This is a genomic window from Enterovibrio qingdaonensis (assembly GCF_028683135.1).
GTDB classification, from domain to species: domain Bacteria; phylum Pseudomonadota; class Gammaproteobacteria; order Enterobacterales; family Vibrionaceae; genus Enterovibrio; species Enterovibrio qingdaonensis.
This window is the reverse complement of record NZ_JAJUBB010000004.1, coordinates 1-57671: the sequence shown is the minus strand read 5'-3', so window position 1 is coordinate 57671 and position 57671 is coordinate 1. Positions and strand designations below refer to the sequence as shown.

Here is a 57671-nt window from a genome sequence, read left to right as displayed (position 1 = left end):
TTATCGGCGGTGTCTAAGGCACTAATATTACCTGAAGAAACGGTGAAGAAGCGCTTGGGTCGAACCCGGCAACAGCTTAGAAAAATTCCTTTGAATCGCCCAGATGCTGATCGAATGTCACAGGCCTTAGATACGGTTCACGTCTCCTTATACCTCTTGTTTAACGAAGGCCTTTATAGCACTGATGAAAATACGCTTATTGATGTCGACTTTTGCAAAGAGGCAATGAGTCTGCTTGCGAGGCTTATTGCTGCACCACACGTCGCCAACCGTGAAACCCTGGCTCTGTATGCCTTGATGCATTTCCATATGGCAAGGCTTCAATCTCGTGTCGATGAGCAAGGCGCGCCTGTGCCTTTAGATCTTCAACAGCGAGAACGTTGGGACAGGGTGCATATTCAACAAGGGTTGCAATGGTTAGCGTTTGCAAAAACGGGTCTGGAAGACGGGGGTATAAAATATCGCTTTATGCTGGAAGCTATGATTGCCAGTGAGCACAGCAAGGCAGCATCGTTTGGCGACACTAACTGGCAAGAAATCGAGCGATTGTATGATGCCTTATACGGTGTGACAGCATCGCCGGTATCGTTGCTGAATCAAGCTGTGGCAAATGCGTATTTGAATGACATGGAAAAAGCGATTGCGCTAGTGAAAGAAGTGAACGATGAGAAACGTTTGAGTGAGTCACATTTACCGGACGCAACCTTGGCGCATATCTTCGCCAAAAGCGGCGATGAGACTGCAGCCCGTTTCCATGCTAAAGCCTCAATGGCGAAAGGCGGCACTCAACAAGAACAACAACTCATGTTGTCCCAAATTGAGCGCCTGTTACGTGGTTAGCAGTTGCCCATTTGGACGACTTCACGCACTTGCAAGCTAACGCCCGGAGAAAGGAAGATTGGGCATTCGTTGGCGATTTGTAATGCCTCTTCCATAGATTCTGCTCTGACAATCGAATAACCACTTACCAACTCTTTCAGTTCGGCGGCGGCGATGTCTGTGACGACTTTGTTCGGATCCATGCGTTTGCCCGAAAAGTGCAATGGTGACCCGCCAGTGACCAATTGATCAGTGGCAGCGAGCTTTTCCATCCATGCTTGCCATTGCCCCATAATCGCGGCCATTTCATCGGGCGTTGATTTCATTGCCCAGTCCGGATCGCCACCTTGATAGATAAACATAAAGTCTTTCATGCTTGTTACTCCGTGTAAGTGATTGAGGTTGAGATTAGGCTCTCGGTAAGACAACGAATGAGAAAAATAAAAAGGGACACTTTTTTGTGTCCCTTTTAAAAATAGTTCGAATGCGATGAATTGTGTGCTGTGGTTTAGAGAATGATATGTGGCAGATAGCGGGCAAGATCTTGGGTGATCAGTGACGCGTCTTCACGAATGGAAATGCCAGCGGCGCGATCATTAACAAGCCAACTGCCGATCAGTGTGTAATTATCGCCAAACTTGGGAAGCGGCTGATATTGCTGAATAATGGCTTGGTGCTCGTTATAGGGGCCATCGGTTTTGAACTGGGTTTTTCCGCCTCTCACCACTTTGATGTTTGCCCCTTCACGGGAGAATAGAGGCTTGATGACATAGTTCTCTAAGCGTGATGCGTTGGCATCGTCGGCGAAGTAGGCGGCCAGTAAATTAGGGTGATTAGGATGACGCTTCCAAAGCATCGGCAGCAGGGCTTTATTCGACAATACTGACTTCCACATTGGCTCAAGCCAGTTAATTGTGGCTGAACCTAAATGCTGGGCGTATTCCTCGCCAAACATAAACTCCCAAGGATAGAGTTTGAACATCCAGCGGATCTCGCGGCCAGAAGCATCAACAAATTCACCGCGGTCATTGAGGCCAATGTCTTCAACATAAACAAAGCCTGTAGAGAGCCCGGCTTCTTTGGCGCAGTCTTCGAGATATTGCACTGTTGCTCTGTCTTCTTCGGTGTCTTTACAACAACTAAAGTAAAGTCGCTGACCCGGTTGTCGACGCGACAATTCGGCAAATCTTGCGAGGATATAGTCTTGCAGAATATTGAATTGGTCTGCACCTTGGTGAATCCGGCCACTGTCGACAACGTCTTCCAGCCATACCCACTGCCAAAACCCAGTCTCGAACAATGAGGTTGGCGTATCCGCATTATTTTCATAGAGTTTGGCTGGGTTAACGCCGTCATAGGCAAAATCGAGCCTAGCGTAGAGTGAAGGATCTTTTCGTTGCCAAGATTGGCGGACGAGATCCCACATTGCTTCTGGGATCCCGAATCGGTGGAGTAAAACTTCATCGCGCACAACCCGATCAACCACATCCAAACACATCTGGTGAATCTCTTCGGTTGGCTTTTCCAGATCGTCTTCTATTTGTTTTAGATTGAACTGGTAATAGGCCGTTTCATCCCAATAGGGTTCACCGTACATGGTGTGAAAACCAAACCCATATTTTTTTGCTAACGCCCGCCAGTTGGGGCGTTCAGATATGTCCCTGCGAAACACAGATTACCCACCCCGGCTCGATGAGACTGTTTTTCCAAATCCACCCCGAGACATGACCTTACCGATGGTTCCGCTCGACTTAGTGGTAGAGCTGGTGGCGACTTTGGCTGTTTTGCCAAAGGATCCGCTTAGCTTGTTGCCATTACTGGAGTACAAGCCGCCACGGTAACGATAAACAGGCTGTGAGTAATACCGCTTCTTCTTCTTTTTGAAATAATCGTCATCTAGCGCGTTGGCAAAAAAGAACCCCGCCAGCGCTGGCATAAACCAAGAGCCGTATCGCTCACAGCCATCTTGAAAATCGTTTTCACAGGCATATTGATTTTGGTAGCGAGGTGCATCTTGTGCTGCCTCCTCTACGGCATCTTTATAGGCAATCTGGCACTGTGCGACTTCTTCAGGAAAGGCGTTCGCGCACTCTTGCGCGTTCTGGAACACAAAGCCTTCGGTTTGTGGTTCAAAGAAACACCCTGAAATGCCGCCGACAAAGGTAAATGGAACCGCTTTTAGTGCTTTGTTCATGGATGCGCGTTTTACATTTTGACTTCGCTTCATGACTGTCTCCCTTTAGTAGGTCAGGCATGCTGCATTCAAAACGCCGATCGAGACAGACACGACTGCCAGAATAATGCCGGCGGGAAGTTCATCGTTCTCGATGCGTTCTGTTAGCTCTTTGAGAAGGAGAAAACGGACAATGGCAAATGCAATGAACTGCGCGACCATTGCAACGATACCCCAGACCGCAAAGTCGACGATATCGACCGAGTTTTTCGCTGCGCCTGCAATGGCAAGGCAATAGCCAAGGAATGCCCCGCCAAGAGCAACGGCAGCCGTGACGCTCTTCTGATCCTTTATCAATGCCCACTCATCATAGGGTGTGACTCGAACATAGATAAACTTAAAGACCAGAACGAAGATGAGGGATGTTGCGAAATAAATCAGAAAGTTCGGCAAGCCAGAAAGCAGCCCCGAGAGCATATCCATATACAGATTCCTATTGGGTCACGTTTTTTGAGCATAGTGTGTCGTTAGCAACATTGCCCTTACAGTATCGAATTTCTACGGTGGTTTTTGTTTTAAAAGTGAACAAGATAGGATCTGAGGCTGAGAATGCGATGTACTTGGACTGAAAATGAAAAAGCGCGTGGCTGAATCAGGCCACGCGCTTTGGATACAGTGCTTTAAATGCTGTTGAAGATCAGAAACCTAATGCAGGTCAAAAGCCTTTGTTTTTGCGGTTTTGCTTTTGAACGTCATACACCATTTGGGTAAACGCTTTGTCTTTGGCGCGTTTGGTCGCAATGGTGGCAGAGTTTCGGGCATCTTCGCGTTGCAGCTTTTGGTAGTTGTTGAGGCGTCGCTCATCAATTGTACCTGCGTTTAAAGCAGCACGGATCGCACAACCCGGTTCGTTGTCATGCTGACAGTCACTGAAACGACATTGTGCTTCGAGTTCTTTGATGTCGGCGAAGACATTGCTGATGCCTTCTTCAGTATCGAAGATTTGAAGCTCACGCATTCCCGGTGTATCCAATAAGACTGCGCCAGACGGCAGACAATGTAAACTGCGCGAGGTGGTGGTGTGTCGGCCTTTGCTGTCGCTTTCGCGAATGCCACCTGTTGCTTGAACGTCATCACCCACTAAGGTGTTCACCAAGGTGGATTTACCCACGCCCGATGAGCCCATAACGACAAGGGTTTTACCCGTCTTAAGCCAAGGTTTCAGTGCGTCGATTGTGCCTGCATCTAGGCCATTCACCGCTTCGACATATAACATTGGCGAGAGTGCTTCTACCGATTGCTTTCTGTCGTACATGGTATCTTCGTCGACCAAGTCTTTCTTGGTTAAGATCACCACAGGTTCAACGTCAGCCTCTGAGCACATGGCCAGATAACGTTCAATGCGGTTCAGGCTAAAGTCGTTGTCGAGTGCACACACAATAAAGGCGGTGTCGACATTCGCGGCGATAAGCTGCTCTTTGACTTTTGAACCTGCCGCTTTTCGGGCAAACAGTGATTGTCTGTCTAACAAACGCAGAAACTGTCCTGCATCGTCAAGCAATACCCAATCGCCCACCGTCATAGACGGAAACGATGGATGGATTTCTAAAGGTGTTGTACCGCTTTCACTGACAAGAACGAACTGGCTTCTGTGGTGCTCAGCAATACGTGATACTTGCGTGTTTTCGTAGTCGTCGAGTGTCAACTGCTGTTGGAATACAGGTTGCCAGCCAAGTTGGTTAAGCGATGAAAATGATGTCATTGGTATTTCCCTACGCACAGAGTCACGCTCTGTGAGATAAAATTACAGCGTTAGGTAGGGTCAATGCTACAAATATGGACCCCGGTTTTATTCACCGGGCAAGATGGGTTTCAAACTGATTGGAAGGAACGGTATGAAGGTTGTTTACGCGTTACTTCTATCAGCGAGCAAATCCTGCCGGGTGGGTCATCGTTACAATCATTTTATGCCTCCTGGTTTTGCCACGGGTATTCATGACGTTCTCGCGGCGAATCTAACATGAAGATCTTTCGGGTGTAAAGCCGTTGGTAATATCAATAGCACTTCTACAAGTTCATTGCAGAGCTTCAGGCAAAATAGGGGCGAAAGCCCCTTATTTTCACTATTGATTTACCACGAGTCGGTTTCGATTATCTCGACTCGCTTTGATCAATTCATCGCCCTGCTCAATACTGTCAGACTTCACCAGACGGTCATACAGGACAACGTTAACCGTCGCGGCTAAATTCATACAGCCAATCGTTGGTACATAAACCACGTGATGGGCGTTTTGAACGATATCTTTTGCAATTGAACCGTCTTCTGGGCCGAAGATGTAAATTGCTTTCTCTGGGTGTTGAAAAGAGGGAAGAGACGTTGCACCAACGGCGAGTTCAACGCAGACAACTTCTATGCTCTCATCCAAGCTTTCTGTTAACGAAGCAACACCAGTCAACGGAATGGTCTCGATGGCATCTTGCGTGTCGGTATAAAACTTTGCCGCCCTGTCATAACGCACGCCGGTATAGCGCACTTCACCCGCTTGATAGCAGCGAGCCGCTCGCAATACAGCACCCACGTTGGATGGGCTTTTCGGGTTATCAAGCCCAATTATCACGGTAGTGTTGTTCATTGCGAGTATCTCTTATGTTTCTTTGTCCGGGTAAAGCCGTGAGTTGTTCTGGCTTTAGAAAGGGCGGCATTCTAGCAAAGGGGAAGGCGTTTCCAAACCTCTTTGCGAGAGAGAGGGTTTGAAACGTTTACGCCATCCAACTTCGAATGAAAGCGTTGTGATCAGGAACCGCAGCCAGTGCTAGCCTAGTTTATTCTTTCAATTAACCCAGTTTGTATGGCGTATGCGATCATTTCCGCGGTCGAGGAGATATCGAGTTTGTGCTTAATGTTCTGGCGATGGGTTTCAACGGTTCTGACGCTAATATCGAGTGCTTGAGCGATATGTTTACTGCTTTTGCCTTCGGTGACCAATAGCAAAACGGTTATCTCTCGCCGACTGAGGGCAGACTTAGTGACGGCACCATTCGGACTTTCTTCCTTCGTGTTAAACAGTGCTTTACTGGCTGATTGGCAGAAGTAGCTTGCACCAGAGTGAACGGTTTCGATGGCTTTGACCATTTCTTCTGCTGAAACGTCTTTGAGGATATAGCCAGACGCGCCGCATTGCATGACTTCCAATATGTACTCGCGGTTGTCGTGCATGGTGAGCATGAGAATTTTAGTGTCAGGGTGCTCTTGTTTGAACAGGGCGGTTGCATCTAGGCCGTTAAGTATTGGCATGGATATGTCCATCAGCACCACATCAGGGTTTAGCAATTTTGCTTGCTCTAACGCTTCGACCCCGTTGCTGGCTGTGCCGACAACCGAAATCCCCTTTTCGCTATCGAGCCTCGCGATAAAGCCTTCAATGACAACGCGATGATCGTCGACCAGCAGTACCTGAATGTCTTTTGTGCTTTCACTCATTCGTACATGCTCCCCGACGCCGTGTTTGCCTCTATTGCTGATAAGTCTAACAGCACCATGATTTCTGTGCCGTTCGCAGTATTCGCACTGATTTCTAGGTCTCCCCCAATAAACTCAATGCGTTCCCGCATATTCCGTAAACCAATACCTCGACCTTTGAGGGCTTCTGATACCTTAAACCCAATACCATTGTCTCTAATGATGAGCTGGAGGTGCTCACCGAGTAGCGAGACTTCTATCTCGACGCGCGAGCTGCCGCTGTGCTTTTCAACATTCACCAACGACTCTTGAACAACCCGATAAAGCGTGGTGACCACATCGGGCGCGAGAGGAATGTCGATGCTGTCGAGGTGGGTATCGACGCGAATGTTGGTAGCTGCGACAAAGTCTGCCGCAAGGCTTTCAAGCGCGGCAGTTAGACCAATATCGTCCAACGTTGTTGGGCGAAGCGTACGCGACATTCGGCGCACCTCGCTTATTGCCATGACCAAAGAACGTTCACTTTGCTGCAGGTGGTTAAGCTCTTTTGGTTCATTGCGGTACAACACACTTTTAGCCAGTAACTCCAAATGGCACTTTGCTGAAACCAGAAGCTGATTAATCCCGTCATGAAGTTCACGCGATAGGTGTTTTTTCTCATCTTCTTGCATCATCACGGTGCGATAGGCGAGCTCTCTGAGGCGGGCATCAGCGATGCGATGTTCATGCAGGTTCACCGCAAGTGCAATGACAATCATTATGACGACAGTGGTAATGAGCACGACAATAATCGCCAAATAGGTGGTATTGATGCTTGCCTGAACGGCAGTTTTTACTTCTTCAATTTGGCGTCCAATATCTTCGATGTATAACCCCGACCCGATCATCCATTTCCATTTAGGAAGCCAGATGGAATAGCTGAGCTTTGGGACGACTTCGTTGGTTGACGGTTTGTGCCAAAGATACTCGTGAAAGCCGCCACCTGCTTTAGCAGAAGCAATCAGATTCTGAATCAAAAAATCGCCATTGGAATCTTGAAGGCTAATCAAGTTCTGGCCTTCAAGCTCGGGCATGATGGGATGAACAAGGTTGTAGCCATTTTCGTCGTAGACAAAGAAGTAACCGTCACTTCCGTAACGCATTTTTCTCAGTATCTCGAGCACTTGCTGTTGTGCCTCTTTATCATCAGGACCCGCGTTCCCGTATATATGTTCAATACTTTGAATGGCTAAATTGACATAGTCTTTGATGGACTGCTCGCGAGAAGAAAGTAGGCTGGCGCGAAAGGTCGATACCTCTTTCACGCCTAATGACTCCGCTTGTTGGATAGTGATCCAACCAATCATGTAACTGATGACAATCAGCGGGATCACCGTCAGCAAGATGATTTTAAGTTTGAGTGTCATTATCTGCTCTCCCTGAGCGACCGCCTAGTTCCTTTTTCAGTGTAGAACGTCACAACCCTATGCCTTCTCACCTTGTCTCCATCATCAAGTTCTGAGTGAAAGACGTTGTCTAAAATCCGTAGAACTCGGGCAACAACAAGATGCTGGCGAGAACGGCGACTTGAATGAAAATAAATGGCATCACACCCCGATAGATATCCCGCGTTGTAATACTTTGCGGCGCACAGCCTTTTAGGTAGAACAGACTAAAACCGAAAGGGGGAGTCAGGAAAGATGACTGCAGGTTCATGGCAATTAAGATGGCAAACCAGGTCATATTGATGCCCATTAGCTCTGCCACCGGGGCAAGGATCGGCACGATGATGAAACAGATTTCCACAAAGTCGATAAAGAAGCCCAGAAGGAGTATGACCAGCATGGTGATGATGAGAAATCCCCATTTTTCTCCCGGCAACGCCAGCATCCATTCTTCGACTAAATAGTCTCCCCCAGTATAGGTAAATGCCATAGAGAACGCGGTAGCCCCAAGCAATATTCCAAATACCATCGCGGTTACTTTGACGGTTTCAAACGCACTGGCATAAAGCAACTGCCACGAAAACTGGCGGTAAATCATCGACAGTGCAATGGCTCCAATGCCTCCAAGTGCGGCAGATTCTGTGGGAGTCGCAATACCCGCAAAGATAGAGCCTAATACCACGATGATTAGCGTCAGCGGGGGAATCACCGCTTTTAGCGCATCAATGACTTCCTCTCGACGGCTTTGACCTTCAATGCGCTCCATGGCACGAGCGGCTTCAGGGTAACGAAAAGCGATGTACAGAATGTAAAAAATGTATGTGCCAACCAGAATTAATCCGGGCCATATGGCTGCCTGAAACAGGTCGCCAACGGGAATACCGAGCACATCACCAAGTAGAATGAGGACGATGGAAGGCGGAATGATTTGCCCGAGTGTGCCTGACGCACAAATGGTGCCGCACGCGAGCCCTTTGTTGTATTGATATTTGAGCATGACGGGTAAGGAGATTAAGCCCATCGCAACCACGGATGCGCCTACCACGCCTGTTGAAGCTGCAAGCAAACTTCCCACCAAAACAGTGGATATCGCGAGCCCACCTCGCACGCCGCCAAACAGCCTTGCCATAGCCTCAAGTAACTGTTCGGCAAGACGCGTTTTTTGAAGGACTAAGCCCATGAAAACGAACAAGGGTACTGCCATTAATACGGTGTTTTGCATGATGCTCATGATACGAAACGGCATGAATGCGAAAATATCGGCACCTTCAGCCCATACGCCAAAGAGCAGTGCGATCCCACCAAAAGTAAAGGCCACGGGAAAGCCAATCAGTAAGGCGAACAGGGCAACGACAAACATGATAATGCCAATCATTGGAAGCTCCCTGATTCAGCTGGACGGAAGAGACGGTTAAGGGCATTGAGGATCATCCCGAACCCTGTGACGGCAATAAAAAAGAAGGAAAGCGGGATCATGGCTTTCACTATCCATCTGTGGGGTAAGCCCCCCGGGTCGCCACTGCTTTCGCCAAGTTGTAATGATTCGTTGGCGAAATCGATGCCGAAGACGGCGACGAGCACCGCAAAAGGCATGAGGAAAAACAAACAACCGAGTAAATCAACGAGTGCACGCGTTTTTTCACTCCAACGCTCGTAAAGCACATCTATTCGCACGTGTCCGCCTGCCTTTACTGCGTAGGGTACGCCCAGCAGGAAAACAGCGGAGAAGAGGTGCCATTCCATTTCTTGCAGCGCGATGGAAACGCTGTCGAATGCGTAACGCATCACCACGTTATAAAACACATTCAACATCAATAAGAGAAAGAGGGAACTGGCTACCCAACCGAGCGTATCTGCAACGCGGTTTATTAGCCGTTCCAAGACAATCAGGCTTTGCATAATGACATCCTGTTCAAGCAAATCTAAAAAAGCGCCGAGATACAGCTCGGCGCAAAACGGCTACTCGGTAGTCTGCTGACTGTTGAGGTAGGCCTTGTCAGAAATCGTTGTCCAGCGACGTGCTTTGGTGAGGTAATCGGCTTGTGAGTCGAGGATCTTCTTGGCTTGCGCATCATTAGCAGCGTGCTCAGCGAGCAGCGCATCGTTGGTAGTTTTCATGGCAGCAAGCACAGATTCTGGGAACTGTTTGACTTGGATATCTGGGTAGTCTTTCAACATGGTTTCCCACGCGTCTGCACTGGCATGGGCGTTTTGGATGTACATGTCATACGCTGCGGTGCGCATAGCAACGCGGAGAATCTCTTGCAGGTCTTCAGGCAATCGGTCCCAGCTTCGTTTGTTGACAAGAAATTGCAGTTCTGTCGCAGGCTCATGCCACCCTGTGTAGTAAAGCGGTGCCACTTTGTGGAAACCCATGCGCAAATCGAGCCCCGGCCCCACCCATTCGAGCGCGTCAATCGTGCGGCGTTCAAGGGCAGTGTAGAGTTCACCAGGGGCGATGTTCGTTGGGCTGGCACCCAGATTGGCGAGTACCTCTCCAGCAAATCCTGGAATACGCATTTTCAGCCCATTAAGGTCTTCAACGCCATTGATTTCTTTTTGAAACCATCCCCCCATTTGAACGCCGGTGTTTCCGCCGGGAAATGAGAGCAAGTTATGCGGCGAATAGACCTCTTCCATTAACTCCATACCGCCACCGTGATAGAACCAAGCGTATTGCTCAGAGGCAACCATCCCAAACGGCATGGTGGTGAAGTACAAGGTGTTGGGTACCTTGCCTTTCCAGTAATAGGAGGCAGAATGGCCCATGTCGTATTGACCCGCTTTGACCATATCAAATACCCCAAAAGGGGCTTTATGTTTGTTCGAGGAATCGATACGAATTTGAAGGCGACCGTTAGACATTTTCTCCGCCATGGCGGCCATATTTTTTGTCGCATCGCCAAAAATGGGGAAGTTTGGCCCCCACGTTTCAGCGAGCTTCAGTCGATAGACTTTTTCAGCAGCAAATGTCGAGAAACTTGCCGTTGTGAGTAGGGTGACAGCACCTAATATGAGCAGCACTTTCTTCGCGCTTTTTGTAACAATGTTCATGGTTCACATCCTTTTGATGGTTGCGTTTTCGCTAGCAATGATGTGAAACATTTTTTTAACAAGATAGCCGTGTTATTTCGCACGTAGCGGCACGAATGGGGTAGGTTTTGTCAGTGATTTCCTCGGTAAGAATACGTAGTGGAGCGGCAGGTGTGAGGCGCAACTGATTGATTGTGGCCCTTTGTTGACGGTGTGACTCAAACAAGAAACTACGTAGTTTCTGAAAAGGGTGAATAAAGAGTTTTTAGTGAATTTTGTGATGTGGATGTAACAATGAATCCATTCTGTAGTGTGCTTGCATATGACAACGATCCTTTCTAAAGCGCGGTCTTAAGCTGTTGTCTGTGATCTATCAGTGGTCACTCTGTGGTTCTCTTCGTGGGGACTGGAGTAATGTTTGAGATGGCTTTGCGCTGATTACATAGAAGCAGTTGAAATAAAGGGAGGTAACGGGATGCGTGACCTCCTATTCAAGTTCTAACTTGTACTTTCCACAACAAACTTCAGATGTGAATTCATTGCCTGCTCTGCAATATCGGCGTCCCCTGATTTAATCGCGTCGAAAATTTCACAGTGATGCTGATAGTTCTTCTCGTGCTGCTCTGAATACAACTCTTTGCTTCGTGCTTTGATCAGCCAATCAATAAATGTCGTGTACAGATTGGTTGCAATAGGGTTGTTGATGCACTGAATGATCGCGATGTGAAAATCGACATCGGTTTTCACGAACTCATCGTAATCGCCAAGGCTATTCTTGTTCCTCAGCAGTGCCAATTCCAAACGTTTTAGATCATCTTCTGTGCGATTTCTCGCTGCTTCGCGGACGATCGCGACTTCGAAAAGCTGTCGCAACTGTTCGAACTCTTTTTTCTCTTTTGCTTGAGACAGAATACCTATCGCCATCCCAGAGACATTGCTGATCACTGTGTCCATGCTTGGGCGCGTCACGCGAGTTTTCTCACCGCTTTTGATTTCTACCAGTCCCTTTTGAGACAGGCGCTGCAAGGCTTCGCGAACTGATGGGCGGCCAACGTTAAAGGCGTCCATGAGATCGCGCTCAGACGGCAAGGTATCGCCTTCCTTCAACGTGTTGTTGATGATCATGCGTTCCAATTCATCAGCAACATGGTCAGAGAGCTTCTTCTTTTTCAGCGTAGGCACTGAGTTTTTAGCAAAGATGTCCATTTACGTTCTCATTAATTTAATTATTTCAATAGCTTATATAAGATTATGCGCGATGTAGAGCAAATGTCTATGTTAGCCAGATCACAACTCTAACACAATTACACTTTCACGTGATCATACTCACAGACAGTATACTGGTATAACAGGATACTACGCTCGAATTTGATTTCCTACTACTGAATTAAGAGAGACACCATGAATCTTCAAGGTCTATACGTTGCAACCCTAACGCCGTTCTCTGCGGATGAATCCATCAACTTTGATGATCTGCAATCACTGGTGAAGTTTAACTGTGCAACGAACCTGAATGGTCTTTACGTAGGCGGCTCAACAGCAGAAGCATTCCTTTGCAGCACTGAAGAGCGCATTGAAGTTCTGAAAGCCACTGCAGACGCAGCAACCAGCGACAAAACCCTGATCGCGCATATCGGTGATATTTCTACGCGTAAAAGTGAAACGTTGGCACGAGCAGTATCAGACTTGCCTTACGCAGCGATTTCAGCGGTAACACCGTTCTACTACCCAGTGGGTTTTGAGCAACTTAAAAAACACTACCAAGACATTATCCAAGCGTCTGGTAAGCCGATGGTGGTTTACAACTTCCCAGCATTCGCAGGCATGAACCTGTCTGGTGAGCAAATCTCTGAGCTGATGAACATTGAAGGCGTTGTTGCCCTGAAACAAACGTCTGCAAATCTTTACCAAATGGAGCAAATCACGCGCGCGAACCCGGGCAAAACCGTTTACAACGGCTTTGACGAAATTCTGGCATCAGGCCTGATGGCAGGCGCAGTGGGCGGTATCGGTTCTACTTACAACATCCAAGCGCAACGCATTGTTGATATTCAAGATGCAATCGTAAACAGCAACACCAAAGAAGCGATTCGCTTGCAGCGAGAAGCCAATGAAGTGATTGATGCGCTGGTAGCAGGTGGCGTGATTCCATCTCTGAAATACGTGTTGAAAGAGAAAGGTGTGATCAGCAATGACACCTGTCGCCGCCCAATGAACGAAGTGTCAGCAGAAGCGAAAGTGAAGCTGAACGCGTTGATGGAGCGTGGCTTGTGTTAATCGGTTTAGATATCGGCGGGACAAAGATTGAAGGCGTACTGCTGAAATCAAGCACGCTGGATCTTATCGAAAAAATCCGTGTTGAGACGCCAAAAACACATTATCAAGACTTTTTGGCGGCGGTTGAGGGAGTGATTGATTCACTCTCCCAACAGGGCGAAGTGCTTTCTATCGGGATTGGTTGCTGCGGCTCTGTAGACAGTGAAACTAGCCTGATGAAAGGCGCAAACATCCAGTATTTAAACGGTGAAGCCTTTTTATCAGACCTCGAGAAACGCTATCCGGTACCGGTTGAAATTTCTAATGATGCCAACTGTTTGGCTATCTCGGAGTTTAAAACGGGTGCTGCGCGAGCGGCGAACGATTCATGCGCAGCCATCATCATCGGTACAGGGTGTGGCGGTGGCATTATTGCTAACGGCGGCATTATCGAAGGGCGCAATGGTTTGGGTGGCGAAATTGGTCACAACCCGTTGCCGCATTTTTCTGAAGAGAAAGATGGTCAGCCTGTGCAGTGCTATTGCGGGTCAATGAATTGTATTGAGTCGTTTGTGTCTGGTACTGGGTTTGAACGCACGTATGCCTTGAAACACTCGCCGCTGAAAGCCGTCGAGATCTTCAAGAATGCAGAACAGGGTGACGAGGCTGCGCGCGCTCATATCGAACACTATTGCGACCAGTTAGCAAGAGTCATGGGCTCGATTGTGAACGTTATCGACCCCGAAGTCTTTGTGCTGGGTGGCGGGCTTTCGAATCAGGACGTGATTTACCCCATCGTCCAAGAAAAACTGGCGCAATACACCTTCACAAAATCCGTCAACACCCGTGTTGTGAAGGCTGAAAACGGTGATTCAAGCGGCGTGATTGGTGCAGCCATGCTCCCGCTGATTAAACAAAAAATCAAAATCTAAATTTTGGATGGCGCGAATGCGCTGTCCTCTATCCAAAAGGAACGCGAAATGAATATCAAAGCTCTTTCTGCCGCAATTATCGCAGCTGTATCCTTTAACGCGTCTGCACTGACGCTTCGTTTAGCGGACACCATGCCAGAAGGCGTGCCGAATGCACAGGGTGTTGCCTACTTTGCTGAGAAAGTGGAAGAGTACTCTGACGGTGACATCAAAGTTAAAGTCTTCTCTAACGGCATGCTGGGCAGCGAGCGTGAAAACGTGGAACAGCTGAAGCAAGGTGTGGTGGACATGGCACGCATCGGTGCGGCGACATTGGATTCATTCACGGGTGCGGTTAAGCCAGTAACCCTGCCATATGTTTTCTCTGACACCGACCACCTGATCCGCGCAATGGATGGCGATGCAGGCCAAACGCTTTATGCCAACATGGCGAAAGAAGGCATTCACGCAATCAACTACTTCGTTATCGGTGCGCGTTCTTTCTACACCAAAGAGAAGCCAATCAACACGCCAGATGATTTGAAAGGCATGAAAATCCGCGTGATGCCGTCACAAATGGCAATCAAAACCATGGAATTGTTAGGCGCGTCTCCAACGCCACTTCCAATGGGTGATGTGTATGCAGCATTGCAACAAGGTGTCATCGACGGTGCGGAAAACGCGCCTCAAGCACTGATCGAACACGGCCATGGCGATGTCTCTGACTATTTCTCATTCGATGAGCACTTCAACTACCCAGAGTTCATTTTGATCAGCGAGAAGGCAATGAAGCGCCTGTCTCCAGAAGAAATGGACATCATCAAACGTGCGGCGAAAGAAGCCACCACGTACGAAATTAAATTGGCGAAAGACGCAGTTCAGCACGCGATTGATAACGCGAAAAACGTCACCTTTAACCAAGTGGATAAGTCACTGTTCCAAGCGAAAGTGCAACCTCTTTACGATGAGCTGATTGCAGAAGACGCATCGGCAAAAGTCATCATCGACCAAATCAACGCAGTACGTTAATTAATTTTCAATCTACGAAAAGGGCATGCGAGTGCCCTTTTTTGGACGTGTGGGTATGAATAAGATAATAAATAAAGGGATGGAAGCGATATTGGGTTCAATGTTCGTTTTCATGCTGGTACTAACTATCTGGCAAGTTGCTTCGCGATTTATTTTTAACGATCCAAGTACATTCACCGAAGAAGCACTTCGTTTCCTTATTATTCTGTTGGTAATCATTGGTTCTGGCTACGCAACACATAATGATTTGCACTTCGGTATGACCCTTTTCAGCGGTGCACTAAAAGGCAAAAAGAAGAAAGCGATTATCATCTTTAACCAAGCGATTTCTCTTCTCTTTAACGTCAGCGTGTTCATTTTTGGTGGCTATGTTTCGGCGTCTTCCAACATGACGCAAATCTCACCTGTGCTAGGTATTCCTCTGGGCATTGTTTATGGCGCATTCACCGTCTCTGGTTTTATCTGTGCCGCTATCTGCCTAGTGAAAATTAAAGAAACCCTGACCATGAAAGAGGCCGCGTGATGGACATTACCCAATTAGCCGTATTTCTTCTGCTTTCTGTTTTTGCGGTTCTTCTTATCTCGGGTGTGCCAATCGGTATCACCATGGTATTGGCGGCGCTGGTCTCCATCATGCCGTTCATCCCGTTGGAAAGCTCAATCTTCATTGCAACACAAAAGATGTTTGCGGGTTTGGACAGCTTTGCGCTGATCGCACTGCCGTTTTTCATCTTTGCGGGTAACATGATGAACCGCTCTGGTGTAGCGGATAAGCTGATTGATTTCTCGAAGTTGCTGGTGGGCTTTATTCCAGGAGGTCTGGCGCTGACAAACATCATGGGTAACATGGTATTTGGTGCGATTTCAGGTTCAGCGATTGCTTCTGCAACTGCAATGGGCACAACGCTGACCAATGCACAGCGTCGTGAAGGCTATGATCCGGCGTTTGCTGCGGCAACCAACATTGCCTCTGCACCAACGGGCATGCTGATCCCACCAAGTGGTTTGTTCATCATTTTGTCGCTGGTCTCGGGTACGTCAATCTCATCATTGTTTATGGCGGGTTATTTGCCGGGCATTTTGATGGGGCTGTCTTGTATGGTAGTTGCTGTTTACTACGCGAAAAAAAATGGCTACCCAGTAACGAAATTCCCCGGCATTAAAAATGCAATCCGCATTACGTTAGAAGCCATTCCCGTACTTAGCCTTGTTATCATTGTTATGGGCGGCATTCTCTCGGGCGTGTTTACGGCAACGGAAGCCAGTGCTGTCGCATCGCTGTATGCCATCATCCTTGCTGTCGCATATCGCAATACGTCATTTCAAGATTTCTGGGCGGTAGTCATTGATACGGTGCGTGGTTCTGTACCTGTGCTCTTCATGATTTCAGCGTCTGGCATTATGTCTTGGTCATTTGCATTCACTGGCATTCCTGATCTGGTGAAAGACTTCCTTGGCGGTATTCCAAACCCGCTGCTGGTGATGCTGGTTATCAACATCATGCTGCTCGTGATTGGTACCTTCATGGATGCGACGCCAGCAGTACTGATTTTCACCCCAATCCTGTTGCCTGTTGCGGCCTCTATTGGTGTCGATCCTATCCACTTCGGCGTCATCATGGTGTTTAACTTGTCGATCGGCATTATCACGCCACCGGTAGGTACCTTGTTGTTTGCGGGCTCTGCCGTTGCGGGCGTACCAGTCGAGCAGGTTATAAAGCGATTAATTCCTTATTTCGCTGCACTGTTCGCCATTCTGATGCTGGTGACCTACGTGCCATCTATCAGCCTTGCTCTGCCTAAAATGTTTGGATTGATGTAATCATGTTATCTCAGAAAATCATTGAAAAACTGCGCGAGAATTTCATTCACATCGGCGCAGAAAACCCGAAAATTGGTACGCAAGATTTACGTTGGGAAATGTGCGAAGACGGCTACTGGGTAGCCGGCTTCTACGTGGGCGAGCTTTGGCTTGCCTACATGTTGACGGGCGATCAGGCGTTTCGAAACCAAGCGACCATGCGACAGCCATTCTTTGAGCATCTATTGAATGAACCTGCGCTAATTAATCACGACTTGGGTTTCCTGTTCAGTCTCTCATCTGTCGCTGAGCACAAATTGACGGGTGATGAGAAAGCCAAGGTGCTAGCGATTCGTGCCGCTGAGGCTTTACGTGCGCAATTCCAGCAATGCGGTGAGTTTATTCAGGCATGGCCGCTTACCAAGATTAATACCGAAAACCGCAATGAATTGGCGGCAGGTCGTATGCTCATCGACAGCTTTGAGAACATGGCACTGTTGTTTTGGGCACATAAACAAACGGGCGTTCAGAGTTTCTATGATGTGGCTGTTGCCCATGCGAAGACGGCAGTGAAGCACCTGATCCGCGAAGACGGTTCTACCTTCCACACGTTTAAGTTTGATGCGGCGACCCAGCAACCCATTCGTGGTGAAACTCTACAAGGATTTAGTGATGACTCTTGCTGGTCTCGCGGCCAATCTTGGGCGATTCATGGCTTGTCACAGATCTATCGATATTCCGGAGATATCGCCTTCTTGGAAGTCGCTCGTAAGGTTGCTGATTACGCGATTGCGCATCTTACGGAAACGTCATTGTGTCCTTGGGATTACGATGCGCTGGTCGACGAAAGAGGCGTGATTCTTGACTCTTCGGCCTCGGCTATTACCTGTGCGGGCTTGGCTGCATTAGCAGAACTGGACCCTGAAAACGCAGAGCGATACCGCGAAGCGGCGAACCGCATGTTGGCAAGCCTGACTGAACACTGCGCCTTGTTTGATAACCCAGAAGCACAAGGCTTGCTTGATCACGGTGCGTACTTTGTAAAACGTGGTGCCGACCGCGCCATGCTGCCCTATGGCGACTATTTCTATTTCGAAGCTGCACTGCGTTTAAGCGGTAAGCATGACCTGTTTTGGTAAGGTAAACATGATTATTGGCAATATCGACAATCTCAAAGAAACGGCTTTTGGCGCTGTTATCGAACGTGTGCTGGCGTTGAACCCGTTGGCGTTAACATCCGGCATTCATAAGTTGGATGGGGATGATCTCTTCATCAATCGTGTGAGCGGAGAAACACGTCTTGTGGAAGACTCCCAATCAGAGATACATAAGCAGTATTTTGATATTCACCTTGTATTGGAAGGCGCTGAAAATGTGGGTTTCGCCATTCCTAAAGCGAGCACGGATTTTATGGCGGAAAGCACATTTAACAACGACTGTGAATTGGTGTCAGACGTCGCGGGCGAACAGTTTGTGACCTTGAGTGTGGGCGAGTTTTTCGTGATAGAACCCGGTATCTGGCACCGTCCAATGATTGCAGTTGGCGGTGTTGCACCCATTGAGAAAGTGGTGATAAAGATAAACAAAGAGGCCATTTAGGCTTTTTCGTCTGACTCAAAAGCAGCACTCGTGCTGCTTTATTTCCGCCATACGTTTTCCCTGTCACCTCTGTGATGTCGATCACCAAAATGAATCAAGAACGCATTGCCTTCAAAAGGCGGGAAACCTACTCTTAAGCACTTTTTCTCTCGCTTTTACAGTCCGCAGTTTCCATGAATAATTCTCTAAAATCGGCCATTGCAATTTCACTGCTTGGCGTTTCTTCACTTTCGTTTGCTAAAACCGATGTCAGTTTGATCATCAAAAATGGTCAGGTGTTGACGATGAATCCACAGAAAGAGGTTTATAACGACGGTGTGGTCGTCATCGACAACGACGAGATTGTGGCGGTCGGTGATGTGTCATTGCTTAACAAATACACCTCAGAAAACATCATTGATGCGGAAGATGGCATTGTGATGCCAGGCATGATCAATACGCACAATCACTTGCCGATGATCGCGTTTCGTGGCCTCGGTGAAGAGGGTATCGAGAATCGCCTGTTTGCCTACTTCTTCCCGCTCGAAGCGAAGAAGCTGAGTCGCGAGCTTATTTATCAAGCAACGCGCTTGGGTGCACTCGACTTGGCGCAAAGCGGCGTGACGACTTACGCAGACATGTATTACCACGTCGATGAAATGGCGAAAGCCACCAAGGAAGTAGGCCTGCGCGCAGTGTTGGGTGAAACCGTGATTAAGTTTCCAGTGGTTGATGCAAAAGAGCCATTTGGTGGTATTGAATACGCCAAGCCGTTTATCGAACAGTATAAAAATGATCCGCTAATCACACCTGCTTTGGCCCCACACGCGGTGTATACCGTTTCAGAAGCGAAATTCAAAGAAATTGACTTGCTGTCAGAAAGGTATGATATTCCTGTGCTCATCCACGTTTCCGAATTTGGTAACGAGAGTGAGCGAATCGAAGGCAATGCGGAAAAACTTAGCCCAATTGAGTGGCTGGACAGTATCGGCGTGCTGAATGATCGCATGGTGCTTGCTCATACCATTCATATTGATAACGATGATATTGCGCTGGTGAAGCAATCAGGTGCGGGTATTGCCTATAACCCAATGGCAAATGCTAAAGGGGCTACGGGTATTGCACCTGCGTGGGATATGTACAAACTGGATATTCCAATGGGACTCGGAACCGATGGCCCTATGAGTTCGAACCAAGTCGACTTATGGCGTACCCTGAGCTATGCCGCAAACATGCAACGCTTAAAGCACAATGACCGCACAATCATGATTCCTGAACAAGTGATTGAACTGGCGACGATTGGCGGGGCGCGTGCACTGCATATGGAAGATGAAATCGGTTCGCTGGAAGTCAACAAAAAGGCCGATGTGATTATTGTGGAGACCCAATCTGCGAATATGCGTCCTTCCTATGATCCCTACGCGACCTTGGTCTATCAGGCTAACCCAAGCAATGTGGTGACAACCATTGTAAACGGTGCGCTTGTCATGCAAGACAGACACATGAAAAACGTTGATACTGGTGACATCAATCAGGCTATTGATAAGATAGAAGCGGATATTGCAGCGTTTGCAAAAGAATTGGCGAAGGAAGCCATCAAATCGCCTAGCTTAATGAAATAAGCACTTTGAGGATCCTAGTATGAAAAAAGCGTCGTTAGTTGTTTCTGTCATGTTGGTGCTTTCAGGGTGTAGCGCGCCAAAAGATTCTGGCATGGTTGGAGCGGACAAAGACGAGCATGGCTGTATTGGCTCTGCGGGCTATGCGTGGTGCGCCAGCACAAACCAATGTGAACGTTCTTGGGAACTGGCGAAAGATAAGGGATTTGAGAATACACAAGAAAGCTTCAACGCGTTCTGTGCTCAATGAGGACCCTATAAAAAACGCGCTTCGAGCGCGTTTTTTCTTTTTTGTCAGTGATATATGCTATTCGCAACGACTTGCTGTCATCTTCATACTGGCGATGTTCTCTCTGCCTCTGCTCGCATCAAGATCACCGTTTAGAATTTCGACGGAAATGGTGTTTCCTTGGTTAAGATAATCGACCAGTATCTGGTTGTTGCACACTTTGTCGTAAACAAACGCCTGTGTGTTCGCCTGAAGTCTATCTCGCTGTTCGGGCACTTCTCCTAACCCCATAATGGCCAAGGCAATAGAGAGGGTATTGTTTTTATGAGAAAACCCAACCATTTTTAGCCGTTCATCATCACCAACAAAATATGTTTCGAAGGCCGCGCGTTCTGCTTGCTCTGCGTCTTCTTCTAGCGATGCATATTTCCAGTAGCTCAGCAGTTGAAGCGTCACAACGAGCGTAAAAATGGTGTAGGCGAGCATTTTTGATTTCATAGGCACGCTTCCTTGTGTTTTCACGGCCCATCGCATAATTATCAGCCGAGATGTCAGTTATACCAAAACGCCTGAGCTAGACGTAATTTGCGTGTAAAAAAACGCGCGTTGTGCGCGTTATATTGAGGGAAGAATTGTAACTACAGAAACTTCTCGATCAGAATTTCATCGATATACTTGCCATTGATCTTGGCGTGTTTCTTCGCACGTCCCACCACTTCAAACCCGTTTTTCAGGTATGTCGCCAATGCGGCTTCGTTATCGTCACGGACATAGGCAAACAGCTTTTCGTAACCCATGGTTTTCGCTTTTTCAAACGTGCTAGCAAACAGTGCTGAAGCAATACCTTGACGACGACTGTTAGCTTCCACGTAAGTGCCAATAATGCCGACATGATCGAACGAACGGGTATAATTGGCAAAAGGCTCAACGGTCTGGAAGCCCAGAATGTACGATGTCTCAGCGTGCTGGGCAACATTGAATACACCATTTTCGCTAAATACTTGAATAAAGAACTGCTCTTCTTCCAAGGTAAAGGTGGAATCTAAAATTGTGTATCGACCATCCTCAATAATCGGGTTGAGGATATCGATGATACCTTGCGCATCTTGAAGGGTAACGTCTCTTACAGCCACTGACATATACGTGTATTTCCATACGTTTTTTTATGCTGCGAAGCCTACCCCAATCGCTGAGTCTTGGCTAGCTAATGAGGCTGACTGAACAAGTTACGAGTTATGTAATTGGGAATTATACCTTGTAAACTCTCTGCCCATGGGCTTTGATACCGAGCGGTGTTTGAGTGGTAAATACGATTTGATATGGTAGTAATAAAGTCCAAAAGAAAACTATATAGAAGAAAAAAGGCAGCGTGTTCACTGCCTTTTATATCTTTGTGGGCTGGGCTATTTCCATTTTATTATTTTCAGTATTTCACCTTCGTGATTTCGCCTGATGGAATGAACAGACTGATATTTATCAAATAGTCCTGATTGCTTGATTTTTTTCAACCTAGAAATAAAGCACCCAGGCATTGTTGAAAAGTCCAATACGACAACATGTTCGCCCTCATTCCACTCACTTGGATGGAGCATGTAATCTGAGTTAGTGGTTAGTCTTTTGAACGTATTTTCATCTACGCACGCCCATGTCATAAACCCTTCCACATAGCCTAAATCAGGATCAACGAACACGTGCTCATTTCCATGGCAAACCGCAGGTAGAATCCAAGCTTTGATGGAGGCAAATTGAAATACTCGATAATGAGCAGACTGAGACAGTGCTAAAGTAATGAGTCCTAACCTTCTGATATACTTTTCATGCCAGTCAGAATAGATTTCAGTGTTGTTCATAATTCACCTGATGGTAGCGTTATATCTGACGGTAATTCAATATTTTCTCCATTCGGTAAAGAGAGGTACCTTAGAGCGGTTGAAAGAGCCGCATCCAAGACAAACATCTTATTATTAATATGTTCTCTCATTTCGATTGAAGAAACCTTGGTACCGAATACGAGACAGTAATCCTCATTCATTGGAAAAGAAAAACGATACAGGACTCGATTTTCTAAGGAAGAGTAAATGACTGCGCATTCCGCACCATACTTGGTGTAATGTTTTGTCCTGACTAATGCCTCTCCGGGAGCTACGAAAAGGCTCATCCTTCGCGATGAACTGATTTTCTCATCCATAAATGCAGTGAGATTCAAATTCTTTGTGTTTTGCTCAGCTTCCATTTCCACGATGTCTTTATAGATAGAGATATAGTTTTTATACAAAGCCTCAGGTTTTGAGTTTCTCAGTTTGACGCTTATATCTATCGCTTTTAAATGATTTTCTAGTTTTATGTGGTTGTTAATAATGGTTCTAGACGCATTTACCGCATTCTCAAAGTTATTCTTAAGCTCGGTTAATAAGGCCTGATTACCTTTTAGTGACACGATGAGGTTTGGGCTCTCGCAGACAAGATCTTTAAGGATCTGATGAAATGAATAATAAGCTGTGCCTTCGTACCCCGATAACCTCTTCTCCCTTTCTGAATTTATTGTAACGATTTTGAGGAGGGTCTCGGAGTACTTAACGAGTTTGACGACATCAGGTGTTCTCTCTGTACCCGAGAGCGGTACGTCGATACCAGATAAGAACAATAATTCTTGAAGCATGTGTTCATAATGATGATCGAAAAAGTGTTTTACGATTTCAGTGTCATCAATATTATCTTCATCGGCACTACAATCTGGATGATACTTATTGACGTAGTATAAGAGCCCACACATTAATCGAGTAAAAGACAAATGGTTAGACCATATCGGGGGCTGAGAAGGGTTGTATTTGTAATTACCGTGGTCTGGAAGTCCGGATGCGGTTCCAAAATCAATAAGTCTGCCGTCTAGGCATGTGTTTGAAGATGTAACAGAACCATGTAGCACACATCGAATTCTTAGTTTGGCGCATTCAGAAGAAAATATTCTGGCCAGTGACTTGAACTGCTCTGTCAAGTTTTCCCCTGCAGGTAGAAAGTGATGAATATTCTCGATACATTCTCTTGTGCGTTGTACATCAGAGTAATTTTCAAATTTTTCTGGGTTTAAAGGGTAACAGTATGTCACTCTTTCAAAATGAGACGGGCGGACAGATGGCTCCCTGAGTATCAGAGCGCCTACTGGAGTGGTTGTTATTCCCAGTTCATCAAAATTAATATCAAAAGGCGTGATGTGATTAGTAGAAATAATCGCGGCAACTCTTATGGCACCTTCACTGAATTCGTGATGAAAATATTCAGCCCAAAATGCTTCTCGAATACCTTCTTCTAGAGATGCGCCTCCATGGCTGTGCCAATAGTCGACATATTTCCCGGTAAGTTGATTGCGTCCAATACCTTTAATTTGAAAATCATTAGCAATCCCACAACGAACGCCTCCGATATTCGATGCTTCAGACCCAGAACCATAGATTTCGCCGTAGAATGTACGTGTACGAGAAGTTAACGGCGTGCCTACATCATCGTTGCTAATCATGTAGGCATATTCGTCGATTAACTGATTTTTGGTTTTCGCAATGGCTTCGGGGCTACTTAAATCATATCCATACTCTGTCAGTAGCGCGGTATTTATCCAGCATACTACGGGATCTTTTAGTTGACGAGCTTCGAATGGCTGTAAAGATGAGGGGGACAGCTTCTGCTGTATTGCGGCAAACTTCACGCTAATACTCCTGACTTTTGCGAAGGGTAATTATCAAAGGTGGCTAGAACTGCCACCTTTGAAGTAACGATTAGGACTTAGTCCTCAGGGTTACCTGGGTTTGGGTTCCAAGGGTTACCTTCTTCGTCATAACCTGGGTTGGTACTGCCACCACCACTTTCACCACCTTCTGCACCAGCACCAACAATGTGAGTACAATCTTGGATTGAAAGCTCTTCCATTTTGTATAGTTTCATAACATATCCTTAATAGATAAATAACGAATGTAAGGTGTCTATTTTCCTTACCTTTTTAGCAATACTTTTCCTGAATAAAACTGTCAATACAGCAAGATTACGTTTCTATTTCTTTGGAGTGAACAATATCGGATGATGTCTAGTAATGCCGTCGATTGCATTAAAATTTAGACATGAATCCCACATGGTCTTTATTGATTTAAAAATAAATTGAAGAGTTTAAGCGATGGTAATACTTCTAATAACGAGTCTTAGGAGGTCGTTGTGAGAAGTATTTATAGAGAAAGTTACAAGCCAACTGAAATGACAACTGATGGCTTGTTGGATACTTCCAATGACATTAAATCATTACCTTTAACCATTTTAACAATTGTTCTAACAATCACGGTTTGTGTGTTTTTCATTGATTATCAGCGTGTAATAGACACCCAGGGGTATCTCGTCTCAGATAAAGGCGTAGTAAGGGTATTTGGAGAGCAAGGGTTGGTAGTCGATAAGCTTCACATCCAAGAGAATGATTATGTTTCTCTTGGTGACAATCTTGTTGAGTTTAAAAGATCGATCTTTAATGCAGAAGGTAAAGATGTATTAAGGATGAAGTACAATATAAATCAGTCCGCACTTTCTTCGTTACAGGAAGAGATCAGCAGTACTGAAGAGCTGTATGTAGTACTTAAGAAGAAATTGCTAGAGAGAATTGAGAAGAATGAAAGAGAAATCAACATCATCCAGGATGAAATGAAACTTACGGTAGAAAATGTAGATATTGTAGATGACAAAATTGCAATGTACGAAGAGTTGCAAAAAAACAAACATATGTCAAAAGTATCTCTACTAGACCAAAAAAGCCTAAAAGTGAATTTGCTATCAAGGCTTAAGCAATTGGAAAGAGATGTATTCTCAATAACAAAAGAAAATGAAATATTAAACACTGAAATTGAAGAGCTAGAAAAATCAAAAGTTCTGAGTATATCGCAACTTAAACGGGATGTTAGTGAGCTTGAAATAATGTCTGCCGAGTTTGGTGTGAGTGAAAGCAGTATTATTAAATCTCCATCTGCTGGTGTTGTTACCATGCTTAATACAAATGTTGGCTATGAAGTTGACGGTCTTCCTCTATTTACAATTATACCTAAGGGTAGCGTCCTGTACGCAGAGATTTATCTTCCTTCAGAAAAGATAAGCTGGGTTGAGGTAGGTGATGAAATGGATATCAAATACCATTCATTTCCTTATGAAAAATTTGGGAAATTTAAAGGTGTGATAACGAAAATTTCTCCAGTTCCTGTTCCATTCACACAACTTAGCGAAATGGCTAAAGAAACACTAGAGCTTAATCCATCAAGCGGATATTACAAACTTACCGCTAGAATAGAAGATAATAAAGTTTACGTTGATGGTCATGATAAAACACTGAGCCCTAGTATGGCGTTTAATGTCTCAATTAAGGGAGATATTATGAAACTGTACGAATGGTTACTATTAAGTGATAAGTAGGGTTGTATGTCTAGTCAAAATTTAAACCTGTCATTTTTTAGTAAACTTCCTATTTACTATCAATCCGAAGCTACTGAGTGTGGCATTACGTGTTTGGCGATGATTGGTACATACCATGGTTATGAATTAGATGTTGCCAGTGCAAGGAAGAAATTTAATGTTTCACTTAATGGAACAAGCCTCGCTGAAATCATTTCGTTTGCAGAAGTAATGGGTTTTCAAGCTCGTCCTTTGTCGTTGGAAGTTGATCAAATCGAAGGGTTACAACTCCCATGTATTTTACATTGGAACATGGACCATTTTGTCGTACTTAAAAAGATAAAAAAGAATAAGGTTTATCTGCATAATCCAGCGTTGGGAGAGCAGGTCCTAAGTATCCAAGACTTTGACCAGTTTTTTACAGGTGTCGCCCTAGAGCTTACGCCTTCTTCTAGTTTCGAGCGTAAGTCTGAGGTGAGGAGCATTTCTCTTTCTGGTTTGTTGGGAAGCTCCTTGGGTTTACTACGTCCCTTGCTCTATCTTTTTGCCTTTACAGTGGCGATTCAAATTCTTGGTATAGTCTCTCCACTCTTTACGCAGTGGGTTATTGATAAAGTGCTAGTAAGCAGCGACTACTCCATGTTGACCATTCTTGCATTGGGGTTCATCGTCATTGGCTTACTGCAAATTTCAACCCAGTTTTTCCGCAGCTGGCTTCTGTTGATCTGGAGTTCTAGGGTCAATTTGCAGTGGAGTAGCCGGGTATATCATCATCTGTTAAACCTCCCAACAGATTGGTTTTCAAGGAGACATATTGGAGACATTTCTTCGCGATTTTCTTCAGTATCGACAATTCAACAAACTATTTCTAATAATTTTATTGAAACGATTCTTGATGGCGTATTTTCATTGGGGATTCTTGCAATTATCTCAATTTACAGCATTAAATTAACGCTAATTGTTGTTTTCTTCCTTTCTCTTTATTTGGTTCTTAGGCTAGTTACGTATTCGAAGTTCAAAAACTATTTGGAATTAACAATTTTAGCCTCTGCTAAGACGGATTCAAACTTTATAGAGGCAGTTCGAGGAATAGTCCCAATACGGTTGAAGGGGGCAGCCTCATCTCGATTGAGACTTTGGCAGAATCATAAAGTTAATGAAATAAACTCGTCTATAAAGCTATCTAAACTTAATATAGTAATCTCATCTACTAATGGGGTTATATTTTGTTTGGAAACTGTATTCGTCATTTGGATGGCGGCGTTGTTGGTTCTAAGTGGTGAGATTACAATCGGTATGATGATCGCATTTATTGCTTACAAAGCGCAGTTTATCGGCAGAACGATAGATCTCATAGACCGGACTTTAGAACTGAAAATGTTGCGTCTTCACAGCGAGCGTTTAGCTGACATTATGCTCGAAGAAAAAGAAGAACTAAATCTTGAAGGTGCTTTTAGTCGTGATTTTTTTGAAAGTGACATTAAGTTCAAGAATGTATCGTTTAAATATGACAATAACACCCCCTATGTATTTAAAAATGTAAATTTCAATGTTAGTCCAGGGGAGTCTGTGGCGGTCACTGGAAAGTCAGGATGTGGAAAAACAACACTCATCAAGCTTTTACTCTTAATGAATGATTGCTCAGAAGGAAGTGTTGAAATTGCAGGTCATGATATAAAGAGCTTAAATAGAAATGAGTATCGCAATAGCATCGGTGTTGTAATGCAAGATGACCAGCTGTTCTCTGGGACCATTTTAGATAATATTACATTTTTTGATCCGAGTCCGGACTTTGAATTAGCAATGGAGTGTGCGAAAACAGCTTCAATTTATGATGATATCGATAAGATGCCAATGAAGCATCGTACACTTGTTGGCGATATGGGAGATTCATTATCAGGAGGGCAAAAACAACGTATTATTCTCGCAAGGGCGTTATATTCAAAGCCAAAGCTATTGATACTAGATGAAGCAACGAGTCATTTGGATGGAGAAAATGAATCAATCGTCAATCATAGAATTAAAGAGTTAGGGATTACATCATTAATTATAGCTCATCGTAAAGAAACTATTAACATGGCGGACAGAGTCTTGGTGCTAACTAGCAACGGATGCAGTGAAGTCAGTGTTGATCAGCGAGCCAATGAAAATAATATGGAGTTAGTATGACTTTTTTGATATATCTGGCTGTTACACTGATTGTCTTTCAGGTCTCAGTTTCGTTCTTTTATATTTATAAAGCTATAAGGTTTGAACCTGTTTCAAGCGAAAATGACGATAAGAGTGTTAGTATTCTTATTCCCTATTATAATGAAACACCTCAGGACATCATAGATACGTTGAACTCCATTGCTAACCAGAATTCCACCTATGTAAAGCAAGTTGTTCTTGTAAATGATGGTTCGAATAACGGTTGTAATCTGGATGTTGAAAATCACCTTTCCTCCAACAACTTTTCATTTACAGTTGATCATATTCAAAAGCCAGAAAATGGCGGTTTGAAGTCAATTGCAATGAATTATGGCTATCCATACCTGTCTAAAGAATCAGACTATATTGTGGTTATAGATTCAGACACTGTATTGGCTCAAGATGCGATTCGAAATTCGGTATCATTTATGGAGTCGCATCCAAATTTCTCGGCAGCATCGGGGGCGATTTCTATCAAGGACGGCAAGTCAATGATGGAAAGGTTACAGTATTATGAGCACATTGGTATTTATCCAGTGATGAAACACGGTCAAAGTGCGATTGGTTTCTGTTCAGTGCTAGCTGGTGCTTTCTGTATTCACCGCAAAGGTGCGATGGATGAAGTCGGTCATTGGCAAAATTGGTTAGTTGAGGATATCTCATGGACTTGGAAAGCCCGAGTGATGGGGAATTTTATCGGCTACATACCAACAGCGCATGCGTACACGACGTGTCCTGTTTCAATGAATGCCTTTTTCAAGCAACGTCGTCGTTGGGCTCGGGGCAGAATCGAAGCATTCAAAGAGGCACTTAAGAAGAACTACAAACGTTCAATTTATTGCTTGCCTTGGCTTGCTTATTGGATGGCAGGCATCTTTGTACCGTTTATGTGGATTGCATTAAGCATACTGAAGTTTGATGTATTTATTGTTCTGTTTAGCCTAACAATGTTGATGAACTTTTATGGATGCTACAAGTACCAGGTTATTCACAATAGAAAAGTCTCCCTTAGTGAAGTATTCAGGTCCACACTTGTTTCGTTCTTCCAAGATTGGCTTGTGAGTATTCCCCATTTCTGCGGTGTGATTGATGAGATTTTTGGGCGCAAAAAAGTTTGGGCGACTCGTTAGTCTTCGGTTTTATACGCTGCCAGTCCAAAAGCATTGTGAGCGTTCATGGTAAGTAGCAACAAAACAAAAGCCACAACTTACATTGTGGCTTTTTGTTTAAAGAGACTTTTTTAGCCCGAGAGCTTACTTCGCTTTACGATCTTCGATGCGCACTTCCGCGACTTTTGCTAGCGCGTCTGGGCGTGCTAAGTATGCTTTAAAGCCCAGTGACAATGGCTCGCCAGCACGTTCTTTACGGTTCTTACCTTCTGTAAAGGCTGCAAAGCCGTCACCACCGTCTGCAAGGAAGTTGTTGGTGACAACGCGGTAGGTGCGCTCGTCAACCATTGGCTTACCGTTAAGCGACAGCTCCAATACACGTTCGCCGACTGGCAGAGACGAGTCGTATGCCATGTGAACACCGCTAGATACCTGCATCACACCGTTAGTCAGGCCAGCAGCGTGTTCCATTAGCGAACGAATTTGTTTGCCAGTTAAGTCCATCACCACTGGGTAGTTCGGGAACGGCAGTGAATCAATTACATCGCCGTAAGTGATATCGCCCGCTTCAATATCTGCGCGAATGCCGCCACTGTTGGTAAAGGCTAATTCACCGTCAGGGAAGTTTGGCAGCATGGAATCGGCAACGAGGTTGCCCAGCGTTGAAGACTCACCGTATGAGCGAATCAGCGTATTCTCAGTGTGCGTAAGCTTTTCACTGACGATTTTATCCACTACGCCTTTCCATTTCTCGATACGCGCGTGCGTTTCTTGGTCGGCTTTCCACTCATCCGCCCAAATGGTTTTCAGCTCAAAATCATAATCTTTGATCTTGCCGGCTTTTTCATCGAAATCGACGGTCAGCTTGCCCACGTTGATGCCGTAGGCATCGGTAGAAACGATCAGCGTGTCGTTCACTTCAATCACTTTTGGTGTGCCAACGTGCGCGTGTCCGGTTACTAAGATGTCGAGACCTGCTACTTGTTTTGCGGTTTGAATGTCTTTGTCCAGTGCTCGGCGAACGTCGTTGTTTCCGAGGCTGGATTGACGTGCAGGTGTGCCTTGGTGAGCCAATAGAATGGTGATATCAACGTGCGGGCGCAGTTCATCAAGGTATTTTTGCAAGTATTCGATTTCGTCACGCGCTTCGAGATTTTGGCGCATGTTGGCTGCCACGGTGTCGTAGAAAGCGAATTTACCGTGTAGGCCGATAATACCCAGCTTCAAGCCATCGCGTTCAACGATTGTGTATGGCTTATCCCAAAACGGTTTGTCGGTGCCTTCAAAGAACACGTTGCCAAGCAATACTTCGAAGTTTGCTTTGGACAGTTGAACAAGTGTGTTGTCCCAGCCGTAATCGAACTCGTGATTACCAATCGATGCAATGTCATAACCCATGCTGTTCATGATGTCGATGATCGCTTCACCTTCGGTCAAGGTATCGACGGTAGAGCCAGAGAAGTAGTCGCCCGCATCAAGCACAATTGTGCTTTCAGGTTGCGCTGCTTTTTCTTGTTTGATGTAGCTAGCGACATTCGCAAAGCCACCCACTGCGCGTTCTTCATCCACATAACGTGCGATAAACGGAGCCACCTTCGCGTGAATATCATTGGTGTACACAATGTTCAATTCTTTCGCGCACAAAGGCGTTGCTGCTAACGCAATCAAAGAGGCAAGCAAACGTTTTTTCATGTTCTTCTCCTTAGGTAAACGGGCGGCAATATACGGAAACGTTTGCGTGCAAATTACGATGAACATCACGTTTTAATTCGGTGGGATGGATAGAATTGCGCGATTTTCATTTTTTGTTGCTATTCAGATGCTTGATCTAAACGTATGCAAAAGCGGCCGCTGCAAAAACCTCGGTGTTCCAAATGCCAAGGAGTACGAATACAACATTCGTCCATTAGGCTTTTTGGCCATGCGTTGCGGCGTGTGCTCAGCGACACCGCCCATGCTGGACAATGAAAGCTACGGCTTGATGCGAAACCATTGGCAACAACAAGTTGCGCTACTTTCGGGTAAGCGGTGCCCAGATTGCGGCTCTCATTCAATCAAACGTTTCGGACAAAGCAGCAACGGTAAGCAGCGCCTTCAATGCAAAGCGTGTCAGAAAACCTTTTCGATGCGCACCCCCGTGATGAAAGGCCAGCAACAGCTAGTGGAACAAATTAAAAACGCGCTTTTTTGTGGCGAAGAGGGGGAGAGCCTTATTCGACTTGCAGCAGAAAAAGGCGTGCATTTTGATCGCGCCTGCGAACAGCTAAAGCGTCAAGCGCAGGAAAGTATGTGGCGCGGTGAGCCTTCAAAATTTATGGCAAGCACCGTGTTTACCTTGCCCTACAAAGGTAAGGGTAATCAGCTCTGGGGCATTATTACTACAGACATTGAGAGTGGACGAGTGCTGCACATCAGTACGTCATTGGTACCCATGGTATTACCCGAATCAGGCCAATACCAGCCTTGTGCGGATGCACCACCGTTAGTGGTTGAAATATCTGACTCTGCTATCGATCTGGCACAGAAACAAGAGCAGCGATTCTTACTGCGTCAACAATTCGACCGCTGTGATTTTGGCGTGGCATCACTGGGGAGTAATAAGCACAGTCATGCGTTGCCTGTGCTAACTGCTCACGCGCATTTCGCTGTTCTCAATATGCTGAACCATGGTGACGACGGGGGCGCGCACTTACTTTCTCATGAAGTGTTCCTTCGCGGCGCATGCATCACACAGTTTTCCAACCAAGTGAAAAACCAGCAGATGTCTCTCGCGTATGTGGTGGGGGAAACAGACGGGAATATTCGTTTATCAAACGTTCGAAAGCTGGGCTGGTGGCAGAACCATTGGCAGGAGTTTCGTGATAGTTCAGGGGCGAGTAAAGCCTTCTCGGTGCTGTGTGGCAATATGGATTTAGCACCCGAAGCGATTAGCTTAATAACGGCAAAACAAGCAGTGAGCTTTATCGAGCAGAACATGAGTAAGCTAAACCTCGCCCAGTTCACTGCCTCACGGGTTGATAGCTTTGCGGCCGTGCTGGCTGCGCGGTATAACCACGAGCTACCGGTGGTGGAGCCTAATGGCCTTAGAATGGAAAGCGATGCCCAACATATCGGCGTTTGTTTATAAAACGAGGTATCACGCTATTTACCTTACCCAAACATTACGTGATTAAACAGCCGTCTTTCGACTTCGGCATCTGCCACATCCATCGGTTTAAACGTCACGATTTGTCCGGGGCTGCGCTGTGACAGTTGGCCTGCACCTAGGCTGCTAAGGCAACCGATTTTTGGGTAGCCGCCGATGGTTTGCCGGTCTTTCATGAGTACGATTGGCTGGCCATCATTGGGAATTTGGATTGCACCAAAAGCGATACCTTCCGAAATTATACCGTCTAAGTTGCACTTCACTTCGGCACCGGACAGGCGATAGCCCATGCGGTCAATATTCTGACTGACTTCGTAAGGGCTGGTGAAGAAAGTCATTTGTGCGTCGTGTGTGAAACTGTCGTGCTGATAGGCGGGCATAACGCCAAGTTCTAACGGGGCGTCGTAATCGGGGATTGCCCAACGCGGTGTGCGTTGTTCGGCGTGGTGATATGTCGGGGTAAAAGCTAAGACATCGCCTTGTTTCAACGGCTCACCGTTACCTCTTAAACCGCCCAAATTTTCACGCTTTACGGTCGAGCAGCTACCGAGTTTTTGCGGCGCATCGAATCCTTCTTTAACGGCAAGATAAGCGCGTAGACCTTGCTTTGGCATACCGAAAGTAATTACATCATCAGGATAAACAGCATAGGTAAGCCAAGGGGATATAGGCTTGTCGTTTAGCGTGGCGGCAAGGTCGGCTCCGGTTAACGCGATGCTGGTAGCTGCATTCGCTTTAAGCTGCAATTGGCCGAAGGTGATTTCCAGCATATTGGTGTCAGGGGCATTACCTAATAGCCGATTGGCCCAGTAGAAGGCATGCTCGTCCATCGGTCCGCCAGTGGTGATCCCGAGGTGTTGATAGCCCAACCTACCGCTGTCTTCGAGCAGGGTTAGCATGCCAGGGTTGATGACGTCGAAACTCACAAAATTCCCCCTTGATTCAAAAACTCTTGTTTATCGATAGGAAGAAACTTTACACGGTTTCCCACATTCACACGGGCGAGGGAGTCACTTTCCCAGTCAACCATATTTAGAGGAGTGCGACCGATTATTTGCCAGCCGCCCGGTGTACTGCTTGGGTAAATGGCCGTTTGGTTGTCCGCAAGACCGACACTTCCCGTTGGTACTTTAAGGCGCGGCGTCGATTTGCGGGGAATCATAATGGCGTCGTCAAGGCTACCTAAATAGGCAAAGCCGGGGCTAAAACCGATGGCATAGACGCGATACTCTCGCTGGCTATGATGCTGAATCACAGATTCAATATCTAAGCCTGTCTTGTCGCAAACATCGCGCATATCCAATGCCACTTCCTCACCGTAGTAGACGGGGATCTCGATAATGACATTGTTCTCATCATCGTCGACGTTCCTCGTTGTTGCATTCAGTGCCGTACGAATACGTTTGATGATGTCAAAGCGGTCAGTGCGATTGAGATCAAAGCCCACCAGCATTGAGTTGTACGAGGGGATCATGTCTGTCACCAAGTCTCCGAGTGCATCTCTGACTTGATAGATGGCCGTGTTCACGTCAGCCGCAATAGCATCATCTATTTTGTCACCGAAATAGATGATCAGGGTCTGTTCGTTAACGGGTTCAATTCGCGCCATTGTCCCTCCACTGACGAAGAGACTGAGCAACAGCAGACGCATGCGGACCATCGCCATGAATACAGAGGGTGTCTGCCTGAATAGGAATAACTTTTCCACTCAGGGTGTTCACAGAACCTTGTTCAACGATTTGCAGGACTTGTCGGAAGATAGCCGCAGCACTGCCATGGACTGCCCCTTCAATACGTCGGTCAACCAGAAAGCCTTCATCGTCATACGCGCGATCGGAAAAGGCTTCAAACATCAGATCAATGCCAATTTCATCGGCCATTGCTTGAATGGGCTGACGATTTGGAATCGCCATGACAACCAGCGGACAGCCTGGTGCAGAGTCTTTCACGGCAAGCATGACAGTTCGTAAAACGGACAAATCTTTCATCATGGTGTTGTAAAGCGCACCGTGAGGTTTGACGTAATCGACAATGGCTTTTTGTTGGGAACAAATACCTTTCAGTGCGCCAATTTGGTAGCCCAGCCAGCTATAGAGTTCTTCTTCCGTGCAATCAAACTTACGGCGTCCAAAACCCATTAAATCCGGATAGCCGGGGTGCGCGCCGATTGTCACGCCATGTTCGCGTGCCATCGCCACGGTTTTTTGCATAGTGACGGGATCTGATGCGTGAAACCCACAGGCAATACTCGCCATATCAATGCAGGGCATGACTTCGCTATCTTTGCCCATCGTCCAAGCTCCGAAGCTCTCGCCCATGTCGCAGTTAAGTTTCATCCAATGTCCTTATTGTTACGCAACGTCGCTAGCGTTGACTCATCGTAGTAGGGAGATAAGTCACTATCTCAGGAAACACGGTAATCAAGACTAATCCCAAAAGAATGAGCATGAAAAACGGAAGCGCAGCCCTTGCGACATAGAGTATGTTTTTGCCGGTGAGTGCCTGAATAACAAACAAATTAAAGCCGACAGGCGGTGTGATTTGGGACAGTTCGACCACAAGAACAATAAATATACCGAACCACAGTAAATCAATGCCTGCTTGTTGAACCATCGGCAGTACGACTGCGACGGTCAGTACCACCACAGAAATTCCATCAAGGAAGCAACCAAGCACCACGAATAAAATGGTGAGGTAAAGAAGCAGTTCAAAAGGGGACAGTGACATGGCAGCTATCCATTCTGCCAGTGCACGGGGAATGCCTAGAAAACCCATCGCTAAGGTGAGAAAGTGTGCACCGACTAATATGAACCCGATCATACAAGCACTTTTTACCGCGCCTAATAGACTATCGATAAAGCTTTGCTTGGTCAGTGACCCTGTTAGCTTGGCAAGCACCATGGCACCAAACACACCCAAAGCAGCCGCTTCTGTTGGCGTGGTGAAACCGCCATAAATAGAACCCAGCACAAAGGCGATGAGCGCGACGATTGGGAGTAATTTTTTCAGGGCTTTAAAACGCACACTCCACGTGATGTCATCTTTATCATGTTGAGGTAATTGGTCTTTATTGAACAAAGCCCAAACGGTCGTGTAGCCAACAAACAGCGTCATCAGCATGATGCCGGGCAAAGCACCTGCAATGAACAGGCGACCAATCGATACTTCCGCGGCAACACCATAAACAATCAGAATAATGGAGGGAGGAATAAGCAGGCCTAAGGTACCGGAACCGGCCAAGGTACCAACAGCCATTTTTTCGCTATAGCCTTGTGCTTTTAGTTCAGGCAGTGTCATTCGCCCTATGGTGGCGGCTGTAGCAGCTGATGAACCCGAAACGGCCGCGAAAATACCGCAACTGAGGACGTTCACATGGAGCAGCTTCCCAGGAAAACTGCTTAGCCAAGGTGATAGTCCTTTGAACAAATCCTCTGAAAGACGGGTTCGGAATAACAGCTCTCCCATCCAGATAAACATGGGAAGCGCGGTGAGTGACCAACTGGTGCTCGCGCCCCAACTTGAAGAGGCGAAAAGTAATCCAATTTGTTCGTTTCCGCTGAGGTATAAGCCCAACACACCGACACCCACTAGTGCTAGTGATACCCAGAGTCCTGCAGCAAGAAAAAGCAGCATGCTGACAGCAAGGATGATGGAAATAAGCGTCATGTCCATTACACGCCCTCCTTGTCATCAATCATTTCGATGGACACATCTTCATCTTCAAGCAGTTTGTAGTGAGGAGTAATCCCGCGCACGTTTTCGATTAGGCTATCAAGCACAGCGAGCGTAAACGCAATCATGCCAACGGCTAATGGCACTTGAGGGATCCACAATGGAATAGGAATGTAGCCATGGGTAACTTCTTCGAAATCGTATGACTCCCACACCATATATGTGCAGTAGTAGCTGGCGAAACAAAGAAGCAGAAAGGCAAAGAGAAGCACAACGGTTTCTAGTGGTCGCTGTACTGGAGCGGGTAAGCGTTGAATCGCGAGGTTCACACGAATGTGCCCGCCCTCTCTGAAAGTATATGCCAAGCCAAAGAACGTCGAAGCGGCGAGTGCATAACCGGAAAAATCTTCTGCCGAGGGGACGATAAACCCTAAAAAGCGACCGACAATTTGGGCTAGGATGATCACCATGATCAGCACGATGAAAAAGCCGGATAAGCCACCTGACAACAAATACAGTGTGCGCTTCATGAGAAACCTTCCTGATTGGTATGTGGAATGTGTTTGGATGTTTTTCCCTCCCCACGTCCATGTTAAGGGGAGGGTATTGTCAAAGTGAGTGGTTACTCACTGAGGTAGCTATTCACTACGATAGTTATTTAGAACTGGCGCGAGTGCTTTCGGATTTTCCGCTTCCCACTCTTCTGTCATCGTGACACCAATATCCTGAAGCTCATTCAGTAGCAGTGTCGATGGCTGCGAAACGACAATGCCATTGTCAGCGAGGGTTTTGGTGTCCTTCGCTTCTTGCGCGGTAACTTCTGACCAACCGCGTGCTTCTGCTGCGGCGGCTGCATCTAGGATGGCTTTTTGCGTGTCTTTATCCAAACGTTTGAACGCGCGCTTGTTAACGACGACAAAGTTTTTCGGGATCCACGCTTTCACTTCGGTAAAGTGGCTGAGGTAGTCCCAAGCCTGACCGTTAGCACCGGTGGAAGGTGACGTGATCATGGCATCGATGATGCCGGTGCTGAATGCTTGCGGGATATCAGGAACCTGCACCGTGGTTGGGGTGGTATCCATGAGATCTGCCAGACGTGACGTTGAAGGGCTGTAAGCACGCATTTTGGTGCCTTTAATATCAGCCAGTGAGTTGACTTCTTTTTTGGTATATAAGCTTTGCGCGGGCCAAGGCACAGTGTAAAGCAGGATCATTCCTTCTTTACTCAATTGCTTTTCGATTTCTGGCTTAGCGGCTTGCCACAGTTTTTGAGCCTGCTCGTAATCGGTCGCTAGAAAAGGAATGTTGTCGTGCTTGAAGATTGGGTGGGTGTTACCCATGATGCCGATAAACACTTCGCCCAACTGCACCTGACCAGTGCGTACTGCACGAGGAATTTCAGGGTGCTTCATTAGTGATGCGCCAGAATGCACCTTTATGTCTAATTCTCCGCCTGTTGACTCTTTAATTTGCTCAGCAAAACCGTATGCAATCTTTGTCGGCAGGTTCGCATCACCGTATGGGGTTGGCATATGCCATTGGGTTGCGAAAGAGGAGGGCACCAGTAACACCGAAAGGGCGAGTGCTGCCGCAGGTAGCAGGGTTTTCAACAACTTCATCGGAAGTCTCCTTTTCTCAATTGTTCATTGTGGTAAGGCGTTTATCAAAGGACAGAAAGTTGCTCAGAAGCAATATCTGTCACCAGCATCTTTCCAGGAGCATGTGTGATTGCAATCGGGGGTTTTGCGTTTGCAATCGCGACTTGAGGCGTCACGCCGCAAGCCCAAAATACGGGGATTTCGTCATCATGAATCGGTACTGCATCGCCAAAATCGGGCGTGGTAATGTCTTCAATACCAATCATGCTTGGGTGTCCCAAATGAACAGGTGCGCCGTGTGATTTCGGGTAGCGCGTGGTGATTTGTACTGCGCGTATGGCGTCGGCTGGCTTAAAGGGACGCATGGACACCACCATGGTGCCGCCAAAGTGTTCACTGGATTCGACCGGGATATTGGTGCGGTACATGGATACATTGGACTGACAATCGATATTACGAAGCGAAATGCCCGCGCGCATTAAGGCGTCCTCAAACGAAAAAGAGCAGCCCAACACAAACGTCACCATATCGTCCCACCACAGTTGGCGGATATCCTGAATTTTCTCGGTCAATTTTCCATGCCGAAAAACATGATATTCCGGTACATCGGTACGGATATCGATATCATGACCCAGCGCATCCAATAGAGGCTCGCCGGGTGCGGAAACAGCAAGGAGAGGGCATGCAACTGGATTACGCTGACAAAACACCAGAAAATCATCAGCCCACGCTTTCGGTAATATCACGATGTTTCCCTGAGCGAGTCCTGATGCAAAACCGCTGGTGGAGCCGTTAAACGAACCGCTGCGAGCTAACTGCCGAATCTCACGGGCTTGTATAAGGGATGCTTCATGCTGGTTGGTTGTAATTGAATGTTGTTGTCCTGCAAGCATCTGTTTACGCCCCACCTAGAGTTTAAGTTTATTGTTAATTACATGTTACATCTTGGTGTCATTCCGTCCAATTATAGTTTTTTACGGATTTTGATAAATAAAATTAATCGGATATGTGAGCGTGATTTGCTGCAATATCTACCGCGAGCTTAGCGGCTTCTTCGGCGGCCCCATTCAGCGGGGCTTGCAAGTAGGAGGCGGTAAAACCAAGAGGGGAAGGTGTCCAGTCGCAGTCAACGTAACGTAGCTTGCCTTCATCCACCGCTTTTTGCGCGATGGCGGTGGGCAAGCTGGCGAGTCCTAACCCATCGACTGTCATGCGAAGACATGCAGAGAGTGAACTCGATGTAAAAAAGCGTACTTCCGCAGTGTCAGCATTCGAAAGCTGTTCTTTTATCTCGCCAAACGGACGGGTATTTCTGGCGTAGGTGATAATCGGCCACCGGGCCAAGTCGTCGAGAGAAAGTGTCTGTTCCGGTAAATCAATAACCGGGCTTGCCACCCAAGCAAGCGGGTAGCGACAGAGAGGGTGATTGGTGACTGAGGCTTCAGAAATCGGTCCCATTAAAAACGCGAGATCGAGTGTTCGATCCATCAAATCGTGTCGAAGGTTTGCGGTGACATCTACCGTGATGTCGATATCCAGGCGCGGAAAGGTTTCCTTAAACTGCTTGAGAAAATCGGTCAGCCAAGTGTGAACAACGGTTTCTGAAATCCCGAGTCGCAAGGTCCCTGAAAACAGCGCATTGTTTTCTGCACGGCGATGAAACTGATCTGCAGACTGCAACATTTTCTCCGCAAAGGGCAAAAGTTCTCTGCCTTTAGCCGTGAGGGCAATGGGGGACGCATCGCGGTCAAACAATATCACGCCAAGCTCTTTTTCCAAGCTGGCAATGCGGGAGGAAATGGCAGGTTGCGTGGTGAATTGTTGCTCCGCCGCCTTGCGAAAGCTTCTGAGTGTGGCGACGAGGACGAAGGTTTCGATGCGTTTTAAGTTCAATGAATACTCTACCTACGGTGTTTATTAACAAAGATAGAGTATAATTTGCGGGTTTCCATGGCGATAACCCGCAGTCACTGCTCACCTCGTTGTGTGAGTAAAATCTGTGTGTTGTTTGGGCAAAGCGACATTTTGAATGTTTTAGGGCGAATCGCCGCCCAGTTTTCGCCATGCGCGATTGTAGCCAGCTGTCCAAAACTGTGTGAGCATGTTTGATTCTTCAAAAGGGAGTTTGATGCTGACCCATTCCTTGTTAGAAAACTCATTATGTAGATAGTGCTGGCCTTCTATTGAGTTGGCAATGGCAAAACTTGTGTTTGTGTGGGTGCCAGTTTCAATACAGTAGATGTCGAGCGTCACGCGTGTACCATTGAGTCGTGACTCGTAGGGTCGCGGGCTATCTTCCACCTCGCAATATTGATTCCACATAAAAGCCACTGTCTGAACATCATCATTTTTCAAAATCTTCGCTGCGTATAATTTTTGATTTTGATAAAACGTTGTGAGTTCGTTTTTTGCCTGCTCTTGTAGCAATGACACGTCATCGTCAGTTAACGTTGCCCCTTCAATAAGCGTTGATATAGGAATTTCTTTTTGGAATGTTATTCGAATAAGGAATCTGACGTTTGAGGCGTATTCCTCCGGAACACGGATAACGTTGTCCGCAGGAAGATTTTTGAGCGTTGCGACTAACCATTCGTAGATTCCCATTCTCTCTTCGAGAATTTTTGACTGCTTTTCTCTGTACTTCGTGTATTGGGATATGGCAACAAAGTTTTCATTGACATGGAATGAGTGAGAATTTGATGAATGGTGCTTCTGACTCAGAAAATTCTTAAAAATGGCATTGAACTCGTTTTGGGTATCGTGGTTTTCAACCCGGTACTTTGCCTCTAAACAACTGACTTCTTCTTGTGCAAATACCGCCGGGTTCGCAAGGAATAAGCTGATGAGAACCAATAGCTTTTTCATTTCTCCTCCTTTGGAGTACGTTTTATTTACTCAATTCTGCGCACTTTGGCTAAACGTCATCTGTCACGATCGTTCAAGTAACGCAATCATTGTATGGACACCTAGTTGCAGTTTTTGCGTTCTTTGGGATACAAACCGCAGCTCAGTTTTTAGTGCATTTAGCAACGCAATGCGTGCTTCACGTTGTTGGTCTTGGGAGATCACTTTTATTCACGATGAACGTGAACCTCTATCAGGTACTCAGAGTAAGGGTGTGCAGAGATGGCAATCTCTAACCATGTGTGTTGCTTTACGACCTGATATGTTCCCTCGTTATGTATAACGCTATCCCCGCCTATATAAACATCAGGTTGCCCGTCAAATCCTCGTACGTTGACAGAGAAAATATCGCCTTCAAAGCCGAGAATGTAGTAGTGGTTAATGTGCTCTCCTCCGACTTGAAATACGTGTTGATACGGTGTGTCGTCGGTGTCGATAGCAACGTAAAAATGATTCCGGCTCAGTGATTCAGTGTGCTCAAGCAATGCTGCTTTTAGCGGGAAAGCGGTAAGCAGCATGATGATAATCAGAGAAAACAGGACACTCATGGTTAGCTCCCAAACAGCATAAAGCCATGGTCTGATTCGAAAAAAAATGGGGTTTTGATTTTGACTTTTTATGCACAGTGCGTTGCTTATTTGCGTCTCTATAATTTCTTGGTAATCAGGCCCGTTATCGAGCTTTACGCCATTGTAGAAAACACCTACACCTTGTTCAGTTCCAGACTCCTTTCTTTTTCATGATGGTGAACCTTAAATGGGCTTGCCATTGGCGGTGGCGCAAAGCGAGATGAAACGATGTGCAACGGCATTGATATTGATTTAACGCAAACAATATTCGTGAATATTGGCGTTCGAGGCGGAAGTGACGTGGTACAGGTGGAGCGATATGGGGAAGAGGCACAGTTTCTATTTTGGTGACTTATCTCACATCTTAATGTGGTCTGTATTTTCTCGCGCAGGTATAATCGCCGGCTAATTACGCCGTTCCACCGAATGGCGGCAACCTGTGAGCAATGAAAGCATGACTGTCGAAACCTACACGCCAAATAAAACAACGACGTTAGAGACGGCGAAAAAAACGATCGCGGAGCAAAATGATAACCGCGGCGAGACTGCCACAGCGAGTGGTAACAAAATCGGGTTTGTGTCTTTGGGCTGTCCAAAGAACCTGGTTGACTCAGAACGCATTCTTACGCAATTGCGCACCGAAGGGTACGAGATTGTAAACAGCTACCACGATTCAGACGTGGTAATTGTAAATACCTGTGGTTTCATCGACAGCGCCGTTCAGGAATCTCTGGACACCATCGGTGAAGCACTGAAAGAAAACGGCAAAGTAATCGTTACTGGCTGTCTGGGTGCGCGCGAAGATGAAATCCGCGAAGTTCACCCGGGTGTAATGGGCATTTCCGGCCCACACGCTTACGAAAACGTACTGGAACACGTGCACCAGTTTGCGCCGAAGCCAGAACACAATCCGTTCACCAGCTTGGTACCTGACCACGGCGTGAAACTGACGCCAAAGCACTACGCATACCTGAAAATATCGGAAGGCTGTAACCACCGTTGTACCTTCTGCATCATCCCGTCAATGCGTGGTGATCTGGTAAGCCGTCCAGTGGGCGAAGTGCTGAGCGAAGCGGAACGTCTGAAAAATGCGGGCGTGAAAGAGCTATTGGTGATCAGCCAAGACACCAGTGCTTACGGCGTCGACACCAAGCACAGTACGGGCTTTGCGAACGGCATGCCTGTTCGTCAGAACCTGAAAGCATTGAGCGAAGAGTTGGGCAAACTGGGTATTTGGACGCGTCTGCATTATGTGTACCCATACCCACACGTTGACGACATCATTCCTTTGATGGCGGAAGGTAAAATCCTGCCTTACTTGGACATTCCTTTCCAGCACGCGAGCCCTCGCGTACTGAAAGCGATGAAGCGTCCGGGTAAAGCAGAGCGTACCCTTGAGCAAATCAAGAAATGGCGTGAGATGTGCCCTGAGCTGGTGATCCGTTCTACTTTCATCGTGGGCTTCCCGGGAGAAACCGAAGAAGATTTCCAAATTCTGTTGGAATGGCTGAAAGAAGCACAACTGGACCGCGTAGGTTGTTTCAAATACTCGCCAGTAGACGGTGCGGCAGCGAACGAGATTGACGATCAAATCTCGGAAGACGTGAAGCAAGACCGTTACGATCGCTTCATGCAGCTACAACAAGAAATCAGCGCAGCGAAACTGCAAAAACGTATCGGCACCACCATGAAAGTGCTGATCGACGAAGTGGACGAAGAAGGTGCACTTGGTCGTACGTATGCAGACGCACCTGAAATCGACGGCGTTGTGTACTTGAACGAAGAGTTTAACGTGAAAGCGGGTGATATCGTGGATGTTGCGATTGAACACGCTGACGAATATGACCTATGGGGTTCTGTCGTTCGTTAATCGACCTTCATAGAATAGAAAAAGCGGCTGTTAGCCGCTTTTTTTGTGCCTCGCTAAGCCACATTTTGTCAGGCTCATGAGAGAGTCGCTCGACCGTGTCAGAAAGTATCATTAACGCCTGACCGACTCATGGATTTTAGTCATACATTGACGCTCTCTCTTTCGTCTAATTTGCATCACCTCATCCGGTGTCATACCAATGTCTTCCAGAAGATAAGCAGGATAGTCACTCACTTCTCTGTACACACTTCGTTTTGCCTTCTTCACTTGATATGCACTGATTGTGTTAGAGATAGCGTTGACCGCACGGAGCAATATGCGGCTGATTACGGGTGATGCAGATACACTTTGGTTAAACGGCTCTACAAGTAAGGCATGTTTTGCGTGTAGTGGTTTCATCGCTCAACCCTCCTCATTGGGGTATAGGTTAGATTTGCTTATCTAGTGGTTGATGATGGTTTAACCTGATAAGGTCTACAAACGAGTATTCCTTAACCAGAGTTAGGAAATCTTAATCATGGAAGAACACTTGCCCCCACTTAATGCCTTACGGGCGTTCGAAAGCGTTGCGCGTTTGCTGAGTATCAAAGCCGCTGCGGAAGAACTGCATGTCACACCTGCGGCAGTGAGCCAGCAGATAAAATCTTTGGAAAGCTATTTAGATGTTCAGTTGTTTGAGCGCAAAGTCCGTTCGCTAGAACTGACAGAAGCGGGGGCGCAACTTTACCCGTTTATGGAGGAAGGGTTTTCAAAACTCGAAGAAGGTGTACGACAATTACGCCGACGGCAGCAAAGCAATGAGCTGGTAGTGAGCGCTTCTCCGACATTCGCGGCAAAATGGCTATTGCCGAGGTTGGGAAGCTTTTACAAAGCTTATCCTCAGTATCGATTGCGCGTAGATGCCTGCGAATGCCTCGTTAATTTTCGATCCGACGGTGTCGATGTTGCCCTTCGATATGGCGCGGGTTGCTACCCTAATCTGTACTGCCAAACCTTGATTCCGGAAGAAGTGATCCCAGTGTGTAGTCCGTCTTTGTTGAGTGGTGATAATCCCCTGAAAAACCCAGATGACTTGCGGCATCACATGTTGCTTCGTTCTGCGTGGCAAACGGGACAGGAGAGTGCGCCATGTTGGGGAATGTGGTTAAGAGCTGCTGGGCTTTCAGATATAGATCCCGATGCGGGGCACCATTTTTCTACCGAGTTTTTGGCCTTGCAAGCTGCCATTGAAGGGCAAGGTGTCGCGTTGACAGCAAAAGCCTTGGTGTCCTCAGACATTGAAAGCGGCAATCTGATTTACCCTTTCGGTGAAGACTTCAATCAAATGGTCGCGTTCAACTACTACTTTGTCTGTCCTGAATCCCACCTCAGGCTAAAAAAGGTTCAAGCGTTTAAACAATGGATTGAGGGAGAAATTAAGGGACAGCGAAGCAGCTAAATAGCGACTTCGCTGGCGAGTGAATTCAATCACTCACGACTCTAAGGGAATATAAATATCCGTCAGAAGCTCGGTTTGTGGAACGTGATGAGCATCGTTCAGGTACTCTTCAAACACAGGTTGATATCCTACTTTTTCGCCCGAGCTTGGTAACCAATTCGCGAACAGCCATTTATAGGCTGCATCCATATTGGCGTAGGGGCCTTTGTAATTAAGTACCGCGCACTTGGTTGGGTGAACGGTGTATTTGTGCATGTCTTCTTCGAGGGGAAAATCGGCGACGTTATCGACGCGCACGCAAGCGAGTGAGGTTAATTTGTCGATAGGGACAGACTCCGGGTCATCAAAATACACACCGAAAAAACGTGTTGTTTCGGTGAGTAACCCTTTTGACACCAACCAGCCTTGCAGCTTTTCAAATTGCTGGCCAACGTTCATGTAGTCGCCTTTGTGCTCGTAGCCGATCAGCGTCATTCCGTCGGCATGTTTAATGGTGACATCATGCATAATCGATTCCTCAGTATTTAGCGGATTCAGGGAGAATTGAATATGGTCGCCTTCACGCCGAAATCGAGCGGGAGGCATACCAAATGATTCACTGAACGCACGAGTAAAACTCTGCACTGAGGTGTACTTCGCCTGTTTTGCGACGTCTTCGATTGAAAGATCGGAGTTGATCAGCGTATCGGAGGCGTTATGAAGCCGGATCCTTTTAATGGTGTCTGACAAGCTACTGCCATAAATGCCACGGTACACGCGATGCAGGTGATAAGGGGATATCAGAGCAACGTCAGCCAAGGTTGCCATATCAAGATCGTCATTGATGTGTTCATAGATGTAATCAAACAAGACATCGATTCGCTTACGATAATGCTCGGCGGTTGATTGACGCATAGTGTTCTCCTCCTCGTTCAGCCTGTTCAACCTAGCATTGGTCGTTTTAGCAAATCTTGCGGATTTTCCCGAGGCGTTTGGATGATGTGTTTCTAAAAGTATTGGGTTGAGAGTAACTTTTGACCATCTTTTGCGCGCTTTTTCACCGATTGGTGCTTACTGCAAATTGTCTGGATAATCCCTTTTTTCTTAAGGGCGTTTATCACATCGCACGACATCGGATTTTTCATTTTGCCTTCCTTATGGCACGTTGGATTGGTGCTTGTTGCGAGGAGAGGGAACGATGAAAAATAGTATTCCGCTAATTATTGGTCTGTCCATTACGGGTCTTTCGGTTGGGTATATGGTTGGTGGGTCAGCAACGCCTGTGGTGAGTATTGTGATCCCTTTGATATTTGGTTTGGTGGTCACAGGTTTTGGATTGTTACAGCCTTACAAAGCACTGAAAGATTTGCCAGAAGGTATTGCGGGCAACCAAGAACTTGCGGCGACGTTGATTGATAAAATGGAACAGAACGCGGCCAGTGTTAAGCGAACGCTAGGCACGACGCTTATTTTCTTTTCTCTGTTCTATTTAATTGGCACCCTTGTTGGAACAACCGCGCGAACTCAGCAATGGTTTGCTCCACCTAAAGAACCAACGTTTCCATGGAAGACAGAAGCCCCCAAGAATATTAAAGTCGCGTTAGATTGGATAACGCTTCAGTCCAGCCTGAAAAGCTTGGGATATAGTGATGAGCAAATTGAGCAGTTGTATACAATACAATTGCATGAGTTGGAAAGTGCAAGGAATGACGCCGAGACGGCAGCCAAAACGCATACTGACCTTATGAAAAAACTCATCGCCTTGTTGGAGAAAAAGCAGTCGGCAACGACAGGTGCGAAGAGCGGGGCGGACAGTAATGGTAGTGCAGAACTAGTGGCTGAGTTCATGTCTTATCAATTAAAAACGGATTCGTCAGATCCATTCAAATACAAACTTCCTAATTTAGACGGTTGGGTAAGGCCAAAATCAATCTCAGATGGCAACGTTATGCCCCCTCAATATTTGACACAAGACTTCCAGCATAATTTGCAAAGCTTACCTGCTCAATAAAGCGCCAATTGGCGACCTAATCCTGAACGCTATTTCTAAGCTTGGGCGTCCAGACTGTGGTTGAAAAAGAGATTCAGGCACAACGAAAGCAGTGGAGATCAGCCAGTTTTTTTAAGGCTCGCGCGGTTAAAGTGTGAGCTCTTTTTGCGCGCTTTTTCACCACTTTGTTTTTACTGCAAATTGTCTGCATTTAGCTTTTGTTTTTTAACCTTTCTTGCCCCATCATGACCGCAATTTTGGCCGACATACACCGTGGAGCTGTCGTGAAATCGGGCTTAGAAATTCAGTTACGTGATGCATTTGATACGTTTTTTAATACGATAAAAACAACGCACGAGAAGTACTTTGACACGTCAGTTCGTCTCGTCTCTTTCGATGAGTGGCGTTACCTTGAAATTCTAATGTGCTCTGACGCACAAGCCGATGTCGGCTCAGAGAAATGGGTAGCACTGTCAAATGAAGATAAAGATGCGCCAGAGAAAAAGCATTTTTATTGTGAGCCAACGACAAGCCATGTTTGGGCGATAAATGCTGCGGGTAAAGGTCGTCGAGTGAGACTAGACCTTAGCAGTGGTCCCGAGAAAATGGTGATTTTAGACCAGAGCGCATTCATTGATAATGTGATTTGGGACGCGCAGACAGGCGAGTGCTGTCGCGGCGTATTGCCAGTAAGCAAAATGGTGCTGGATATGGGAGGCGAGGAGCAAACCTTCTCTATTTGTGGCGTGCCAGATGAAGAAAATCGTTTAGAAATCTGGGTGGACAATATTGAAAAGCTTGGCCAAAAGGCGACGCATTACATTAATGACGTGCGGCATCAGCTGGAACAAGCCTGTCAGCCCTACAAACATAACAAAGCACCGGTAACGGAAATGAGCATGTTAAACGACGTGCCATTTTTAGAGTATATCGCTAAACATGATGACGACGACGTGTGCTTACAACAGTTTCCCTTTCTCTCATGGATGGTCTTCGGGAAGGTAAGAAGAGAAATTGCAGCGTATCGCTACACCGTGCAGAAAACGGTGAAAGAATCGGTATCAGTGAAGCGCGTCATGATGTTTGCGGTGCCTAGTGCAGTACTGCTGTCTATTTTGTTGCTGACCGTTTTAAACCTGCTTCCTCATGATGGCGCATTGGCGAGCATTGGTTCTCTTGTTTTCGTTCCCTTTGACGCATTCATGTCCTTGAAGCAGTTCATCCTTCAACACTATTTCTCGCTGTGGGGGAATGCTAAATACGCATTTTTCTCGCTGTTGGTTGCTGTAAATGTGCTTTATTACGGCGTAAATTTTTGCGCGAGCAAAAGCAAGTCGAAAGGTATGCTGTTTCCTACGGTTGCCAAATTGACTTACCTCTGTTTCGTGGCCGTATTCTTGCTCGATGTACTCTTGTTAGGTGTTGGTGCTATTAACCAAAATGTCTTGGCTTCCACGCTTGGAATTGCCATGTATATCCTACCTTTCACGGTTTACGCGAGCTTTACGTATTTGAAGAAAAAAGCGGTGACAAAGTATGTGGAACCGCTGAAATCACTGACTTGGCTTTCTATTTAGAAAGCGTTCAGCGAGAACCAACTCAAAGAGGGTGTCGTCACCCTCTTTTTATTTCAGTATGCGTTGCCTTTACCTTCCATCAAACCGTGTTTTCATTTGCTGCAACAGCCAGCTTGATATCGGGCTTAGCGGCTTGTCGCGTCGTTTGACCAGCCCCACTTCCATAACCACGGACTGACCTAGCTGACTGACGGGGTAAATTTTTAAGCTTCCGTCATACCAACTTGAGTTTGCCACATGGTCGGGGATGATTGCCCATCCAAGCCCATGCATCACCAATTCGCTAATGAAAAAATAGCTATCTATATGCCAATAATCGGGGGTGAGTGGTGTGCCTCGCCCTGTGCCTTTTTTATCACAGATCACAAGCTGTCTAAGAGGTTGAAGGTCTTTCAACGTAAGTCGTTTTTTCTTTGCGAGTGGGTGATGAGGGCTGATAACAAGCACATTACTGAGGTGACCGATGGATTCAAACTCCAATGCCGGCGAAAGTTCGCTTTGTCGAAACGTAATGCCAATGTCGGCGCGGCACTCCACTACGGCTGTTGCAATATCGTCGCGAGACCCGTTGGTGACGGTGAGTTTTAACCCAGGGTACTTCTCGGCAATATCTATGATGAATTTATCGAAAGCTTCTATTGAAATTGCTTCATCGCATGTAATCGACAGGGACGTTTCATCGTGATTGGAGACTTTTTCAGCCATGGCCTGCAGGCGTTCGCATTGGTTGAGCACGGCGGTTGCCTCGACCAGCAGTTCTTTCCCGCCGTCGGTCAGCGTGGGGTATTTACCCGAACGATCAAACAGATCAAAGCCTAAATCCACCTCCAGATCAGCAATTGCACTACTGATCCGTGATTGCACCTTACCAAGGCGTCGCCCCGCTGCGGAAAATGACCCGAGCTCAGCCGATACAACAAATGCGCGCAGTTGGTCTAACGTCCAATTCATCAAGCATACTCCCGATAACCAATCTCTAATGAAGATGGATACTAACTTTTTTATATCTTAATTGGGAATATCATTCTCGCATCTTTGTTCCATTGAGTTACGTAAAATGAGTACCATAATTTCCTCACCACCTAAAAACGAATCTGTGTCCCGCACCTTTTGGCGTTATGCGGTTCCATCGGTCGCTGCCATGATTGTCAGCGGCTTTTATCAAGTCATCGATGGCTTTTTTGTCGGTCATTATGTGGGCGTCGATGGTTTGGCAGGTATCAATGTGTCTTGGCCAGTGCTTGGTGTGATCATGGGCTTTGGTATCTTGGTCGGCATGGGCGCGGGCAGTGTTATTTCTATCTACCGTGGCGAGAATAATTCAGAGGGGGTCGGTCTCACACTCAGTACGTCGCTGTGGTTAATGCTGGGGCTGGGCGCAGTATCGAGTACGTTTCTGTATTTTGGAACTGACGCGTTGATGGCGGCACAGAATGCATCAGGCATGCCGCTTCTCCATGCGAAAGACTACCTGAATGTGTTTGTTTTTGGTGCCGTGTTTACCATCGGTGCTGGTGCGTTGCCGTTATTGGTGAGAAACGACAATAGCCCCAACTGGGCCACAGCCCTGACGATTTTGGGAGCTGTCGCTAACATTGTGCTGGATTATTTGTTGATTGGCGTGATGGGCTTAGGTCTAGAAGGTGCTGCGGTTGCCACGGTAATTTCTCAAGCATTGGTGGTCGTTGGTGGGTTGTGTTACTTCCTGTCACGAAAAGCAGAATGTCGCATTCAGCACCTACAGTTTTGTATTAAAAAAGCGATGCACACGGTAGAGCTGGGTTCTTCAACGCTGTTTATGTTCTTGTACTTCAGCTTTGTTATAGCAGTGCACAACTACTTGCTGATGAGCTATGGATCGTCGGTATATGTTGGGGCGTATGCCATATTGGGTTATATCGCTACCATGTATTACCTATTTTCGGAAGGTTTGGCAAACGGCATGCAGCCGCCAGTCAGTTACTACTATGGCGCACGCAGATTTTCGGCAATAAAGGCGACAGTGAAAATTGCATTAGGCGCAATTTTAGTGACTGGATTTGCTGCAGTCGCGTTGCTCAACATTGCGCCTGAACAGATCATCGCGTTGTTTGGCAAAGGCAATACCGAGTTAATTGAAGTTGCTGTTCATGGTGCTAGGCTGCATTTGTTCGCCATGTTCTTAGACGGTTTGTTCTTCGCCGCCTCTGTGTTCTTTATCTCTATAGATAAAGGCGGTAAGGCACTATTCGTTTCGGTCGGCAACATGTTAGTGCAGTTACCATTCTTGTACCTGTTGCCAAAAGTGTGGGGTGTTGATGGCGTGTGGTTAGCCATGCCGATTTCGAATCTCGTGCTGGCACTGGTTGTGATTCCGATGCTGATTTCAGAATTGAAGAAGTTGGAGTGTCATTCACCTTCTGCTGCGGTTCCTGCGCATGCAAGCTAGCAGGTAATCGCGACTCGGCAAGGTCACTTTCCAACAAGGCCAGCATAAACTGCTGGCTTTTCTTATATGATTAAATGTTTCAAGTGTGTTTAACTTTCGTTTCATTTGGATTTTGAATGGTTTTTTAACCCATTCAATGCTCACTTATGATTTTTGTTGCATATCTTATCCACAATAAAATGAATATTTTAACTGTATGTTTTTATGTAAATATTTGTATCCATCCTCATCAGGAAGGCTTAGCGTTTACAGTAATCAATTTTATTTTAGCGTGGTAATGTGAAGTGCTTCGACACTATTGGTTTTCATGGTGTTATTTAATTGTGGTGTGAAACTGATTTAGTACATTCTTTGGCTAACTAAAGTGCTACAAGGATGGAATCATGAAACGCTTTTTAGGAATATCTGCGCTAGTTGCTATTCTGGCCGGTTGTGGTGGCGGAGGTGGCGACAGCGATGGATCTAACTTGGCCGGCGATACAGGCGGACAAATAACGCCGACACAAACAAGCTATTCCATCACCACTGATGGCTCAAACTCAAATTATTGGCTCGACATTCCCCTCAACGTCTCGTTGCCTGATTCCACGCAAGTTATTTATCTATACGTTGGCAGTGATAAAGCTGAGTCAACGAATGTCAGTGAAGTATCTCTCGAACTAATAGGGTCAACACCACATGCTGGGATCGTTTTTGACAGTGTGACAAGTGACTTTTCTGAACTGCTTACCCTTTACTTTTGCTACGACCAAAGTTGCTCCAAGCAAGTGGTAGGGTCACCAGTAGATGTCTACGTTCAGTTTGATGTTTCGACACCGTCTATCAGCAATGCCGTTGATACGTCGGTTGAAGTAACAGCAAGAAAAGATGCGCCAACCAATACGGAATACACCATCGAAATACCAGTGACTGGGGTTAGCCAAAACACGACGACGCTGGTGTCGTTTACGAATCAAGATGGATGGTCGACAACGTTATGTACGTATAACGATGCGAAAGACACCGCCATCTGTAATGTCGAAGAAGACAGCTTCAGTTCCAGAACGGATGCGGAACTGAATGCAGGCCATCGATATACCATGGAGCTTTGCGGTGGACTGGGTTGTGTGGACAGTGTTGCGATTGATGTGAGCTATGTTGCGACGACAATCCCGACAGCGACATACAGTGACGCCAAGAGCGTAAGTCATATATCGAGTTGGCCTAATAAGGTTAAGTACAGCAGTTACTATGATGCAATCGTCGTATTGAGTGATCTTTTTAACAGTCCCGAACTCAACATTGTGCCCGTTGATGGCAGCCCGACGATCACTGTTCCCATCAATAATGAAGAAAACAATGAGACGAGTGACGTCTTTATTGATGAAGCGACGGGTGAAATAACCTTTGTCATCGGTAATGGCGGATATATTGACAAAGACTTCTATGTAACAAGGGTGCAGCCTAACCTTGCTACTCCCGCATCGTCAGTGATTACATCAGTGCCCGTCGCTATTGATGACATTGCAGGAAGTCATATCGCCCTGGTTGGAGATTCGTTATTCATTGAAGACCATCGTCTTGTGTATGAAGTAGATATCACGTCAGGCACGATAGTGCGTCAAGCAAGTTTTGCTAACTCAAGCTATTTGCCGCTGACCATGACGGAGAGTAATGGGAACATATACGTACGTTATGACAACAACGATTTAGGTGATTACAAAGTACTCGTTGAACGTTTTACGGATAACGATCTGACCACGGCTCCGGTTAAAACCTTGGCTTATAGCCCAGTGGACAGAGACAGTTGCAAACGTATGTTTAGCTTTGAAAACGTTCTATACACCAGCTGTGGAGAGCGCATTCCAAACACGACCGAGGCAGCAACGGACTTGGCTGTGCAGGAAACCATTCCCAAGCCAGCGTGGTATACAGAGAACAACAATGCATACCGAGTATTGGTTGGCATTGTTAAGTTAGACAACGGAAACTTCCTATACGCAGAAGAGTCGGAAGAAAGCTGTTACAGCGATTGTCTCATTTATCTTACCGAAGCGACGCCGGATAACGAGGTGGTTGCAGAGTACTTCGCGCCTACGGATCTCGCGCGTTTAAGTGGGCTAATGAAAGCAGACGATGGAAGTGTCTGGTTAGCGGGCCAAAAAGCGGACTACAGTGCTTTCTTAGCTAAGTTGGTACAGCCATAACGGCGAGAAAACGGTGCGTTCAACATTGGACTCCATCTCGATGTCCGAAAAATGAACGAATAAAGATGCAGAAAGGCCCTGTCGCTTATCGATAGGGCCTTTTCTTTTTCCAAACATTGGCAGCGTCATTCACTCTGTAGTTTGAGCGCCAAGCCGCTTCGTTATTCTAGGCGCGTAGACAAGAAAATTAGGCAACGGCATATTTCTTCAATTGGCAACAAAACTGCCATTTATTCGTCATCAAATCAGACGATGATCCCCGCATCTAATTGAAATGGAACTCCATATGAAACCGTCTATTTTGTTTGCAAGCCTTCTTTTAAGCACTTCGACTTTTGCTGCCACGCAGTTTGAACAGATTGATACTTACACGATTAAAGCAAGCCAAGACTACTTGTCAGACATTCCTGCTCAAAACGCAAATGGCACCATTAATGCGATCATTGAAATCCCGACAGGTGACAATGAAAAGTGGGAAGTGAGCAAACGTGATAGCTCAATCATCAATTGGGAATTTAAGAATGGCCAGCCGCGTATCGTGCATTACCTTGGCTACCCGGGTAACTATGGCACCATTCCAAGCACGGCTTTGCCTAAATCGTTAGGCGGTGACGGTGACCCATTGGATATTCTGGTATTAGGTGCAGCAATGGAACGCGGCAGCGTTGCTCCGGTTCGCGTCATTGGCGGCATCAAAATGCTGGATGGCGGCGAGCAGGATGACAAGTTGATTGCGGTACCCGTGGTTGAGCAATCGCCATTCAAAGACATTGAGTCAGTAGAACAACTGCAAGAAGAATACCCGGGTGTCGTTGAGATCGTAAAAACATGGTTTGCGAACTATAAAGGCGCAGATGGCGGCATGAAAGTCGAAGGCGTGATGTCAGGTGAAGAAGCTCAGAAAGTCTTAGAACAAGCCATGAAGCACTTCAAAGCCTAAGACGCTGCACCTCTTAAAATACCTAGCCCGGCATTATCGCTGGGCTTTTTAATATCTATATCATTCCAAGTGGTGACAGTGTCACTTATGAAGGGGTGTTTTCAGCGTTTCCTTTCACACACCTTGCTCCAGAATTGAACAATTCGCCTTGACGATATCTGCCATGCTTGAGCATACCCGAACAAAGTAAGAACCTTTGCTTGCTGACGATATGCCAAGAGCCCCGGTCAGCGACAGCCCGCCTGACAAATTTGCAAAGTATGTTTGTCTGGCTGTTCGCGATCAGCAATTGGCGTATGGTGCAATTACGTTAAATCATACCCCTCGTTGTAAGTGCGAGGATGGGGGAAATCATGACTCCGCAAGAACAAGAACTTATTCAAAAACTGGCTGACAAAATGCGTTCAAACCAAAATAACGCAAAAGACCCAGCCGCCGCGCAGCTCGTTCAAGAGGCAATCGCGTCGCAGCCAGACATTGTTTATCGTCTTACGCAGGTCGCGCTTGCTCAGGAAGTTGCCCTCAAAGAAATGAAAGAGCGTAATGATTACCTGCAACGCAACGCCGAATTCTACAAACAAGAATCAAGCCGAAGCGGTTTGAGCAAAATGTTTGGCGGTGACAGAACGCCACCACCACCGCCTCAACCTGCTTATCGTCCAAGTGCATTTGGCGGTTTCATGCAAACAGCCGCAGGTGTTGCAGCGGGTATGGTTGCGGGTAGCGCGTTGAGTCATCTTTTCTTTGGTGGCGATCATATGTCGTCTCCGGTTGAAGACATCACCAACAATACGATCATCGAAGAGCCTAATGATGCAACGGGCGATCAGCAAGATGCGTCCCAAGACCAAACCGACACCAGCGACTCACAAGCTGATACAGCGAATGCAGGTGGAGACACGGGTGGCAGTTTCCTAGATGGCACCGACAACTACACCCAAGATTATACCGGCGGTGGTTGGAACCAAGGTACAGGGTTTGATGATTCAAACTCAGGCTTTGGTGATTCAGGCTTTGATGATGGCTTTGCCAACAACGACCAAGATGATGATCCAAGCCGCTATGGTGGAGATGACGGTTCATTTGGTGGTGATGACAGTGACTTTGGCGGCTTTGACGACGACAGTAGCTCGTGGTGATCATTTGCTGACTGTTTCTTCACTGAAACTCGAATATAATCAGGGCAGTTAGTCTATCGCGGGGGCGCATGTTAGGAACCCGCGAATTTTCGAGGTAAATACAATGAAAAAAGCCATCACAGCAGTTCTGCTGGTAACTGCCCTTGCGGGTTGTGAAGAAGCAAACAACGCCATTGACCAAGCGCAAGAAGCAGCAAACAAAGCGGTGGATACGATTCAAGAACAAGTGGAATCGGTAGACCTGAGTGAGCTGAACCTCGACCAATTTGGTGATGCCGCAGCGTCAGCGAAAGCACTCGCAGAGTCTGTTGAAGAGGCCATGAATGTGGATTTCAGCAACCCAACTGCGCTCGAAGATGTGAAAGATCACGTATCAAATGCATACAGCTGCTTGGTTGATGCGACCTCTGAATCAACAGCAGAAAAGCTGATGAACAAAGTGATGCAAACCATCACCAACGAAGAAGCACAAACGCTGATTGAAAAGAGCGTTGATATGGCAAAAGAAGCCAAAGAGTGCGTGATGTAACCGTCACTGCGTTTACGAAAAGAAAGCCTGCGAATCTCGCAGGCTTTTTTATGTCTGGGTTATAGTGCCGTTTGCGGCACGCTGCTAGCGCGTAGGCTCCTCGGCATGTTGCGTTGGCAGTGCTTTCTCACTAACTGTGGTATTACCATCGTCACGTCTGGGGTGAGGGATACCCTCATAGCGGATGAGACCTGCTAGCAAAATCAGGGCAGTGGCCATCACATCACGTTGACTCATCGCATCACCCAAAAAGATCCACGCCAATCCCAACGCAAACACTACCTCGCAACTGCTGATCATGGTGGTTTGCTCCATGTCTGCTAATTGTGCGCCGCGGGAAAACAGGTATTGCGGCAAAGCGGCGGACAAAATACCCAATGCCAGAATCAGCCAAAGCTGATCAACGGATGTTGGAATTGATAACGGACTACCGCTGAGCAGTGTGATAGGCACAAGAATCACCATGTGACCCAACAGTGCCGCAAACATACGGGCGGAAGTATCGTGGTTTTTCTCCGGCAGTGAGAACATATTGATGACTAACGCGAACGACATTGGAGCCGCAAGGCAAAGCATCAATTCGTCCCAAGACGCACCAAAATCTTGAGACTCTTGCATAATGCCAACGGCGATAGCAATCAGCATCGCGGCAATCATCCGGTTGCGACTCATTGCTTTATTGAAGCAAAGCCAGCCAATCACAATCGCGAACATTGGGTAGGCGTAGTAGGTGAGGATCACCGCGCTCGGCTCAAGCTTGGTCAGACTCGACATAAAGGCCAACATACCGAGTGCTGAGAGGCCACCTACCGCGATAAAACGCAGAAACTCACCATCCAATACCGGACGTTTTTTCAGTAACAGCAGCATCACGAACGTCGGGATAGCAAAGCGGTACAGTGTGATGGAGTCTGGAGAGAATCCCTGACTCAACAACAACTGTGCCAACAAAGGGTTCGAGCTGAAACCCAATGCCGCTGCCAATACCATCCAAATTCCCATCATGCGTCTCCCTATCATTTTTAAAGAACGACGGGAGAATACTAGCTATGTTTATGTAGAATGATTAATGAATAACTCTATATATACATAAAAGGAATGCATGTGTGAGGTTGGAGATCCGACACTGGCAGTTGCTTGATGCGATGGGGAAATATGGCAGCTTGGGGGCAGCCGCAGACGCAATTGGTGTGACACAACCTGCAATGAGCCATCGCCTTGCGGAGGCTGAGCGCCGTTTGGGGAGTGCGATATTTGAGCGTGAAGGACGACGGCTAAAGCCCACGCCAGCCGGACAAGCGTTGATCCAAACCGCCTCTTCGATTTTGCCTGAGTTATCGCGCGCTGAAGACGAATTTGAGCGCACAGCTGCCAATGCCAGTCACCTAGTGCGAATTGGGATTGCTGAGTATTCCGCTTACCATTGGGTGCCAGGGTTTCTGAAATCGCTGACGTTCAGCCGAGAAAAGCTTCAGATAGATTTTGTCGCCGCCGCCACCCGCGAAGCTGAAGCTACCTTGATAACGGGAAAAACCGACATCATTATTTCTCCCGCGCGTTCTGAGAATCCCGCTCTGGACTGCAAACCTCTGATGGACGATGAACTGGTGCTGGTGACGCACCCCAATCACCCACTCGCCGCCAAGCCGTGGATAGAGGCGCAAGATCTGGTGGATGTTGATTACCTCACATACAGTCTGGATGCGCTGCCTGGCTTTGAATACGAGCGTTTTATCCGACCTTCCGGTATTCGCCTTCCACACATGCAAGTGGTGGAAATGACCGACGCCATCGTAGAAATGATCGCCGTTGATTTGGGCGTGAGTATTCTTTCCCGCTGGGCACTTAAACGCACTATCAGACAATCACTCGTGGCTGCCGTTTCTGTTACCAAGCAAGGGCTGCCTTTAACCTGGTTTATCATCAGCCGGAAAACAGACCGCAAAAACGAGGTCATCAAAACCACCGCTGACGCCCTGCAGCAATGGTTTTCGCTGAATGAAGTTTAGTCTAAGTGTCGGGTTTAAACGTGTCACGCAAAGCGAGCAGGGGACGAATTAAAAGAGGCCAATGAAAGCCCAGACCAAACTGCCATAATCTTCGGTACGGGACGAAAAGAAGCGAGGGTTCAGATATGTCCATCATTAGCCATATCACACTGGGTACCAATGACTACGAAAGGGCATCAGCATTCTATGATGCTGTATTAAAGCCTTTGGGATTGGCCCGCGTTCCCAAGCCACCAGGCAAACCACCGCTTTACGCCAAAGACAATCAAATGCCCTTTCTGTATCTCTACAAGCCGTTCGATGGCAGACCAGCAACGTGGGGCAATGGCACGCACGTCGCGTTTAATGCCGAAAGTCGCGAAGCAGTCGATGAGTTTTATGCAGAAGCACTGGCCAATGGCGGGGCTGATGAAGGTGCACCGGGTTTACGGGTGCATTACGGCCCCAATTACTACGCAGCGTATGTCAGGGACCCAGACGGAAATAAGCTTCAGGCGGTTTGTTACGAATAGAAAATGGCGCGAACGCGCCTTTTCTTTTGGTAATACTAGGTCAATGAGGCGATTAAGAAGGGCAGGGAGCGCAAAATCACTGACACCAACAGTAAAAAACACGCAGAGGGAAGGGAAAGCGTAGCGGGGGACGCTAACTTGGAA

General features: G+C 46.7%; 57 protein-coding genes (1 of these 57 running past the window's edge). 25 read left to right on the top strand and 32 right to left on the bottom strand.

Translation table 11 applies throughout. The features are described 5' to 3' along the window. Positions 1–840, top strand: the 3' portion of a protein-coding gene (locus tag LRP49_RS07270) for an RNA polymerase sigma factor (protein WP_274141277.1). 423 nt of this gene lie to the left of the window's left edge; the window shows 840 of its 1263 coding nt (coding positions 424–1263); the start codon falls outside the window, past its left edge; its stop codon occupies positions 838–840. Here the strand turns inward: LRP49_RS07270 and LRP49_RS07265 are convergent. The 12 genes from LRP49_RS07265 to LRP49_RS07210 form a co-directional block, all read right to left on the bottom strand. Further along, positions 837–1193 (bottom strand): YciI family protein, encoded by a 357-nt coding sequence (locus LRP49_RS07265; RefSeq protein WP_274141276.1) that lies wholly within the window; start codon positions 1191–1193, stop codon positions 837–839. The genes LRP49_RS07270 and LRP49_RS07265 overlap by 4 nt on opposite strands. 134 nt (positions 1194–1327) lie before the next feature. Then, positions 1328–2491 carry a glutathionylspermidine synthase family protein gene (locus tag LRP49_RS07260; RefSeq protein WP_274141274.1) on the bottom strand — a complete coding sequence of 388 codons (1164 nt, stop codon included), beginning with the start codon at positions 2489–2491 and terminating at the stop codon, positions 1328–1330. 3 nt (positions 2492–2494) lie between these two features. After that, positions 2495–3046 carry a DUF1190 domain-containing protein gene (locus LRP49_RS07255; protein ID WP_274141273.1) on the bottom strand — a complete coding sequence of 184 codons (552 nt, stop codon included), beginning with the start codon at positions 3044–3046 and terminating at the stop codon, positions 2495–2497. 12 nt (positions 3047–3058) lie between these two features. Then, the gene (locus LRP49_RS07250; RefSeq protein WP_274141272.1) at positions 3059–3475 is read right to left on the bottom strand and encodes a DUF350 domain-containing protein; all 417 of its coding nucleotides are present in this window, start codon (positions 3473–3475) and stop codon (positions 3059–3061) included. 232 nt (positions 3476–3707) lie between these two features. After that, the gene (gene rsgA, locus LRP49_RS07245; protein WP_274141270.1) at positions 3708–4754 is read right to left on the bottom strand and encodes a ribosome small subunit-dependent GTPase A; all 1047 of its coding nucleotides are present in this window, start codon (positions 4752–4754) and stop codon (positions 3708–3710) included. Positions 4755–5115: 361 nt separating this feature from the next. Continuing rightward, positions 5116–5625 (bottom strand): RNA methyltransferase, encoded by a 510-nt coding sequence (locus tag LRP49_RS07240; RefSeq protein ID WP_274141269.1) that lies wholly within the window; start codon positions 5623–5625, stop codon positions 5116–5118. 185 nt (positions 5626–5810) lie between these two features. Further along, positions 5811–6473: a response regulator transcription factor gene (locus LRP49_RS07235; protein ID WP_274141268.1), complete on the bottom strand. Its 663-nt coding sequence runs from the start codon at positions 6471–6473 to the stop codon at positions 5811–5813. Beyond that, positions 6470–7858, bottom strand: a complete 1389-nt coding sequence (locus LRP49_RS07230) for a cache domain-containing protein (protein ID WP_274141266.1) — start codon at positions 7856–7858, stop codon at positions 6470–6472. The genes LRP49_RS07235 and LRP49_RS07230 overlap by 4 nt, the downstream gene beginning before the upstream one ends. A 109-nt stretch (positions 7859–7967) precedes the next feature. Beyond that, positions 7968–9251, bottom strand: coding sequence for a TRAP transporter large permease (locus LRP49_RS07225; RefSeq protein WP_274141264.1), 1284 nt, complete (start codon positions 9249–9251; stop codon positions 7968–7970). Continuing rightward, positions 9248–9775, bottom strand: coding sequence for a TRAP transporter small permease subunit (locus tag LRP49_RS07220; RefSeq protein ID WP_274141262.1), 528 nt, complete (start codon positions 9773–9775; stop codon positions 9248–9250). The genes LRP49_RS07225 and LRP49_RS07220 overlap by 4 nt, the downstream gene beginning before the upstream one ends. 60 nt (positions 9776–9835) lie before the next feature. Continuing rightward, the gene (locus LRP49_RS07215) at positions 9836–10930 is read right to left on the bottom strand and encodes a TRAP transporter substrate-binding protein (RefSeq protein ID WP_274141260.1); all 1095 of its coding nucleotides are present in this window, start codon (positions 10928–10930) and stop codon (positions 9836–9838) included. 477 nt (positions 10931–11407) lie between these two features. Next, positions 11408–12115, bottom strand: a complete 708-nt coding sequence (locus tag LRP49_RS07210; RefSeq protein ID WP_274141258.1) for an FCD domain-containing protein — start codon at positions 12113–12115, stop codon at positions 11408–11410. 195 nt (positions 12116–12310) lie between these two features. Between LRP49_RS07210 and LRP49_RS07205 the strand changes: the two genes are divergently transcribed. From LRP49_RS07205 to LRP49_RS07165, 9 genes are all read left to right on the top strand, one after another. After that, on the top strand, positions 12311–13186 hold the full coding sequence (locus LRP49_RS07205) for an N-acetylneuraminate lyase (protein WP_274141257.1): 876 nt from the start codon (positions 12311–12313) through the stop codon (positions 13184–13186). After that, positions 13180–14097, top strand: a complete 918-nt coding sequence (locus tag LRP49_RS07200; RefSeq protein ID WP_274141256.1) for an ROK family protein — start codon at positions 13180–13182, stop codon at positions 14095–14097. Before LRP49_RS07205 ends, LRP49_RS07200 begins: the two co-directional genes overlap by 7 nt. 48 nt (positions 14098–14145) lie before the next feature. Next, positions 14146–15105 (top strand): TRAP transporter substrate-binding protein, encoded by a 960-nt coding sequence (locus LRP49_RS07195; protein ID WP_274141255.1) that lies wholly within the window; start codon positions 14146–14148, stop codon positions 15103–15105. A 55-nt stretch (positions 15106–15160) separates the two neighbouring features. After that, positions 15161–15628: a TRAP transporter small permease gene (locus LRP49_RS07190; RefSeq protein WP_274141254.1), complete on the top strand. Its 468-nt coding sequence runs from the start codon at positions 15161–15163 to the stop codon at positions 15626–15628. A gap of 5 nt (positions 15629–15633) precedes the next feature. Next, positions 15634–16926, top strand: coding sequence for a TRAP transporter large permease (locus LRP49_RS07185; protein WP_420791529.1), 1293 nt, complete (start codon positions 15634–15636; stop codon positions 16924–16926). Positions 16927–16928: 2 nt separating this feature from the next. Beyond that, positions 16929–18044 (top strand): glycoside hydrolase family 88 protein, encoded by a 1116-nt coding sequence (locus LRP49_RS07180; protein WP_274141252.1) that lies wholly within the window; start codon positions 16929–16931, stop codon positions 18042–18044. A gap of 7 nt (positions 18045–18051) precedes the next feature. Continuing rightward, complete coding sequence (locus LRP49_RS07175) at positions 18052–18504, top strand: NanQ anomerase/TabA/YiaL family protein (RefSeq protein WP_274141251.1); 453 nt, start codon at positions 18052–18054, stop codon at positions 18502–18504. Positions 18505–18677: 173 nt separating this feature from the next. After that, complete coding sequence (locus LRP49_RS07170) at positions 18678–20105, top strand: amidohydrolase family protein (protein ID WP_274141249.1); 1428 nt, start codon at positions 18678–18680, stop codon at positions 20103–20105. A gap of 19 nt (positions 20106–20124) precedes the next feature. Further along, the gene (locus LRP49_RS07165) at positions 20125–20352 is read left to right on the top strand and encodes a putative periplasmic lipoprotein (RefSeq protein WP_274141248.1); all 228 of its coding nucleotides are present in this window, start codon (positions 20125–20127) and stop codon (positions 20350–20352) included. 57 nt (positions 20353–20409) lie between these two features. Here the strand turns inward: LRP49_RS07165 and LRP49_RS07160 are convergent, their stop codons facing one another. The 5 genes from LRP49_RS07160 to LRP49_RS07140 form a co-directional block, all read right to left on the bottom strand. Next, entirely contained in the window at positions 20410–20829 is a 420-nt protein-coding gene (locus LRP49_RS07160; protein ID WP_274141247.1) for a hypothetical protein, read from the bottom strand. 140 nt (positions 20830–20969) lie between these two features. Then, positions 20970–21470 (bottom strand): GNAT family N-acetyltransferase, encoded by a 501-nt coding sequence (locus LRP49_RS07155; protein WP_274141246.1) that lies wholly within the window; start codon positions 21468–21470, stop codon positions 20970–20972. Between the two features lie 264 nt (positions 21471–21734). Continuing rightward, positions 21735–22181, bottom strand: a complete 447-nt coding sequence (locus LRP49_RS07150) for a toxin-activating lysine-acyltransferase (protein WP_274141245.1) — start codon at positions 22179–22181, stop codon at positions 21735–21737. Beyond that, complete coding sequence (locus tag LRP49_RS07145) at positions 22178–24031, bottom strand: hypothetical protein (protein WP_274141243.1); 1854 nt, start codon at positions 24029–24031, stop codon at positions 22178–22180. Before LRP49_RS07145 ends, LRP49_RS07150 begins: the two co-directional genes overlap by 4 nt. A 77-nt stretch (positions 24032–24108) precedes the next feature. Further along, positions 24109–24267, bottom strand: coding sequence for a hypothetical protein (locus LRP49_RS07140; protein ID WP_274141242.1), 159 nt, complete (start codon positions 24265–24267; stop codon positions 24109–24111). Between the two features lie 264 nt (positions 24268–24531). Between LRP49_RS07140 and LRP49_RS07135 the strand changes: the two genes are divergently transcribed. Genes LRP49_RS07135 through LRP49_RS07125 form a run of 3 tightly spaced genes read left to right on the top strand, consistent with a single transcriptional unit; the run spans position 24532 to position 29063 of the window. Next, positions 24532–25764, top strand: coding sequence for an HlyD family secretion protein (locus tag LRP49_RS07135; protein ID WP_274141240.1), 1233 nt, complete (start codon positions 24532–24534; stop codon positions 25762–25764). Positions 25765–25770: 6 nt separating this feature from the next. Continuing rightward, the gene (locus LRP49_RS07130) at positions 25771–27912 is read left to right on the top strand and encodes a peptidase domain-containing ABC transporter (RefSeq protein ID WP_274141238.1); all 2142 of its coding nucleotides are present in this window, start codon (positions 25771–25773) and stop codon (positions 27910–27912) included. After that, positions 27909–29063: a glycosyltransferase family 2 protein gene (locus LRP49_RS07125; RefSeq protein WP_274141236.1), complete on the top strand. Its 1155-nt coding sequence runs from the start codon at positions 27909–27911 to the stop codon at positions 29061–29063. The genes LRP49_RS07130 and LRP49_RS07125 overlap by 4 nt, the downstream gene beginning before the upstream one ends. A 123-nt stretch (positions 29064–29186) precedes the next feature. Here the strand turns inward: LRP49_RS07125 and LRP49_RS07120 are convergent, their stop codons facing one another. Further along, positions 29187–30734 (bottom strand): bifunctional metallophosphatase/5'-nucleotidase, encoded by a 1548-nt coding sequence (locus LRP49_RS07120; protein ID WP_274141235.1) that lies wholly within the window; start codon positions 30732–30734, stop codon positions 29187–29189. Positions 30735–30819: 85 nt separating this feature from the next. On the opposite strand from LRP49_RS07120, the gene LRP49_RS25310 reads away from it, so the two are divergent. After that, positions 30820–32169, top strand: coding sequence for a transposase (locus LRP49_RS25310; RefSeq protein WP_420791528.1), 1350 nt, complete (start codon positions 30820–30822; stop codon positions 32167–32169). Between the two features lie 23 nt (positions 32170–32192). On the opposite strand, the gene LRP49_RS07110 is transcribed toward LRP49_RS25310, so the two are convergent. From LRP49_RS07110 to LRP49_RS07065, 10 genes are all read right to left on the bottom strand, one after another. Next, complete coding sequence (locus LRP49_RS07110; protein ID WP_274141234.1) at positions 32193–33113, bottom strand: 5-oxoprolinase subunit C family protein; 921 nt, start codon at positions 33111–33113, stop codon at positions 32193–32195. Beyond that, on the bottom strand, positions 33110–33796 hold the full coding sequence (gene pxpB, locus LRP49_RS07105; RefSeq protein WP_274141233.1) for a 5-oxoprolinase subunit PxpB: 687 nt from the start codon (positions 33794–33796) through the stop codon (positions 33110–33112). Before pxpB ends, LRP49_RS07110 begins: the two co-directional genes overlap by 4 nt. Further along, positions 33783–34523, bottom strand: coding sequence for a 5-oxoprolinase subunit PxpA (locus tag LRP49_RS07100; RefSeq protein WP_274141232.1), 741 nt, complete (start codon positions 34521–34523; stop codon positions 33783–33785). Before LRP49_RS07100 ends, pxpB begins: the two co-directional genes overlap by 14 nt. Before the next feature lie 28 nt (positions 34524–34551). Further along, positions 34552–35859, bottom strand: coding sequence for a TRAP transporter large permease (locus tag LRP49_RS07095; protein ID WP_274141230.1), 1308 nt, complete (start codon positions 35857–35859; stop codon positions 34552–34554). Further along, entirely contained in the window at positions 35859–36389 is a 531-nt protein-coding gene (locus tag LRP49_RS07090) for a TRAP transporter small permease (protein WP_274141229.1), read from the bottom strand. Before LRP49_RS07090 ends, LRP49_RS07095 begins: the two co-directional genes overlap by 1 nt. 108 nt (positions 36390–36497) lie before the next feature. Next, positions 36498–37478: a TRAP transporter substrate-binding protein gene (locus LRP49_RS07085; protein ID WP_274141227.1), complete on the bottom strand. Its 981-nt coding sequence runs from the start codon at positions 37476–37478 to the stop codon at positions 36498–36500. 44 nt (positions 37479–37522) lie between these two features. Continuing rightward, on the bottom strand, positions 37523–38350 hold the full coding sequence (locus tag LRP49_RS07080) for a putative hydro-lyase (protein ID WP_274141225.1): 828 nt from the start codon (positions 38348–38350) through the stop codon (positions 37523–37525). Positions 38351–38453: 103 nt separating this feature from the next. Further along, positions 38454–39350 (bottom strand): LysR family transcriptional regulator, encoded by an 897-nt coding sequence (locus LRP49_RS07075; protein ID WP_274141224.1) that lies wholly within the window; start codon positions 39348–39350, stop codon positions 38454–38456. A gap of 141 nt (positions 39351–39491) precedes the next feature. Next, complete coding sequence (locus LRP49_RS07070) at positions 39492–40322, bottom strand: hypothetical protein (RefSeq protein WP_274141223.1); 831 nt, start codon at positions 40320–40322, stop codon at positions 39492–39494. Between the two features lie 206 nt (positions 40323–40528). After that, positions 40529–40909 carry a hypothetical protein gene (locus LRP49_RS07065; protein WP_274141222.1) on the bottom strand — a complete coding sequence of 127 codons (381 nt, stop codon included), beginning with the start codon at positions 40907–40909 and terminating at the stop codon, positions 40529–40531. 475 nt (positions 40910–41384) lie between these two features. Here LRP49_RS07065 and rimO point away from each other — a divergent pair, with 475 nt between their 5' ends. Next, complete coding sequence (rimO, locus tag LRP49_RS07060) at positions 41385–42800, top strand: 30S ribosomal protein S12 methylthiotransferase RimO (protein ID WP_274141593.1); 1416 nt, start codon at positions 41385–41387, stop codon at positions 42798–42800. Between the two features lie 111 nt (positions 42801–42911). On the opposite strand, the gene LRP49_RS07055 is transcribed toward rimO, so the two are convergent. Further along, positions 42912–43199, bottom strand: coding sequence for a hypothetical protein (locus LRP49_RS07055; protein ID WP_274141221.1), 288 nt, complete (start codon positions 43197–43199; stop codon positions 42912–42914). A gap of 118 nt (positions 43200–43317) precedes the next feature. Here LRP49_RS07055 and gcvA point away from each other — a divergent pair, with 118 nt between their 5' ends. After that, positions 43318–44238 carry a transcriptional regulator GcvA gene (gcvA, locus tag LRP49_RS07050; protein WP_274141220.1) on the top strand — a complete coding sequence of 307 codons (921 nt, stop codon included), beginning with the start codon at positions 43318–43320 and terminating at the stop codon, positions 44236–44238. A gap of 33 nt (positions 44239–44271) precedes the next feature. Here gcvA and LRP49_RS07045 read toward each other — a convergent pair whose 3' ends face one another. Then, entirely contained in the window at positions 44272–45132 is an 861-nt protein-coding gene (locus LRP49_RS07045) for an AraC family transcriptional regulator (protein ID WP_274141219.1), read from the bottom strand. 283 nt (positions 45133–45415) lie between these two features. Here LRP49_RS07045 and LRP49_RS07040 point away from each other — a divergent pair, with 283 nt between their 5' ends. Both LRP49_RS07040 and LRP49_RS07035 read left to right on the top strand, forming a co-directional pair. Further along, entirely contained in the window at positions 45416–46228 is an 813-nt protein-coding gene (locus LRP49_RS07040) for a hypothetical protein (protein WP_274141218.1), read from the top strand. 263 nt (positions 46229–46491) lie between these two features. Beyond that, a complete protein-coding gene (locus LRP49_RS07035; RefSeq protein ID WP_274141217.1) occupies positions 46492–47784 on the top strand; it encodes a hypothetical protein in 1293 nt (430 codons plus the stop codon). 69 nt (positions 47785–47853) lie between these two features. Here LRP49_RS07035 and LRP49_RS07030 read toward each other — a convergent pair whose 3' ends face one another. After that, on the bottom strand, positions 47854–48735 hold the full coding sequence (locus tag LRP49_RS07030) for a LysR family transcriptional regulator (protein WP_274141215.1): 882 nt from the start codon (positions 48733–48735) through the stop codon (positions 47854–47856). 106 nt (positions 48736–48841) lie between these two features. Between LRP49_RS07030 and LRP49_RS07025 the strand changes: the two genes are divergently transcribed. The 5 genes from LRP49_RS07025 to LRP49_RS07005 all read left to right on the top strand — a co-directional run bounded on the left by LRP49_RS07025 (position 48842) and on the right by LRP49_RS07005 (position 55006). After that, complete coding sequence (locus tag LRP49_RS07025; protein ID WP_274141214.1) at positions 48842–50212, top strand: MATE family efflux transporter; 1371 nt, start codon at positions 48842–48844, stop codon at positions 50210–50212. Positions 50213–50595: 383 nt separating this feature from the next. Continuing rightward, positions 50596–52398, top strand: a complete 1803-nt coding sequence (locus LRP49_RS07020; RefSeq protein ID WP_274141213.1) for a hypothetical protein — start codon at positions 50596–50598, stop codon at positions 52396–52398. Between the two features lie 286 nt (positions 52399–52684). Further along, on the top strand, positions 52685–53338 hold the full coding sequence (locus LRP49_RS07015) for an inorganic diphosphatase (protein WP_274141212.1): 654 nt from the start codon (positions 52685–52687) through the stop codon (positions 53336–53338). Positions 53339–53691: 353 nt separating this feature from the next. Next, entirely contained in the window at positions 53692–54477 is a 786-nt protein-coding gene (locus LRP49_RS07010; RefSeq protein ID WP_274141211.1) for a DUF2076 domain-containing protein, read from the top strand. A gap of 103 nt (positions 54478–54580) precedes the next feature. Beyond that, entirely contained in the window at positions 54581–55006 is a 426-nt protein-coding gene (locus LRP49_RS07005; RefSeq protein WP_274141210.1) for a hypothetical protein, read from the top strand. Between the two features lie 84 nt (positions 55007–55090). On the opposite strand, the gene LRP49_RS07000 is transcribed toward LRP49_RS07005, so the two are convergent. After that, on the bottom strand, positions 55091–56011 hold the full coding sequence (locus LRP49_RS07000) for a DMT family transporter (protein WP_274141208.1): 921 nt from the start codon (positions 56009–56011) through the stop codon (positions 55091–55093). A 101-nt stretch (positions 56012–56112) separates the two neighbouring features. On the opposite strand from LRP49_RS07000, the gene LRP49_RS06995 reads away from it, so the two are divergent. Together LRP49_RS06995 and LRP49_RS06990 are read left to right on the top strand one after the other, a co-directional pair. Beyond that, a complete protein-coding gene (locus LRP49_RS06995) occupies positions 56113–57015 on the top strand; it encodes a LysR family transcriptional regulator (protein WP_274141206.1) in 903 nt (300 codons plus the stop codon). A gap of 125 nt (positions 57016–57140) precedes the next feature. After that, the gene (locus LRP49_RS06990) at positions 57141–57527 is read left to right on the top strand and encodes a VOC family protein (RefSeq protein ID WP_274141205.1); all 387 of its coding nucleotides are present in this window, start codon (positions 57141–57143) and stop codon (positions 57525–57527) included. Positions 57528–57671 lie beyond the last annotated feature (144 nt).

Coding starts and splice junctions, on each gene's coding strand:
- LRP49_RS07065 (WP_274141222.1), bottom strand. CDS start 40,909: ATGAGTGTCCTGTTTTCTCTGATTATCATCATGCTGCTTACCGCTTTC.
- LRP49_RS07090 (WP_274141229.1), bottom strand. CDS start 36,389: ATGAAGCGCACACTGTATTTGTTGTCAGGTGGCTTATCCGGCTTTTTC.
- LRP49_RS07025 (WP_274141214.1), top strand. CDS start 48,842: ATGAGTACCATAATTTCCTCACCACCTAAAAACGAATCTGTGTCCCGC.
- LRP49_RS07085 (WP_274141227.1), bottom strand. CDS start 37,478: ATGAAGTTGTTGAAAACCCTGCTACCTGCGGCAGCACTCGCCCTTTCG.
- LRP49_RS07230 (WP_274141266.1), bottom strand. CDS start 7,858: ATGACACTCAAACTTAAAATCATCTTGCTGACGGTGATCCCGCTGATT.
- LRP49_RS07155 (WP_274141246.1), bottom strand. CDS start 21,470: ATGTCAGTGGCTGTAAGAGACGTTACCCTTCAAGATGCGCAAGGTATC.
- LRP49_RS25310 (WP_420791528.1), top strand. CDS start 30,820: ATGGATAGAATTGCGCGATTTTCATTTTTTGTTGCTATTCAGATGCTT.
- pxpB (WP_274141233.1), bottom strand. CDS start 33,796: ATGGCGCGAATTGAACCCGTTAACGAACAGACCCTGATCATCTATTTC.
- LRP49_RS07215 (WP_274141260.1), bottom strand. CDS start 10,930: ATGAACATTGTTACAAAAAGCGCGAAGAAAGTGCTGCTCATATTAGGT.
- LRP49_RS07160 (WP_274141247.1), bottom strand. CDS start 20,829: ATGAAATCAAAAATGCTCGCCTACACCATTTTTACGCTCGTTGTGACG.
- LRP49_RS07020 (WP_274141213.1), top strand. CDS start 50,596: ATGAAACGCTTTTTAGGAATATCTGCGCTAGTTGCTATTCTGGCCGGT.
- LRP49_RS07175 (WP_274141251.1), top strand. CDS start 18,052: ATGATTATTGGCAATATCGACAATCTCAAAGAAACGGCTTTTGGCGCT.
- LRP49_RS07080 (WP_274141225.1), bottom strand. CDS start 38,350: ATGCTTGCAGGACAACAACATTCAATTACAACCAACCAGCATGAAGCA.
- LRP49_RS07120 (WP_274141235.1), bottom strand. CDS start 30,734: ATGAAAAAACGTTTGCTTGCCTCTTTGATTGCGTTAGCAGCAACGCCT.
- LRP49_RS07045 (WP_274141219.1), bottom strand. CDS start 45,132: ATGCGTCAATCAACCGCCGAGCATTATCGTAAGCGAATCGATGTCTTG.
- LRP49_RS07220 (WP_274141262.1), bottom strand. CDS start 9,775: ATGCAAAGCCTGATTGTCTTGGAACGGCTAATAAACCGCGTTGCAGAT.
- LRP49_RS07180 (WP_274141252.1), top strand. CDS start 16,929: ATGTTATCTCAGAAAATCATTGAAAAACTGCGCGAGAATTTCATTCAC.
- LRP49_RS07240 (WP_274141269.1), bottom strand. CDS start 5,625: ATGAACAACACTACCGTGATAATTGGGCTTGATAACCCGAAAAGCCCA.
- LRP49_RS07015 (WP_274141212.1), top strand. CDS start 52,685: ATGAAACCGTCTATTTTGTTTGCAAGCCTTCTTTTAAGCACTTCGACT.
- LRP49_RS07140 (WP_274141242.1), bottom strand. CDS start 24,267: ATGAAACTATACAAAATGGAAGAGCTTTCAATCCAAGATTGTACTCAC.
- LRP49_RS07125 (WP_274141236.1), top strand. CDS start 27,909: ATGACTTTTTTGATATATCTGGCTGTTACACTGATTGTCTTTCAGGTC.
- LRP49_RS07150 (WP_274141245.1), bottom strand. CDS start 22,181: ATGAACAACACTGAAATCTATTCTGACTGGCATGAAAAGTATATCAGA.
- LRP49_RS07250 (WP_274141272.1), bottom strand. CDS start 3,475: ATGGATATGCTCTCGGGGCTGCTTTCTGGCTTGCCGAACTTTCTGATT.
- LRP49_RS07030 (WP_274141215.1), bottom strand. CDS start 48,735: ATGAATTGGACGTTAGACCAACTGCGCGCATTTGTTGTATCGGCTGAG.
- LRP49_RS07255 (WP_274141273.1), bottom strand. CDS start 3,046: ATGAAGCGAAGTCAAAATGTAAAACGCGCATCCATGAACAAAGCACTA.
- LRP49_RS07055 (WP_274141221.1), bottom strand. CDS start 43,199: ATGAAACCACTACACGCAAAACATGCCTTACTTGTAGAGCCGTTTAAC.
- LRP49_RS07225 (WP_274141264.1), bottom strand. CDS start 9,251: ATGATTGGCATTATCATGTTTGTCGTTGCCCTGTTCGCCTTACTGATT.
- LRP49_RS07005 (WP_274141210.1), top strand. CDS start 54,581: ATGAAAAAAGCCATCACAGCAGTTCTGCTGGTAACTGCCCTTGCGGGT.
- LRP49_RS07000 (WP_274141208.1), bottom strand. CDS start 56,011: ATGATGGGAATTTGGATGGTATTGGCAGCGGCATTGGGTTTCAGCTCG.
- LRP49_RS07235 (WP_274141268.1), bottom strand. CDS start 6,473: ATGAGTGAAAGCACAAAAGACATTCAGGTACTGCTGGTCGACGATCAT.
- LRP49_RS07100 (WP_274141232.1), bottom strand. CDS start 34,523: ATGAAACTTAACTGCGACATGGGCGAGAGCTTCGGAGCTTGGACGATG.
- rsgA (WP_274141270.1), bottom strand. CDS start 4,754: ATGACATCATTTTCATCGCTTAACCAACTTGGCTGGCAACCTGTATTC.
- LRP49_RS07195 (WP_274141255.1), top strand. CDS start 14,146: ATGAATATCAAAGCTCTTTCTGCCGCAATTATCGCAGCTGTATCCTTT.
- LRP49_RS07095 (WP_274141230.1), bottom strand. CDS start 35,859: ATGGACATGACGCTTATTTCCATCATCCTTGCTGTCAGCATGCTGCTT.
- rimO (WP_274141593.1), top strand. CDS start 41,385: ATGACTGTCGAAACCTACACGCCAAATAAAACAACGACGTTAGAGACG.
- LRP49_RS07165 (WP_274141248.1), top strand. CDS start 20,125: ATGAAAAAAGCGTCGTTAGTTGTTTCTGTCATGTTGGTGCTTTCAGGG.
- LRP49_RS07040 (WP_274141218.1), top strand. CDS start 45,416: ATGAAAAATAGTATTCCGCTAATTATTGGTCTGTCCATTACGGGTCTT.
- LRP49_RS07130 (WP_274141238.1), top strand. CDS start 25,771: ATGTCTAGTCAAAATTTAAACCTGTCATTTTTTAGTAAACTTCCTATT.
- LRP49_RS07205 (WP_274141257.1), top strand. CDS start 12,311: ATGAATCTTCAAGGTCTATACGTTGCAACCCTAACGCCGTTCTCTGCG.
- LRP49_RS07170 (WP_274141249.1), top strand. CDS start 18,678: ATGAATAATTCTCTAAAATCGGCCATTGCAATTTCACTGCTTGGCGTT.
- LRP49_RS07210 (WP_274141258.1), bottom strand. CDS start 12,115: ATGGACATCTTTGCTAAAAACTCAGTGCCTACGCTGAAAAAGAAGAAG.
- gcvA (WP_274141220.1), top strand. CDS start 43,318: ATGGAAGAACACTTGCCCCCACTTAATGCCTTACGGGCGTTCGAAAGC.
- LRP49_RS06990 (WP_274141205.1), top strand. CDS start 57,141: ATGTCCATCATTAGCCATATCACACTGGGTACCAATGACTACGAAAGG.
- LRP49_RS07190 (WP_274141254.1), top strand. CDS start 15,161: ATGAATAAGATAATAAATAAAGGGATGGAAGCGATATTGGGTTCAATG.
- LRP49_RS07070 (WP_274141223.1), bottom strand. CDS start 40,322: ATGAAAAAGCTATTGGTTCTCATCAGCTTATTCCTTGCGAACCCGGCG.
- LRP49_RS07010 (WP_274141211.1), top strand. CDS start 53,692: ATGACTCCGCAAGAACAAGAACTTATTCAAAAACTGGCTGACAAAATG.
- LRP49_RS07265 (WP_274141276.1), bottom strand. CDS start 1,193: ATGAAAGACTTTATGTTTATCTATCAAGGTGGCGATCCGGACTGGGCA.